Raw genomic sequence first — 46,862 nt, forward strand, 5'->3', positions numbered from 1 at the left:
GGCCTATGGTTCGGCGGCGTGGCAGCCCGCCATGCTGATGCGGGTCTTTCACATCACGCCGCAGATCGTGGGGGCCCGTTTGGGGCCGCTGTCCATGCTGTTTTCCGCCATCGGTCCGCTGGTGGGTGGCTGGCTGGTCGATCGCTCGATGAAGCGTGGGCAGGTGATGACGCGCTTCACGATCCTGGCGATCGCTCCGCTGCTGGCCCTGCCCTCGACGCTGGCGGTGCTGGCGCCGGGGGTGACGCTGGCGATGGTGATCGTGGCTTCGGGCAATGCTGTCTATGCGGTGGCGGGGACCGTGATGTTCTCGACCCTGCAATCCATCGTGCCGCCGCGCATGCGGGCGACCTCCATCGCGCTGACTTTGGTGCTCAACACCTTGCTGGGGGCCACCTGCGGGCCGCTGCTGGTGGCCACCATGACCGAGAAGCTGTTTGGCGATCCGGCCAGCGTGGGCTGGTCGATCGCGCTGGTGGCGGGCCCGGCGGTGGTGCTGGGCTCGGTGCTTTTCGCGCTGGGCGGCAGGGCGATGCGCAAGGCAAGCCCTTCGCCTTAAACGCCAGCCTTATTGACGATGCTTTGACCGGCGGTCCGCAGGGCCGCCGGTTTTTTGTGGGTAACCACCCTCCTGCACCGCCAAGGCGTCTCGGATCGACGGAGCGGGCGGCCATGGCGCCATGCGCGTCTGCGCAAGCTCCGCGCATCTTCTGTTGCCGGTTCCGGGACAGGATAGGGCAGAGCAAAGCATGGCTGGCACAAGACAACCCCGACAGGCTTTGCGCCAGTTATCACGCGCGCTCCCCCCGCCGTCATGCTTGCCTGCTGCGGGCGCCGCACACGAAAAAGGCCGGGCAGAACCCGGCCTTTCCCCAATGCGATCCGGTGATGAGCCGGATCAGATCTTGATCTTGACGTTCAGACCCACCGTCCGCAGATCCGGCAGGCCCACAAAGGCCGCCGAATAGACCGACGTATGGCTGAAATTCGGCGTAAACACCCAGTTGTCGCTGACGCTGGTGTAAGTGTGGTTGTTGAAGATGTTGTTCACGAAGATGCTGGCCGAATAGCGCCCGAAATCGGCGCCGAGGCGCGCGTTGAACAGATGCAGATCCGGCGTGCGGGTGACATTGGCCTGATCCGCCCAGACGCCCGACTTGAAGTTCCAGTCGCCGCGCAGATACCAGCTGGCGTTGCTGGTGCCGCGAATATGGTCGCCGATGGTCACGCCGACATTCGCCGAATATTTCGACGTGTTGGGCATTTCCTTGCCATAGAAGTTGCTGATGCCCGTCAGCGCCGTCACCGTGGCGCTGTTGTAGGTGATGATCCGGCTGGCATTCCACGCCGCCGCCGCATCGATCGAGATCAGCTTGTTGACCTTCCAGGTGGTGTTGGCTTCCAGGCCGTAAAGATCGACATTCCCGCCATTGGCATAGCCGTTGTAAAGGCTGGTGCCGACGAAGAAATACTGGCTGGAAATCTGGTTGGTCCACTGCGCGTAATAGGCCGCCAGCGTATAGCGCAGCGCGCCGTCCAGCAGGCGGCCCTTGGCGCCCACTTCATAGTTCGTGACCTTTTCCGGCTTGGCGAACAGCGGAATGCCCGTGGCGCTCGCCTGCGCCTGCGCCGCGGCCGACAGGGTGACGATGGTGGTGTTGAAGGTGGAGGGGTTCACGCCCTTCGCCCAGGACGCATAAACCATCAGATCCGGCGTGAACTGATAGCTGGCGATGGCGCGCGGCGCGAAATTGCGGAAGCTCTGCTGCCCCAGCAGCGCGTTCGGCGCATAGGTGCCGATGGGCAGATAGAGGTTCGAGGTTTCGTTCAGCGTGGTGCCGCCCTGATAGGCCGCGATCGTATCGATCTGGTAGCGGCCTTCCACGCTCAGCGACAATTTGTCGGTGGCGTCATAGGTCGCGCCGAAGAAGGCGCCGAAGGTCTTGGTCTTGCTGACGCCGCCCAGCGAATAGGTGGTGGATGTCGCCGCGCCCAGGCCGTTCTGGCCCTCGGCGCTCAGATAGCTGGCGCCCACCACGCCATGGAGCCTGCCATATTTGTAGCTCAGGCGCCCTTCGACCGAATAGTCCTTGTTCTTGTGATCGATGGCGTAAGGATAGCTCCAGCCCAGACCCGAGGAGTCATAACCGTCCAGATCGATCAGATCCGAATAGGTCTCATGGTTGAAGCCGCCCAGCACTTCGGCGCTGATATGGTCGCTGAAGGTGTAGTCGATCACGGCATGGGCATGCTGGGTGTGACGCAGCAGACCGAACTTCTGCACATTGTCGCTGGGGTTGAGCAAGGTGCGCTTGCTGGCCAGATAGCCGGCGATCGGCGCGGTGTCGGTGTTGGCGCCCACCGGGCTGGTCAGCGCGGGCAGCGTGCCGCAGATGAAGGGATTGCCGTTGATGACGCAATTGGCCTGGCTGTTCTGGATCGTCTGGCCGTTGGTGCCCTGCACGCTGTAGGCGTTGACGCGGGCCTGAGCCGGGGCGCCATCATCGTCGGTGGCGATCATGCCGAACAGCTTCATCGTGAGCTTGTCGGTGGGCTTGGCGACGATCAGCAGCGTGCCGACCGCGCTCGACTGGTCACCCAGCTTCTTGCCATCGGCCGAATTGGTCCAGGAACCGTCCTTCACCATCTTGCTGCCGGTGACGCGGAAGGTCAGCTTGTCGCCGATGATCGAGCCGTCGATGGCGCCCTTCACGTTCCAGTTGCCACGCGTGCCGACCATGCCGTCAACCTGCGCGCCCCACTTGCCGTTGGGCTCCTTGTTGACGACATTGATGGCACCGGCAAAGGTGTTGCGGCCGAAATAGGCGCTCTGCGGGCCTTTCAGGATTTCCACCTGCGCCGGATCGCTGACCGAGGTGAGCTGCGTGGGCGAGGACACCGGCACGCCGTCGATGAACATCGAGGTGGTGGTGACCAGCGCCGTGGAGGGCGTGAAGCCGCGCAGGATGATCTGCTGGAACGCGCGGTCCGCGTGGCTGGAGGAGTTGTTGTTCAGATTGATGCCCGGGCTGGCCCCCGCGACATCGACGACGGTCCGGATGCCGCGCGCCTCCATCTGGTCGGCGGTCAGCGCCGAGACGGTGACGGGCACCTTGAGAATGTCTTCGCGGCGTTTGCGCGCGGTCACCACGATGTCGCCCGCCCCGGCCGGGGTATCGGCCTGCGCGGCGGTGGGTGCCGGCGCAGTATCGGCGGCAAAGGCAGACCCTGAAAAGGAAACCAGCATGGCCACTGCAGAAACGGACGCAGACATGACGCCCTTCTTACCAAGATATTTCATACTTCCCTCACTTAAATACGAAAGATGGTGTTGTCCTGCATCCGATTATATTTTTTAATCATGCCTCTAAACGATCACATTCGATCCTTAGGAAGCATCATCGGTTGTCGACATGATCGATGCTGAATGCCGTTGATTCCGTGCGACATGCATCTTGCCGACAGCTTGCCTGCTCCCGATCTGCCGTGTGGAGGGAAATAGGACGTGTCCGCCTGTCGGATGGAACTTGCGCCCTTTGCCTGTTCGCGGTCATAGGAATCCATTTAAGTTCATGAAATAAAATACATTTCACAATTAACACGGCCTAACGCCATGCCTGCTGCGCCCGACGCTTTTCGTGCCAGAGCCGCGCGGCGGCGCAAACGAGAAAGCGGCGCATTGACATCATGCCAAGCGCCGTCTTTTCGTGCCGCATTCCGAAACCTGTCGGCCAGCCGGCCTAAGATCTGGTCTAATCCCTGATCGCGGAACAGACGTACCAGCTGCCCAGCGGCAGGCGGCCATCCCCCGCCCCCTGCGTGAAGAAATCCCCGTGATCGGGCTTCAGCTCAGTCACGCCCTTGCGATAGCCGACCATCACCTTTGCCGCATCGAAGCCCGCGCCCCGCGCCACCTGCACCCAGTCCGTGCGCGCCAGAGAGGTCATGAAAGGCTCGTTGTTGTAATGCGATTCAAAGTCGCAGCGCATCTGGTCCCACAGCGAGAGATGCTCATGGCGGGGCGGCACCTCCACATGCACCATCAGCCCGCCGGGGCGCAGCAGGCGGTGGCATTCGGCAAAGATCGCGCGCATGCCCTTGGCCGAGGTTTCATGCAGCATCGCCGAGGAGCAGACCATATCGAAGCTGCCATCGGCGAAATCGGTGGCTTCGGCATTCTGCTGGCTGAAATGGATCGCGGCGCCCAGACTTTCCGCACGGGCATGGCCATAGCGCAGCATCGGCGCGCCGACGTCCACGGCAAAGACCTCCGCCTCGGGGAAGGCCTGCGCGATGGCAACGGTGGAATGGCCCACCGAACAGCCCAGATCGAGGATGCGGCGCACCCGCAGCTCCGGATAAACGTCATGAACATGGCTGGCCAGCGTATGGCCGCGCCCGTCATTCTTCCAGCCGCCGTTGAGGTTGCGCAGATAGGTCGTGGCGAAGCGGTCATAGAGCGCCCCGGCGCGGAAATCCTGCTGCGCGGTATCGACCGTGTAGCTGCCCGGCATGCGGTGATGGTCGATGGCGGCAATGTAGCGCGGGATGTCCAGATCGGGATTCAGCCGCAGGCTGCCGCGCGGGGCTGCCGTCTGTTTCGCCACTTCCTGCGCCAGCGTGTCATATTGCCGGTCGATCGCGCCATCCAGGGTCTGCCAGATGCGGTCATGATAGAACAGCGCCAGAGTCAGCCACAGCTGATGCAGCGGCTGCTCCTCCAGCGCCTGACGGATCTGCGCGGTGCCGGTCACCGGCTTGCCGCTGCGCGCGGTCACCTCTGGCACCACCACCTCGTCCAGCAGGCGGCGGTCGAGCGGATCGAGCTTCGTGATCGTCCACAGGCGCATGGCCAGGAAATGGTCCTCCATCGCCTGCTCGTCATGCGTGGCCTGAGGCATCACGGCATGACCGAAATGGGGGCCGAAATGGGGCGTTTCAGTTGGTGTCGCCAGCGTGGTCATACGTCCTCCTCCACAATCAATGATCGCCCGCCACATCGGCCAGTTCGCCGACATAGGCGGCCTGCTCGGCCAGAGCGCCAGGCATCAGCCGGTCGCGCGCCACGCCCAGCACCCTGTCGTAGATACCCTGACGATAGGCGGCGCGATGCTGGCGCGCGGCGGGATCGGGGCTGAAGCCATCCACCGCCTCGGGCCCGTGCAGACCGGCGGCGGCCAGCAGGCGCTCATTGGCATCCAGCCGGTCCTTCAGGACCACCACCTCGCCCAGCAGCGCCAGCACCATGCCCGCCAGCGCATCGACCGTGGCAGTCTCGAACACCACCGGATGGCTGCCGCGCGAGCGCCCCGTGCGTTCCTGATTGATACGGTTTCTCATGCTGCATTCTCCGTCAGATCGAAGCGGAAGACATGGCCGGTGCGGGCCACGATGTCCTTCTTGTCGAGGTCGGGGCCCTGCGCCTCCTCGGTCACGGCATCCTTGGCCTGAAGGTCATAGCCGGTCTGGCTGGAAAGCAGCACCACCAGATCGGTGTCCTCCTCCACGGCGAAGGGAAATTCATGCCATGTGCCCCGATGCATCGCGAAGCCCGCGCTGCCGTCGAAACGGAAGGCGCGCACCTGCGCCAGATCGGGCAGATCGCCCTCGCCGGGCGGGGCCATCACCGCCACGAAGGGCTTGCCGCCCAGCGGCAGAAAGGCCTGCGTATGCTGAAAGTGCCGCTCCATATAGCGCACCTCGCCGGGGCGGGGATCGACGCTGGCCAGCGTGACCTCCACCGGATGGTCGCAGGAAAAACGCGCCGGATAGCGCATCGTCACCGCGCCCTTGTAGAAATCGACCGCGATGGCGCGCGCATCCGGCACCCGCCCGATCAGATCGCCAAACGGCGCCAGCGCCTGCGCCGTCGCATCCTCGACGCGCAGCATGATCGTTGTGATCTCAGCCATCCGCCCTGCCCTTCATCCTGTCGATCCCCCCGCGAGGCTTGGCGCCTCCCGAAATGCGATCATGATGCCGCAGGGCGATCCGCCGACGCCGCTTCCCGGGCTTGTCCGCAGAGCGGATAGGCGGGCCTGATGCCAGGCCGGGCGGCAGCGCTATTTCATGGTGAGCCGCACCGGCAGACTGTTGCTCAGCTTTCCCTGCAGCTGCTGTCTGGCCCGCGCATCGCCGGTGCCATAGGCCTTGAGAAACAGGCCCGCGATGCGGCTGGCATCCTTCACCCCCTGCGTGGCGGGCGGCCCGGGCTGTTGAAAATCGCAGATCAGCCCGCCAAAATAATGGGTCACCCCCGCCAGCACCAGACCATAGCGGTCATGGCCGGGCCGGGCCGCCTCATAGGCATCGAGATGCTTTGTCCATGACTCCGGGTCCACCCCGCTCTTCTGCGGCAACACATCGGCGGTGCCGGTCTGGATCAGCGCCGGAACCGCCAGATCGCCATAGCCCGCCATGGTGATCAGCACCGGAATGGCCGGGGGCGGCGAGAAGGCCACCACGGCTTTCGCCTTGCCGTCGCACTGCGGCCCCTCCCATCCGGCGGGCGCCACGCTCTGCGCGCCGCCAAGCACCAGCGCGGTCAGCGCGCCATAGGAGTGCCCCACGGCGACATAGGGCACATGGCCGATATGATCGGTCAGGGCCTGAAAATCCTCAAGCCGGGCGCGCCACGTCGCCAGACCGGGGAATTTTCCGTGATCCGGATGGTCGAGCGAATCCACATGCAGCGGCGCCAGAATGCGCCACCCCGCCGCGACCATCGGCCCCAGCAGCACGTCGTAACGGCCGGGAGACGAGGCCGCGCCATGCGAAAACAGGATGATGCCGGCAGGGCGCCCATGGGGCAGCCACTCGGTGACCTGCACCGCCCGTCCACCTCTGGCATGGATCGTGACCTGATGGCTGCGTGGCTGGGCCAGCGCCGGAGCGGCAGCACCGGCCAAAGCAATGCCGCCCCCAAGCATGACCCCCCTTCGCGTGAGAAAAGTGAGATGTTCGCTCATGCCAAGGCCTTTCATGTCGGCGGATCGTCGCGCGTCTTCGGCAGTCCCGCATTCTGCCGGGAAAGGCCAGTTTTGCGAAGGGCTTATCCACCTGGCGGCACAGTCCGGCCACCGGTCGATCCTAGGCCCGCTCTCTGTTTTGTCGAGGATCGGATATTTCCTGCGGCATCCCCGACGCGCCACGACAACGCGCATAAATTCTGAAATGACAGGTTTTTGATGGTTTTCCCGGCAGATCGCATCCAGCCGCGAAGGCAAGCACATGAAGGCTTTGATGGCATGAGCACGCTGAACCAGACCGTCCCGACACGGACCGTCATCGCCTATGGCGCCGGGCAGTTGGGAGCGCAGATCTTCCGCGATACGCCCGCCGTGCTGCTGCCGCTGTTCATGACGACAATGCTGGGCGTGCCGGCCTGGATGGCGGGCTTTGTCGTGCTGATCCCCAAGCTGTGGCTGATCCTGTGCGATCCGCTGGTCGGCGCCTGGTCGGACCGGCTGAAACCCCGCTTCGGGCGCACGCCTTTCCTGATCGGCGGGGCCATCGCCACGGCGGCGGGCTTTCTCACGCTTTTCGCGGTGACGCGTTACGGCAGCCCACTGCTGGGCGCCGCGGCCACCTGCGCGCTGTTCTTTATCGGCTCCACCGCTTTCAGCATCTATTCCGTGCCCTATCTGGCGGTGGCGGCGGAACTGTCGCGCGATCCGCATCAACGCACACGCATCATGGTGCTGCGCATGGTCTTTGCCACCTTCGGCGTGCTGGCCGGTGTGGGGCTGGCCCAGCCGCTGATCGCCTGGGGCGGTGGCGGCGCTTCCGGTTGGCATCTGATGTCGCTGGTGCTGGGCGCAGTCTGCCTGACCTCGATGCTGGTGACCGGTCTGGGGCTGCGCGGCGTGGCGCTGATCCCGGGCGAGGCGGGCTCCATCGGGCTGCTCGGACAATTCTCGCAGGTCAAGGCCAACCGCCCCTATCTCACCCTGCTGGGGGCCAGTTTCGTTCAGAACATGGCGCAGGCCTCCAGCTATACGGTGATGGGCTTCGTCTTTATCTATGCGATTCAGGCGGTCTGGCTGATCCCGCTGTTTATTCTGGTGATGTCGGCGGCGGGGCTTTCCAGCCAGCCCTTCTGGCTCTGGGCCTCGCGCCGCTACGGCAAGGCGGCCTGCTGGCGGGGCGCATCCTTCGTCTGGGCCTTGCTGACCGTGACATGGTTCTGGGTGAACCCGGGCGACAAACCGCTGGTCGGCCCGCTCAACCTGCAGCATCTTCTGGTGCTGCTGCGCGCGGCGGTGATCGGCGTGGTCAATTCCGGCTTCATCCTGCTGGCGCTCTCAATGATGACCGATACCGTGGACGATCAGCGCCGCCGCACCGGCACGGCCAATGAGGGCGTCTTTGCGGGCGTCTATTCCGCGCTGGAAAAGCTGGCCTTCGCGCTGGGGCCGGTGATCGCCGGGCTGGTGATGAGCGGCTTCGGCTTCGTCGCCTCGACCGGGGGCATCACCGCGCAGAGCACCTCGGCGGTGACCGGCATCCTGCTGCTTTACAGCCTAATTCCCGCTGCCTTGCAGATGGTCAGCCTGGCGCTTTTCACATCCTATCGGCTGGGTTCAGCCACCACCCCGGTCCTGATGGAGGCCTGAGATGGCACAAGAACTCAATGGAAAAACCGCGCTGGTCACCGGCGCCACCGGCGGTCTGGGCCGCGCGATCTGCGCAAGGCTGGCGCAGGCCGGGGCCAGCGTGATCGCCGCCGATCTGCCTCAGGCGCCGATCGCGGCGCTGGTCGCCACGCTGGGCGCTGGCAGCCGCGCCCTCCACCTCGACGTGACGCGCGAAGAACAGTGGCAGGCCGCCTTTCAGACCTGTGAGGAGGACGGGCAAAAGGTGGATATTCTGGTGAACAATGCCGGGATCTTCACCCCCAACATCCCCTTTGCCGACATGCCTTTCGATGTGTGGAAAAAGCATTTCGCGGTCAATGCCGATGGCACCTTTCTGGGTTGCCGTGAGGCGATCCGGCATATGCGCGGACGCGGTGGCGCCATCGTCAACATCGCTTCAAGCATGGGGCTGGTGGCGCTGGCCGAGGCGGGCGCCTATTGCGCCTCCAAGGCGGCGGTGCTGATGACCACCCGAGTCGCGGCGCGCAGCGGCGGGCCGGACGGCATCCGCGTCAACGCCGTGCTGCCCGGCGCGGTGCCCACCGACATGCTGATGGGCAATCTGCAGGCGGGCCAGCAGGAAAGCGATTTGCTCGGCACGCTGGCCAGCTATGCCGCCATGGGCCGTCTGGCCCGGCCCGAGGACATCGCCGAGGCCGTGCTGATGCTGGCGGGCCCGGGCGCGGCCGCGATCAGCGGCGTGGCGTTGCCCGTCGATTGCGGCACGATTCCGGGGGGGTAAGCCGCGCGATTCCGCAAATAAATCCCCGTCATCATGCTTTATTGATCGAGGATCGGACATTCAGGGAAAATCCCTGCTTCTGCGCCCCGGTTACCGCACACTCATGACATCGACAAAGGATGATCGACCCAAGGGGGTATCATGAGGACTATCAAGTCAATTCGCCTGCCTGCTCTTCTTCGCTGCGCCGCACCGCTGGCTTTGTCTTGCGCCTGCGCCCATCCGGTGCTGGCGCAAAGTACTGACAAGGCCGACAACGGCGTTCCCACCACGCAGGGGCTGTCCGACATCACCGTCACCGCCACCCGCAGCAGCTCTTCCGTGCAGAAGACCCCGCTGGCGGTCACCGCCTTTGACAGCAGCGCCCTGAAACGCCTGCAGATCACCAATGTGAAGGATGTCAGCCAGGTCGCGCCCAATGTGCAGATCGCGCCGGTCACGGCGGGCACAGCGGGCATCGCGCCCTATATCCGTGGCGGCGCCGTGACCGATGGCGGCGACATCACCGCCGAGGCCGATGTCGGCATCTACATCGACGATGTCTATCAGCCGCGCGCCGCCGCCTCGATGATCGATGCGCTCGACATCGACCGGATCGAGGTGCTGCGCGGACCGCAAGGCACGCTCTATGGCCGCAACAGCGCGGCGGGCGCGCTCAAGATTGTCACCCGCACGCCGGGCGATCAGCTTTCGGTCTCCGCGGAAGCCGGAACGGGCAGCTGGAACGAGCGCTTCGTCAAAGGCGTGGTCAGCGGTCCGCTTAACAGCGATGGCAGCCTGCGCGGCGGCATCTCGGCGATGTATCGTGCCAATGATGGTGGGCGGCAGTACGATGCCACGCTGAGCAAGGCGGTGGGCGCACAGAACTTCGTCGGCACCATGGCCAATCTCTATTACGACAAGGGCCCCCTCACCGCACGGTTGACCGGCTATTACAGCCATTACAACAGCGATGGCCAATATGCCGTGGGCACCGATCTGTCCTACACCGGCAATGACTATCTGGCGATCAGGCCCGCCAGCGGCAATTACCGCACAGTGCTGAGCCCCACCCCCTCCTACACGCATGACACGCAATATGGCGCCACGCTCAATGTCGCGGTCAATCTGAGCGAGAAGACGCAGCTGACCTCGATCACGGCCTGGTCGCAACTGCTCGACAGCTGGCGCGAGGACTATTCGGGCGGCGTGCCTTTCACTGCGCTCGGCATCAGCCAGCCGGGCTATGCCGCGCTGTTCGACCGCGCCGCGGCGATGCATGACGACAATTTCAGCGAAGAGCTGCAGCTTCATACCAAGGGGCTGGACGACAAGCTCAAATTCGTGGGCGGCCTGTATTTCTTCCGCGAATGGGGCAATCAGAACTTCCTGACCACCACCTATTTCGTGCCCTCGCCCACCACCTACAACATCGGCACCAACAGCTATGCCGCCTTCGGCCAGCTGAGCTACGATCTGCTCGATCATCTGACGGTGACAGTCGGCGGACGCTATACGGTGGATCACAAGACCATCGACGCCATGGTGGATGTCGCGCCGGTCAACCGGGTCGATACATGGCACAATTTCGTGCCCAAGGTGGGGCTGGACTGGCAAATCACCCGCGATCTGATGGCCTATGCTAGCTATTCGCAAGGATTCAAGGCGGGTGGCTACAATGGTCTTGCCTCCAACGCCGCCCAGCTGGATTCGCCCTATGGTCCGGAAAAGGTGACGGCCTATGAAGTCGGCTTCAAGAGCCAGTTCTGGGACCATCGCGGCAAGCTCAACGTCTCGGCCTTCTACAACAAATACTCCAGCATCCAGCAGCAGCTGGTCACGGCTTCTGGCGACTTCCTCACCGAAACTTTCGCCGCATCGCATAAGGGCATCGAAACCGAATTCAGCCTGCGCCCGGTGCCGCCGCTCACCCTGTGGGTCAATGGCACCTACAATGATGCGCATTACACCTCGGCCAGCAACACCAATGCGGCGGTGGCCAATTACGTCGGCAATGTGATGACCAACGTCTTCCCCTATCAGGTGACGTTGGGCGGCGATCTTTCGCTGCCGGTGATGGGCGGCCATGTGGTGCTGGGCGCCAATTACAACATGCGCGCCGATTACTATTCCACGCCGGACAATCTGGCGATCGGCCATGTGCCGTCCACGCGCATTCTCAACGCCTATGTCGGCTATGAGAAGGACCGCTGGTCGGTGCGGCTGACCGGCAAGAACCTGACCGACGACCGCTACTGGACGACCGGCTTCGCTTTCGCCCAGGTGGCCCCACGCTTCATGGCCGACCCCACCACCTGGCGTCTGACCTTCGCCTATAAGATGTAAGCTCTGGCGGCAGGGGCGGTGTTGCGCCGGCCCTGCTCGCCTTCAGGACGGAATAGCCATGCAGAATCTGGAAGGCAGGATCGCGATTGTCACCGGAGCGGCATCGGGCATCGGCGCGGCCGTTGCCGCGGTGCTGAACGAGAGCGGCGCGGTGGTCATCGGCTTCGATCTTGCGGGACATGGCATCGACATCCTGCCGGTCGACATCGCCGCGAGGGCCCAGGTCGATCGGGCCGTGGCGCAAGTCGCAGCCGAGCATGGCAGGATCGACATTCTGGTCAACTGCGCCGGCACGGGCAATCTGGGCACCATCCTCGACCTTGAGCCGGAGGAATGGGATCGGGTGATGGCCATCAACCTCACGGGCTCCTACGCCGCCTGCCGCGCGGTTCTGCCCGCAATGTTGGCGCAGGGCAGCGGCGCGATCGTCAATGTCGCATCCACCTTCGGCCTGCTCGCGCGTGAGAATTGCCTTGCCTATGGCGTCAGCAAGGCGGGAGTCATCCATATGACGCGGTTGATCGCCGTGGATCTGGCCGGCAGCGGCATAAGGGTCAATTGCGTATGCCCCGGGCTGATCGAGACCCCCATGACCCGCCCCCTGTATGACGCCTCCGCCGCCGAGGCGCTTGAGCGCAACACCGCGCTACACGCCATGCGCCGCAGTGGACAGCCCCATGAAATCGCGGATGTCATCGCGTTTCTGGTGTCGGATGCCGCCTCATTCGTGACCGGGACGGTGATCCCGGTGGATGGGGGATACACGGCCGGGAAATGGGCATAAGCCCCCCTTCCAGCAGGCCGGCGGAAAGGAGATCAAGAAGCCCATCACCAAAGGCACCTTAAAAGCAATTTAAGTTGACAATAGATTCCTAATCTATTGATATAATTTTATGGATACGCGCTTCTCTCAGCACGTCGTAGAGGCCTTCGGAAGCGCCTGCGAAGCGCTCGCCCGGGCTGGCGAGCGCCTTGCTCTTTTTCCAGAACCCGCGCTGCTGACGGCCCAGATACGCACCCGCGAAATGGAGGCTCTCGCCTGGCTCGAGGGAGAAAGCTTCAATCCAGACCAACTCGCTGTCGATTATGGCTATTCTCCGCGTGCATGGCGGCGGTGGCCCTTCACCTTTGTTCTGACATTCGATCGTCCGCTGGAATGGCATTCGGAATCGCCAGCGGAAAGCATTCGAAGCTGGCTTGAAGCAGAAATTCCCATCGGAGAGGAATCGCCGCTTCATGCCGCGCCAGAGATAGCCGATGTCCGCCTCGATGCATGGCTTCGCCACAGCGCGCGCGCCTCTCTCCTGCCCTCCCTGATCGCCAGTGCTGATATCGCGGCCAGTTTTGCCCGGTCCAGTCCGCTCGACCGGGGAAACATTGTCATGGGCGCCATGCTTGGAGACCGCTTTGGAATCCGCAACGGCAAGCTCTCTGCCGGCGGGATTGCGGCTCTTGGCCTGTACCGGAACCGCACGCCCTGGCGCTCCTTGCTGACCGGTGCGACGGAAGGCGATCTCGACGAACTTTCCGAGCGGGCCAGAGATGAACGCTGCCGCATTGCCTGGCTCAACGGCATCGCCGCAGGCGCCGCCGCGGTCTTAGGCCTCGATCAACGCTTACGGCTATGGCACGCCAAACTTGATGACGAATGCGCACGCCGTCGAAAATCGTCCCACTTACGCGCGCTTGTCCTCCTCGCGGGTGCCGGCACGTCCCTCACCGTTGCGCGTGCTGCCGATGCCCTGCGCTTATCCCGACAGGCCACCACACGACTTGTCGCGGAGGCGTGTGAGGTCAACCTCCTGCGGGAAATCACTCACGGCAATGCATTTCGTCGCTATGTCATAAGCGTATAACAAGCTTGGCGGCTGCCGGTTTGCCTTGACCCAGGCAGGGCACGGGAATCAGGGCATCGGACACCGGGCGCGATCCTTGATCGGTCCAGCATCGCGCGCCGGGGTTGAGCGGCTGAAGTTTGCTTCTGAAGGGCAAAAACCTGAAAAAACGCCTCCCCGCAAACGGCCCTTACAGCGCGAAAACCGCCACCCCGCGACCCGAAGTACATTCGGCGCCCCAAAGCGCTCCACGGGCTCCTGAGGGCAAATTTCGCGCTCAAGGTGTTCGCAAGCGGCGAGGAGGCGGGTTTACAGCCCCACCGTTCCCCAAAACGGAGCTTTGCCCTGTTACAGCCAGTGCCGGTCCAGAAGTTCCCTGATCGCGGCCTCGGCTTCTTCCCTTGTCGCGCCGCCCTTATGCAGCAAGGTCAAGCGAAGGCCTTTGCGATCCGCGCCCTCGATGCGCAGGACCGGCTTGCCTGACTCCCCGGTGACGACCTGGGTCGATCCGGCTGCCTTGCGGGTCGGCGCTTTCTTTGGCGGCGTGGCAACCTCCGTCAGCGCGCGAATGATCTCCAGCACAGGTATGGCCTGCCCCGTCGCCATCTGGGCTTCGGCCAGCGCCGCCGCTTTCCGGAAGAGCAAGTCCCGCGTCTCCTCGGCCTTGAGAAACGGCTTGAGCGCGATCACGTTGCGGATGGTCAGGGCCTGCGGTTCGCGAAAGGCCACCATCAGCTCGGCAGGCATGCGGGCCAGATCGAGGTAGCGCGTCAGCCAGCTTTCGCTGACCTTGATGCGCTCTGCCATGGTCTTCTGGCGGCCGTCGTAATAGGCATGCAGCGCGCGCAGATAATCGCGCGCGCGTTCGAAATCGCTGAGATCGTCGCGGGCGCGGTTTTCGATATCGGCGACGCGGAAGGCTTCCTCATCGCCCATCTCGCGCACATCGACGAGGAAGCGGAAATCGGGATAGTTGTGCGCCCGCAGCCAGCTGATCGACCAATGGCGACGCGCGCCGCAAATCACCTCGAAATCGAACCGGGGATCGCCCGAGACGCGGCGGACGATGGCCGGGATTTCCTGCCGCCCCTGCGCCTTGATGCTTTCGATCAGATCCTCGCAGCGCTGATGGTCGAGCAGGGCGTAGTCGCGGTTGTGCCCCTCCCACATGCGGCAGCGCGCCGGGTCGACCAGTTCATGCGTGCGGGTGATCACCGCGCCCGAGGCCAGCTCGGCAATGCGGTTGCTGCGCCCGGTCAGCACATTGGAGGCGATGCCGCTGCGCTTCGGCACGGCATTCAGATCGATACCGGCGGCCAGTTCCTCGGCAAATCCACTGTTCTTTCGGCTCATTCCAAGCCCCTGTTTTTGCAAATTGCACGCGTGCAATAACCAGCCATCACGCCAGCGCTTCCTGACGCAGCCTTGCACGATGGCTCGGCCACATCGAGCGGATGTCCACCTCGATCTCCTGATTGACCCCTTCGAGATAGGCCAGGCACCGGTTGCGCACCGCCGAGCTGGTGGCCGGGCCGTCCAGCTCATAGACGGTCATCAGCCGCGCGGTGGCATTGTCGATCTCGGCGGAATCCTTCAGCGGCGTACGCACCATCGCATGGCCGAAGAGCGTGCGCATGAGATTGAGCAGTTCCTTCTGCATCGACTTGGTTTCATCCACCTTCGATCCGACGAAACGCAGGAACTGCAATTCGGGCGCAAGGTCCATCTCCGCCAGCTGCTCGATGGTTTCATCCAGCATGGCGAGGAAGGCCGCGGTGGAGGAGAAATCCATCACCGTGGGCGGCACCGGCACGATCAGCGCATTGGCCGCGCGCAGCACCGAGAGCGAGATGGCCCCCAGCGCGGGCGGCGGGTCCATCACGATCACATCGAAGCGGTGAGCGATGCTGTCGATCCCCTGCTTGATGCGGTTGAGCAGCCCCCCTCCCCCACGCGCCATGCGCGCGGCCAGCTCATATTCGGACTGGAACAGACGCAGATTGGCCGGGATCAGCTCCAGCCCGTCGAAATGGGTCTTGCGCAAGGCATAGTCGAGCGAGGAGCGCTCTTCCTCGCGCAGGAAGGGATAGAGCGTATCCTCCTCGCTGAGATCAAGATCGGGGACATAGCCGAAAAGCGTGGTGGCCGAGGCCTGGCTGTCGCAATCGATCAGCGCAACGCGATAGCCCTTGATCGCCAGATATTGCGCCAGATGCACCGAGAGGGTGGACTTGCCCACCCCGCCCTTGAAGTTCTGCACGGCGACCACACAGCAGGGGTCTTCCGGGCTGCGATGCGGCTTGGTGCCGAAGACAGCACGCATGGCGTTGATCTGGGCCAGCGTGTAACGCTCGCGCCGGTTGTTCGCGCCGCGCGCGGGCTCGGGCAGGCGGCCATCCTTCTCGGCATCGCGAATCGCGGCGGGGGTGCGGCCCACCAGTTCGGCGGCCTTGCTGATGGTAAAGGTGGGCTCGCGGCGGTCTCCGGCACGGGCGCTGCGGGCGGAATCGCGCAGCTTTTCCAGCACGGACGAAGTGCGTGCCGCCAGCGTGGCGACTGAAACCAGATCCTGCGTACCGTCTATGCCTAAATCTGAGGACACGATTCTGCCTTTATGAAATTCGGCCTATCCTGCGCCAGCTTGCGCTTTTTTGTCAAGATTGGCCGAATTTTCGAAAGCTGGAGGTTTAAGGCTTTGCAAATTGCCGGCGTGCAAGCTCTATCCGTTCAGGCCGGAGCCTCGATTGATATCTGTCGTGAGATGGGAGCAGCTCCATTGGACATCAGCGCCTCGTGGTCAGGCGGAACGTTGCATTCATGACGCTGGACCGGGATTGCAGCCTCTCAGGTTTAGGGCAAGGCTCCGTAATGTGGATCAGCGTTGCCACAGATTGCCCGTCATGCATGGGGTTGCCGATCAAGAACACTCCATGCCAGGCGCAGCAGGCTTATCGCTGCCTGCTTTTCACGGCAGGTGCCTCCCGGCTTTTCATCCCTTTTATCTCAACTCCATAAAGGCTTCCCGAAGGGTTAGACGGGTTAAATCCTAATTAGATAAAGTTAAGCGCTGCAGCGTGGCTTGCGACTCGCGGATTCCTGCGTGACTCCTGCCAAGCCCGGTTCCTGAAGTGTCGAAGGATCGTTCCTGAAGGATCGAAGGCTTGTTCCCGAAAGATCGAAGCGGCGTTCCCAAAGGATCGAAGGCTGCGTTTTGCCCGTTCCCGGAGTGTCGAACCACCCGATCAGGGGGCGATGAAACTGCGCGGGTTGAATCAGTTTGCATCGCATCGCTTCGAACAAGCTTCAAACTTTGTGAAGGCGGAGGGAGAAGGCCACCGCCTGTTCATCCCATGTCCATCCCGCCGCCGGATTTTTCAGAGGGCTCCCGATTTGGCCCGACACTTCGGGAACGCCCTTCCCCCTGTTTCGCTCAGCGCAGATGCTTGTGCTTGTCGTGATGGCGCTTCACCCAACCGATGAAGGCCTTCTGCCAGTTGACCGGCGAGCGCGTTTCGTCTCCGGCAACCCAGCTTTCGAACTCGGCATGCAGCGCATGGAGATCCCAGCCCGGGCAGGTGGCGCGCAGATAATCGATGGTGTCGTCGGTCATAAAGCCGCGCGTCGCCGCATCCGACAGACCCGCCACCGCCTGACGCACCAGCGCCTTGGCATCGATCAGTGGTTCGGCAGGCGCTTCCTTTTTCGCGCGAGGGGCTTTGGCCACAGGCGCCACAGGGGCGGGCAGCTCTGCCTCAACCGGCTTCGCGATCGGTTCCATCACCGGCTGTGCTGAAGAGGAAGGATCGATATCCTTCATCCGGTCCGCGCCATCCTTGCCATCGACGCGGCGCATGCGCAGCATCGGCTCACCCTCGCGGCTCGTCTCGACCGAGAGCGCATAGCCGGGCAAATCGTTCTTCTCGGCCAGCTTGAGCATCTCGAACTTGAAGCGGCGATACTGCCCCTCCGCGCCTGATTTCTCATAGAGCACCGGCATGGAGATGGCGAAGCCCGTCTCCCCTGCCCCGCCCGCATGCTTGCGCGCCACCTTGTAGAGCCAGCGCTCACGCCCGCCGGTGATGGCGAAATAGGCGCGGTCGATCGACAGCACGCCGCCCTTCATCATCACCCCTTCCCAGAACCAGTTCGACAGTTCGATGGTCATGCCGCGCGAACGCTCGGTCCTTTCATCGACCAGCTGGGTCCAGCCATCGAGCCAGCTGAAAGTGGCCTCGCGGCGGTTCTCGGCGCGGATGTTGGTCTTGATGGTGGTGGCGACAAGCCGGTCCAGCGCCTGGCCCAGCAGCTCATAGGCGCGGCCCGTGGTGGGGCGGCCGATGGCGCGCAGCAGGTCATAGGGCATGATGTTGAGCTTGCGCGGCACATCGTTGGCCCCGCGCCGCGCCATATCGGCCAGCACGCTGGCGCAATAGATCAGAATGTCCGCATCCCAGATCGTGGCCATGCCGTAATCGGCATTGGCCGAGACATGGACCCACAGCTTGCCATCGGGGCTGGTGTAATCGATCGGGTTGGAGCGCTTCGATTTGGCCAGGCTGAAGAAGGGGCGCTCCATCATCTCGCGCTGGTCGCGCAGCGCCAGATCGGAGATATAGGGCAGGAACAGATCGAACTGGTCTGTCGTCGGCGGTTTGCTGGCGCGGGTCACGTGCGGTCCTTGGCGAAGTCCGAGCGCGCCCAGCACGACCTTGGTGTTTCCCCGGGGAAACATGCGGCAGTCGTATTCGGCGCGATCAAGCGTGCTTCGGGCGCGCGCGGCTTTCTATCAGTCACGCCCTCGGCTGAATTCCGGGCTGCCAGACAAGCCTTGCGCGAATCTGGTGGCCTTTAATGCCGCCAGCGAATCTGGCGACGTCAACCATGATGCCGCGAAAACCGTTTTGGAGAAACCCGGCAGGCCGATGTTTCCCCGGGGAAACGAGCCGCAGGCGAGTTCAACGCAGTTAAACGAGCCGCAGGCGGGGGGATGTGGTTCAGTTTGGGCAAGGAGAAAGGAAGAGAAAATGCGAGGGTCATCACCCTCGCGCTCCCTTGAATGTCCACCTTGCGCCACGGGTTCAGACAAAGAGCCAAAGCCGCAGCCTTGCCAGCATGAAAAGAGATGGCCTGCGGCGCCTTCAATGGGCCTGAACATGTTTCCCCGGGGAAACACACCAAAGGCCGAACCCGTCAAGCCACCCAAGCGATGGCAACCTTCTCACACCAGGAGGGGATAATGGGGAGGGGCCTCTGCCAAATGAGATGAGAGCGTGTGTCCCGGTCAAGCGTGCCGCCATCCAAGCCATCCGGCAATGACCGTCTGGTCCGGCAGGCCTTACGTCATAGACGGCGGGCAAAACAAAGGACGATGTTTCCCCGGGGAAACATCGTCCTCATGCCATCCAGCATTCTTCACAATGCGAAGCCCGAAACGGGCAGGGGCCTCGCCGTGCGGTTACGGCCGCACGCCCTTGCCCTGTTCCTCCAGCGCCACCAGCGCTTCACGGAAGGCATCGACCAGCTCATCGATCCGCGCGCCGGATCCGGCATGCACCCGCACCGTCGCACCCTGCCGGTTGGCCGAAACCACCGACAAGCCGGTCCGCCCATGATCCGATGTCCAGCTGAACATCGATGCCGCCGGAGCCTCATCCGCACGCGGCGCTGCCAGCAAGCGCGTCAACACCTCGGCGGCGGGCAGGGCAGGGGAGCCCGTCTTCGCCCGGCTTGCCTGCTCCACAGACAGTGCCTTGGCTGTCCGCAGGATCGCCGGTGCGGCCAGTCTGTCATCCAGAGCCTGCGCCAGCGGATAGGCCGGTTTCAACTGCACCTCGGCGGGCGAGGCGAAAGCCGCCACCACCGCATCGGGCAGGCTCGCCACCTTCAGCATCTTGGACAGCCAGCCCTTGGACAGCTTCAGCCGCTCGGCCATCCGGCTCTGGTGATTGCCATAATGCGATTTGAGCGCGGCGGCATAATTACGCGCCCGCTCCAGATCGGAGACATCCTTGCGCGCCCGGTTCTCCAGATCGGCCAGGCGGAAGGCGGCCTCGTCATCCAGCTGCGCCACCTGCGCAACGAACATCATCTCCGGATAGGAGTGCGCCCGCAGCCAACTGATCGACCAGTGGCGCCGCGTCCCCGCGATCACCTCATAATCGTAATCCGGGTCGCCTTCGATGCGGCGCACCACGGCGGGCACCTTCTGCCCGCCCTCGGCCACGATGGAATCGATCAGCTCCTGACACGATGCTTCGGAGAGATGCTCATAGGAACGGGCATTGCCGCTCCACACCCGCACCTTGGCCGGGTCGAGCAGCAATTGCGTGACCTGCCGCACCTCGCCGCTGGCCACCCGGGCCAGAGCGCTCTCGCGGCCCAGCAGCGTGGTGCCGCGCGCGCGCTGCATCCGCAGATCGGGGGCAGGGGAGGGCTCCGGCGCTGCTGCTGTCGATCCAGCAGGCGTCGTACTTTCGGGAACGCCCTCATCATCGGCCAGAAGGGCGGCAAGGTAGTCGGATTGTTTGCGCGCCATATCAGCTCCGATTCACAAAGGAGGGCGAGAACATATCGAAAACGCCTGCCTGTAGGCAAGCAAGGTCACAGCGCGGCATGAAGCACATCCTCCTCACGCGCAGGCGCCACGCGGCCCCAGCCCTGACGGATCAGCTGCTCGATCTGGGCCAGCGATTCATCCAGATTGGCCTTGCAGCGTTTATGGGTCTTGGCGGTGCCGATCGGCTTTTCCAGCTCATAGACGGTCATCATGCGCAGCGCGGCATGGCTGATCTCGGCGCTTTCCAGAATGGGCACAGGCAGCAGGGCAGGGCCGAAAGCCTGCTCCATGATCGAGCGGACCATGGCATGGCTGGGATCATTGCCGTCGAACTTCGAACACAGCAGGCGCACGAACTGGTAATCGACGGTGATCCCCGCCGAAACCAGCTGACCGATCACCTGATCCATCATCGAGAGGAACTGCACCGTCGAGCAGAAGTCCGGCGTGGTCGCCGCCAGCGGCACCAGCAGCGCATTGGCCGCCTGCATCACCGCCAGCGAGATCGTGCCCAGCGCCGGCGGCGGATCGAGCAGCACCACATCGTAATTGCGCGCCAGATCCAGCAGGCCCTGCTTCAGCTTGCGGAACCTTGCGGCCAGCACCGATTGCCCATCGGAACCGGCGGCGGCCAGCTCATACTCGACATCGAAGAGTTCCAGATTCGAGGGGATCAGATCGACATTGGGCCAGGACGTCGGCTTCACCGCGTAAAGCAGATCGGTCTGGGTCGGATCGATCGAAAGATAGGGGTACAGCGTCTCTTCGCGCGTGATGTTGAAATGCGGGTTGAAGCCGAACAGCGTGGTGGTGGTGGCCTGGCTGTCGCAATCGACCACCAGCACGCGATAGCCCTGCACCGCGAAATAATGCGCCAGATGGGTGGTGACGGTGGATTTGCCCACGCCGCCCTTGAAGTTCTGCACCGCGATCATCGCGGGCACGTCCATCGGCGCACGCGCGGGGCTGGCGCCCAGCACGTCGCGCATCTTGAGCATATCGTCGACCGAATAGCCGATTCGGCGGCCATTCTCGCCCGCCGGGGCAGGGGGCAGGCGGCCATCGTCCTCGGCCATGCGGATGCGGTTGGTCGAGCAGCCCAGCAGTTGCGCCGCCTCGGCAATGCCGAAACGCACGTTGAGCGCCTTGCGGCTATCGGGCAGAAAAGCCTTGCGGCGCAGGCGTTCGATCATCTTTTCGCCAGCGGCGGCCAGATCGCCGATCTGATCGACAACGGGATGCAGCGGTGAAGGAAAAGCCGCTCCCGGCTTCATCGCAGAGGACTCATCGATCATTGAATGCACTTTCCCCGGAAGTCGGAATATTGAACCTTTACCTACCTCATTTGGCAGAAAAGACTTCAATTGGCAATAATCGATGGTGATTCTTCCCCGGTCTCGATCACGCGGTTGGCCCACGGGTTGCGACCATGTTTCAGCCAATCCAGACTCTCGCGCCAGAAGCCGTCCTTGTGCCGGTCATGGAACAGGTCGAAATGGCCGATGGTCTGGCGGCCATAATCCGCCGGATGCAGCAGCACGGCGCTGCGCGGCGCCTGCCTGTAATAGGCCAGCGTGCGGCGGATCGCGGCGCTGGTGCCGATGGTGTCATCGGCCACCACCACCGCCAGAATGGGGGCTGTCACCGAAGCCATGCGGGCCAGCACCTCGGGGCGTTCGTGGCGCTTGTGGCTGCGCTCGAAGCGGGGGCCGCGAAAGCTCCATTCATGGGCGACACCGGCGGGCAGATCCTCCAGCCAGCCCAGACGGCGGCCGGGAAAGTAACCGCAGAAAGCCGTGGCGAGCGGCATCGCCACATGCCATTTGAGGAACAGCTGCAGGCGGTGGCTTTGGGCATAATCACCCCACCATGCATATTGCGCGCCCACGGTCAGCATCCGCGCAATCCCAGGCGCGCCGGGGGCAAGGCCTGCCAGAAAGCCGCCGATGCTGTGGCCGATCACGTTCAGCGGCGCGGAAGGGCTGCGCGCGTGCATGAAGCGCAGCGCGGCGTCGCAGTCGAGCGTACCCCAGTCGCGCCAGCGATAGGAGCAGCCCCGCAGGCGCTCCGGGCGAGAGGCGCCGATGCCGCGATAGTCATAGGTCAGCACATCGAAGCCATGGTCGGCCAGAAAGCGCGCATAGCGATGGTAATAGCGGGCCTGCACCCCCGTGGCCGGATTGATGACGATGCTTCCCGCGCGGCCGCCATCCCGGGCCAGCCACAGATGGCCGCCAAGGTTGAGGCCGTCCTGACAGGGCAGGGTGACGGGGCGCGGTCCCCCGGGCAGAGCTTCCGTGCTTGCGGGCGGCTGCTGGCTCACATCATCCTCATGGCTTTGTCGCATCGCCCTCTGCCGGGGCGCGGTTTGACAAGGCTCGGCCTGGGGCGGGGCCTTGTCAAACCGCACGAAAGTCTTGGCCTTGGGAGAAAGGGGCGGCTGTCAGGGCTGCTCCGGTTTGGGGGGCGCGCCAATTTCCGCCAGCAGCCATTCGCAAAAGCGGCGGATTTTCCGGGCGCGACGGCGGTGGTCGGGGTAGACGATCCAATAGGCCATGCCCAGGCTGGAGACTTGCGGGAACAGCGGCACCAGCCGTTTTTCCGCCATATCCTGACGCCAGAAAAAGGGCGTCAGCATGGCCACGCCCTGACCTGCCATCGCCGCATGGCCCTCATTGGCCTGCGAATCCATGCGCACGCCCTGCAGCGGGGCCTCCCCCGCCTGCGCCAGCCCGGCCTGTTGCAGCCAGCAGGCCCATGACGGATCATGCGGGCTGAGCAGCGGCAGGCGCAACAGGTCTTGCGGCCGAATCGCCCCGCCCTGCGACGCCAGAAAGCCGGGGCTGCACATCGGCGTGAAATCCTGCTCGATCAGGCGATGCGCCGCCAGACCGGGCCATGATCCATAGCCCGAACGCACCGCGACATCGACACCGTCATCGGTGAAATCGGACAGGCCCTCCTGCATCAGCAGCCGTACGGCGATGTCCGGAAAGCGCATCTGGAACACCCCGATCCGCCACGCCAGCCAGGTGTTGGCGAAGGTGGGGGTGGTGGAGATCGTCAGCGTGGTCTCATCGTCGAGCCGCATGTCGGCAAAGGCGCTCTCGATCATGTCGAGCCCCTTGCCGAGCCTGGCCGCCGCGCGCCGCGCCGCATCGGTCAGGATCACGCGCTGGCGTTCGCGCCGGAACAGGGGCTGGCCCAGATGGCTCTCGATCAGGCGGATCTGGTGGCTGACGGCGGCCTGCGTCATGCCCAACTCGCGGGCGGCGGCGGTGAAATTCTCATGCCGCGCCGCCGCTTCGAAGACGCGGACCGCCGCCAGAGGAGGAATCTTGCGCATGGCTTCATCATAAGCACAGCTTATGATCTGTGTCGATCAATTGGTTGGCGGGCGGTGGGCGGGGGGCCTAAGCTGCACCGCAGTTGCCCTCCTCTTTCACCAAGGACAGCGCCAACATGCAACACGCCTCCGCCCCCTGCATGGATCGCGAAACGCCGCCTTTGTTTCCCACGCTGCGTCGGCTGTGGTCCTGCCTGCTGGCCCTTTCTGCCCGGCAGGTCCGCATCGCTTATGAAAGCCCCTGGGCTGCCCGTCGGAATCATGGTCGGGATAAGCCAGGGGCATAGGCCAGGCTTATCAAGCGTGGCGATCCGGCGGCGCGGCATTGCCGCAGGCAGCAAGAGGCGTTAGGCTGGCCGCTCAACCCCATGACGAGCGGATCGCATGCGCATCGGCCTTTCGATCCTGACCAGCGCCCAGCACAACATCTGGAGCAATGGCATCGGCCAGAATGTCTATCATCTGGCCCGCCTGCTGGAGGCTCTGCCCTTTGTCGAGCAGGTGGTGCTGATCGACACCGGCGACGGCGGCGCGCCGGGCGATGCCGGGGCGATCGGCGCGCGTTACGCCATGCTGTCCCCGCAAGAGGCCTTTACTGCGGTGGATGTCGCCATCGAGGTGTCGGGCGGGCTGGGGCTCGACTGGTTGACGCCCTTTCGCGCGGGCGGGGGCAAGGCGGTGTTCCTCAACTGCGGCCAGCCCTTTTACGATCTGGTCGAGCCGGACATCTTTGGCCGCAACGATTATTTCGCCCCCATCGAGCGTTGCGATGAAATCTGGCTGCTGCCCAAGGACCGCGCTTTCACCGCGATGATGCGCAGCCTCTATCGCTGCCCGGTGCATGAGCTGCCCTATCTCTGGTCGCCCATGTTCCTTGAGCAGAAGGTGGCCGAACTGGCCGAAGGTGGCGCGCATTTCGGCTATCGCGAAGGGATGCTGGCGCAGGGGCTGCGGCCCGCTTTGTTCGAGCCCAACCGCTCGGCGGGCAAGATGAGCACCATCCCCTTCCTGATCTGCGAGACGCTGGAGAAGGTCGATCCGGGCCGGATCGCGCATCTCACCTATCTCAACACCAGACATATGACCGAGCACCCCGCCTTCGGCGCGCTGGTGGGCGGATCGCTGCTGGCGCAGAGTGGCAAGGTCTCGCTGGACGGGCGGCAATATGTCGCCAAGGTGCTGGCCGGGACGGCGAATCTGGTGGTGAGCCATCAGATCGACTGGGGGCAGAATTATCTCTACCTTGATGTGATCCACGGCGATTATCCGCTGATCCACAACTCGCCCTTCTTTGCTGATGTGGGCTATTATTACGAGGGCAACGATATCGCGGCGGGGCTGGGCTGCCTGATGCACGCGCTGGATCTGCACGATCAGGAACTGCCCTGGCATCAGGCGCGCAACCGGGCGAAGATCGCCTCATTCTCGCCCGAGAATGAGGCCAATCGCGAGGCCTATGCCAAACGCCTGCTGGCCCTGACCGGTCAGGAGCAGGCCGCATGAACCGTTCCCTGCGCATCGGCGTCGCGCTGGATCTGAGCGCCTCGGCTCCCGGCCTGTGGGATGGCGATGCGCTACAGGCCGCCGCTTTTCTGGCCATGGCGCTGGTGCGCTGCGCGGGGGTGGAAAGCTGCGTGGCGCTGGATGGCGCGCCGGGGCCGGAAAGCGATCAGGCCGGGGCTTCCGCCCGCTCGCCTTTGCCGGTGATCGGCAGGCAGGCGGCGATGCAGAGCCTCGATCTGGTGATCGAGCTGGACTGCCGTCTGCCCGAAGACTGGAGCCGCGCTTTCGCTGAAAAAGGCGGGGCTTTGGTGGCCCAGCGCATCGCCGCCGATCTGGTGGCTGACAGCGAGGCTATGGCCTTCGCCCGCCCCACCGCGCTGCTGCCCGCGCCCAATTTCTACCGCGAAATCTGGGTCTGGCCCGCCTATGCCGCCGCGCATGGCAGCTATCTGCATTACACCACGCTGGCCCATGTCCATGTGGTGCCCCAGCTGTGGAGCCCGGCGATTCTGGAGCAGACCGTGCAGGCGCAGGGGTTGGACTGGCAATACCGGCCGGGCCGCAGCGACTGGCGGCTGGCCATTCTGGAGCCCAACCGGTCCAGCGCGGCCTCGTGTCATCTGCCGCTGCTGCTCTGCGATGTTGCTTATCGCCGCCAGCCCGAGCTTATCGCGGGCCTCTGCGTGGGCGACAGCGCCGCCATGGTGGACGGCCAGCATTTCTGCCATTTCGTGGACAGCCTCGATGTGGTGCGCCAGCGCAAGGTGCAGTTTTTCGACGCCATTCCCGCTTTCGCCGTGCTGGGCAGCCGGGCCGATGCGCTGGTCAGCCACCATTGGGGGCAGGGGCAGAGCTATCGCCATTATGAGGCGCTGCATGGCGGTTTCCCGCTGATCCACAATGCGCCGCTGCTGGGCGATTGCGGCTATCGCTACAAGGATTTCGATCCCGAGGATGGCGCGCAAAGTCTGTTGCATGCCCTGCATCACCACGATGCCGATCTGGCGGCCTATCGCGCGATGGCCGGAAAGTTTCTGGCCATGCTCGATCCGGCCTCGGCCCCGCAGGTCAGCGCCTATGAGGAGCGCCTTGCCGCCCTGTTCCCGCAGACTTGACTTCAGGCAGCGGCGAGCGCGTCGAGCAGCGCCATGCGCAGGCGCTCGATCAAACGCGTGAAGGCGGCCTGATCGCCCAGCGCTCGCGACAGAACAAGCGCGCCCTGCATGCCGGCAACCGCATCTTCCGCATGGCGCATGGCGCTTTGCGCCGCCACGCCGCCGCTTTTCAGACAGCGGGCCAGAGCGGCGATCCAGCGCGCGAAATAACCCTCCACCTGCCCGGCAAAACCGTCGCGCGCGTTGCTCAGGCCGATCCAGCCCATCAGGCAGACGCGCCCGCCGCCATGGAAATAGGCGGTCACAGCCGCCATCATCGCGGTGATCGCCGTGGCGGGATCGTCGGCTTGCTCCAGCGGGGCGAAGATGGCTTGGGCGAACCAGTCATCGATTTGCGCCAGCACGGCCTCCATCATCTCCGCCTTGCCGCCGGGGAAGAAGTTGTAGAGGCTGCCCTTGCCCAGCCCGCTCGCCGCGCAGAGCAGCGAAAGGCTGGCCCCTTCAAACCCATGGGTGCGAAAGCATTCGGCCAGAGCGGGCAGGGCCTGAGCCCGCTCGGTGAGAACGCGCTTCGCCGTCACTCTTCCGCTCAAAGGCCCAGATCGCTGAGCGAGGGGTGATCGTCCGGGCGGCGGCCCAGCGGCCAGCGGAACTTGCGGTCTTCCTCGCGGATCGGCATCTCGTTGATGCTGGCATGGCGGTGCTGCATCAGCCCGTCGGGTGCGAACGCCCAGTTTTCATTGCCATAGGCGCGGAACCACTGGCCGCTGTCGTCATGATATTCATAGGCATAGCGCACGGCGATGCGGTTGCCGGTGAAGGCCCAGAGTTCCTTGATCAGCCGATAATCCAGCTCCTTGTTCCACTTGCGGGTCAGGAAGGCCTGAGCCTCCTCCCGGCTGGTGGCGAACTCCACCCGGTTCCGCCAGCGCGTGTCTTCCGTGTAGGCCAGCGCGACTTTGGCCGCGTCGCGGCTGTTCCAGCCATCTTCGGCCAGACGCACCTTTTCGATGGCCGTTTCGCGGGTGAAGGGGGGCAGGGGTGGACGGGACATAAGGCGCCTCCGGTTGAACTTGTACTGTTCGGTAAAAGCTGCTGGGCCGCGCGTCAATCCGTTTCGATTGCACCTGGGGCGATCCGCTTTACAGATGGACTGATGGCCCCCCGCATCATCCGCATCGCCGCCGCCCTGATCGACGATCCCGCAGGCCGCCTGCTGCTGGTGCGCAAGGCGGGCAGCCCATGGTTCATGCAACCGGGTGGCAAGATCGAGGGCGGCGAAACCCCGCTGGCCGCCCTGACGCGCGAACTGTGCGAGGAAATCGGCCTGGACCTGCCCGAAACGGGCGCGCGCCATCTCGGGCGCTTTTCCTCCCCCGCCGCGAATGAGCCCGGCCACCTTGTCGAGGCCGAGCTGTTCCATCTGCGCATCGCCCATGAGCCGGAACCCCGCGCCGAAATCGCCGAGGCGCTCTGGGCCACGCCAGTTGAAGCCGCGGCCCTCCCTCTGGCCCCGCTGACCCGCGACCATATCCTGCCCCTGCTGCCCGCCCTGTAGCGCCACATCGTAGACTCACAGGGCGCGCGGGATTTCGGCAATCAGCCAACAGGCTTCGACAAACGACACCGCCGTCCCCCTGTCGCGTGATGTCTCTTGCCCCCATTCAGGCTATATTGGGCGGATGTCTTCCGAGGAACCTCCCGCCCGGCTTGCGCCAGCGATCGCCTTGACCTCGATCGTCTGCTTCTGGGCCTTTTATTTCACGATTTGGTCGCTGCGCTCGCTGGCGCTCTATCAGCATGACCAGACCGGCATGATGGGCAAGCGGGCGGTGGTCTCGCTGGTCAGCGCCGGGGTGACGGTGATCTTTTACCTGCTGATGCGGCGCGTGGCGGGGGCGAAATTGCGCAGCAGCTTCGCTCTGGCGCTGCTGCTGGCGGTGCCGGCGGCCTTGTTCTACTCGGCCTTCAACTGGTATATGTTCAGCCATATCGGCGAGGGCGTGGCGATGGACTGGCGCTGGTCCGCCCCGGCGAGATCCCTGCCGCCGCGTCCTCCCGCCCCGCCGCAGCCCCCCGCCGTGCCGGGGGCGCCCTCGGTCAGCGTCGGCATGACGCATGGCATGTCGGACGAGGGGATGACGCCGCTGCAATCCATCGCGGATCAGGCGGGCAACGGCTATTTCTTCTTCATCGCCTGGGCATCGCTCTATCTGGCGCTGACCTATGCCGTGCGCGCCGCCGCGCTGGAACGGCGCGAGGCGGCCCTGCGCGCGGCGGCGCAGGCGGCCGAACTCAAGGCGCTGCGCTATCAGGTCAATCCGCATTTCCTGTTCAACACGCTCAATGCGCTCTCCTCCCTGATCCTGACCGGCAAGCGCGAGCAGGCCGAGCAGATGATCATCAATCTGGCCACCTTCTTCCGCACCAGCCTGACCGGCGACACCACCGAGGATGTGCCCCTGGCCGACGAGATCATGCTGCAAAGGCTGTATCTGGATATCGAACGCGTGCGCTTCCCCGAAAGGCTGCTGGTCAACATCGACGTGCCGGAGGCTTTGCTGACGGCTTGCGTGCCGGGGCTGATCCTGCAGCCGCTGGTGGAGAATGCGGTGAAATATGCGGTGTCCCGCTCCCGCCGGCCGGTGACCATCCGCATCGCCGCGCGCGAGGAGGGCGGCGCGCTGGCCCTGTCGGTCGAGGATGATGGCGATCCGGTTTCCCCCGCGCCAGAAGGTGGCACGGGGCTGGGCCTGCCCAATGTACGTGACCGGCTGGCAGCGCGTTTCGGCGCCGATGCCAGCTGCCATCGGGAAGCCCGGGCGGAGGGTGGCTTTGCCGTCACCCTGACCATGCCGCTGGTGCGCCATGGTTGCTGAGCGCGCCCTTCGGACTCTGATCGTCGATGACGAACCCCTCGCCATCGAGCGCCTGCAGATCCTCTGCGCCGCCCTTCCGGCGCTGCAACTGGTCGGCACGGCCTCGGATGGCGAGGCGGCCCTGCGGATGATCGAGGCCCTGTCGCCGGAGGTCGTGCTGCTCGATATTTCCATGCCGGGGCTTGATGGGCTGGATGTGGCGCGGGCGCTGGACGGCAAGGTTGCCCGCCCCGCCATCGTCTTCTGCACCGCCTTCGACCAGTTCGCCGTGGCCGCCTTCGATGTGGCGGCGGTGGGCTATCTGCTCAAACCCGTCACGCCCGAACAGTTGGGCAAGACCATCGCGCGCATCGCCGAAACTCTGCGCGCGACTGGCCTCGCCTCGGCGCAGGCTCCTGAATGGCTTGAGGAATTCTGGGTGCCACACCGCTCCGAGGTGATCCGCATCGCCGCGCAGGACATCGACCGCATCGAGGCCGAGCGCGACTATATGCGCCTGCATGTCGGCGCGCGCAGTTTCCTGCTGCATCAGACGATCAGCGCGCTGGAGCAACGGCTCGATCCCGCGCGTTTTCTGCGGCTGCATCGCTCCACCATCGTGCGGCGCGACAGGATCGCCAAGCTGCGCCATGACGGCCTCGGCACATGGCACGCCGTGTTGAGCGATGGCGCGGAGCTGAGGATCGGGCGCAGCTATCTGGCCAATGCGCGGGCTCTGGTGGGGCGCGGCTGACACAGAAGCAGCCCCCGGGACCATCTCCCGAGGGCTGCTTCCGAGGGCGGCAAGGGGGTGACGGCCTTACCGCGCCCTGGGGGCGATCTTCACCTCATTGCGGGCCAGCGCGGCGCCGCCATGGGCATTGGCCAGCGCCATCTGCACCTGCGATCTTGTGCTGATCCGCGCGGTGTTGCGGCAGTTCATGATGACCTCGCGCATCGGGCCGAAATCGCCGGGAGCGGGGCGACCGCAGACATCATCGACGGCATGCAGCACGCGACTGTGCAGCATATCCTGCCCGGCGCGGGTGGTGAGATCGAGATCGGCGTAGGACACAAACCGCTGCGGCGCTTCGCTCTGGGCCAGAGCGGGCGTGGCGGCGAGCGTGCAGGACAGGCCCAACAGGGCAAATCCGCGAAGAAGGGCGGTGGACATGATCGGGACTCCTCCAGCGGGCGGGTGTTGCCCCGCCTCTCGCGGCGGCCATGGGAGCACCGTCGCTGGACACGTTTTAGGCCGGCCCCGCGCCCGATGCGCGTGCTCCTCGATCAGGCCCCCACAGGGCTCCACCAAGGGCGGGCGGCATCGACGAAAGCACCAGCCGCTTCGACGAATGTCAGGCGGTTAAGGCAGCGAAACCGGGCTGCCCGCCCCGGCTTGCGCCAGTTGGGTGCGCAGCTGCGCCAGCATTTGGGGCGACACCGCAGGCCGGGGCGCCGCCGCTTGCCCGGCGCGCAAACGGGCGCGGTCCGCTGCGGAGGGCTCCACCACGCGCAGCCGCACCGGCGCCACCCCGCTCTGCCTGATGCCGAGAAGTTGGGCGGCCCCGCGGGACAGGTCGATCAGCCGCCCATTGCGTGTAAAAGGCCCGCGATCGTTGACCCGCACCACGATCACCCGTCCGGTCTCCAGCGCGGTCACCTCGACATAGCTGGGCAGCGGCAGAGTGGTATGCGCGCCGCTGATGCCATCGGGGCGGAAGCGCTCGCCATTGGCGGTCTGCGATCCCGATTCCGGCCCGTACCAGCTGGCATAGCCGAGCCGGTCATAGGCAGGGTCGGCGGCGGGCACATAGGTGGTGCCGCGCACCGCATAGGGCCGCCCGACGCGCACCGGCGTATCGCTGACCGGGCGATAATGCACCCCCGACCCGCAGGCCGAAAGCAGCAGCGCCAGCATTGTCACGCCATAGCGGCGGGCTGTCTTTTGTGCCGTCATATCGGCTCTTTAGCGTAAGATGCCCGCCGCGCGCCATGGGATAGCGCGCGGCCAGGCACAGCTTTGCGACGAGCGGTGCCGCATCATCGCACTATAGGCCGTGTCCTTCGGCCGGGGCATGGCCGCGATGCGCGGCGATGCAGGTCAGCACGCTGGCCGTCACCAGCGCGAAGGCGGCCACTTCCAGCGGCAGGGGCAGGCGATGCTCCCACAGCAGGCCGTAGAGCAGCGCGAAAAGCGTTTCGAACAGGATCATCTGGCCCACCATCGTCAGCGGCAGCAGGCGGCTCATCCGGTTCCACAGCGCATTGCCGCAAAAGGAGGCGATCACCGCCACCGCCAGCGACATCCCCGCCAGCTGCGCCCAGACCGTGGGCGTGTGGCGCAAAGGCTCCGCAAGCGCGCCCAGCGGGATCAGCAGCAGCGCCTGCGCCCCGGTGACCACCCCCATCAGCAGGTTCCAGTCATGCGCCGAGACCCGGTCGATCCGCGTCAGCGCGCGGGCATTGCCCACGGCATAGGCCGTCCAGGCGATCAGCGCGCCGATGGCGCAGGCAAAGCCCAGACCGCGCTGCCCGGCGCTGGCCAAGGCAGAGGGGGCCAAGGCAGAGGGGGCCAAGGCAGAGGGCGCCAGCGCCTGCCACCCGATGCAGACCACCCCGGCCATGCACAGCAGCAGCGAGGGCAGCAGGCGGCGCAGCGGCACGGCATGGCGGTCCCGGCTGCCGATGATCGTGACGGCGACGGGCAGAAAGCCGATCACCAGCGAGGTTGTGGCGATGCCCGCCTTCTGCACCGCCGTCGACAGCAGGATGTAATACAGCGTGTTGCCCGCCAGCGAGAGCCAGACCAGCGAGAGCCAGTCGCGCCGTTCCAGCAAAGACAGCAGCACGCGCCAGCGCGGCGCGATCAGCACCGCCGAAATCGCCCCATAGGCCAGATAGCGCCCGATCGCGAGCAGCAGGGGCGATATCCCCGGCACCATCGCGGGCGCCAGAAAGACCAGCCCCCACAGCGCCCCGGCCCCTATGCCGCAAGCGATGCCGGGCAGGGTGCGATGGTCGCCGGAGGGTGTGGCGATGGATGCGGTCACGGGCTCAAGACTCACGGCAGGATGTGGATGATGTGGGGAACATATCATCAACATGGCGAGACATGCGCGCTTGCTATGGCCACCAAATGCAACAATTACTCACCTATGGCCCGCAAACCCTCCATCCGCCGCCCCGCGCTCGACCCTTTCGACCGGGCGATCCTGCGCATCCTCCAGCGCGACAACCGCACGCCGCAGCGGACCATCGCCGAGGCGGTCAATCTTTCCGCCGCCGCCGTGCAGCGCCGCATCGCCGCGATGGAAAGCGCCGGGATCATCGCGCGGAATGTGGCGGTGGTGGATGCGGCGGCGCTGGGCATGGCGATCACCTCCATCGTGGAGGTCCATCTCACCGATGAGCGGGCCGGCACGGTGGATGCGGCCAAGGCGCTGTTCCGCGCCGCGCCCGAGGTGCAGCAGTGCTATTACGTCACCGGGGGGATCAGCTTCGTGGTGGTGATCGTGGCGACGGATATGGTGGCCTATGAGGCGATCACCCGCCGCCTCTTCGCCCAGAATGAGGCGGTGGCCAGCTATCGCAGTCTGGTCGCGCTGGATCGCGTCAAGTTCGGGGCCGAGGTGCAGGTGCCGTCAGCATGATCAGGCCTTCAGCGTTTCGCGCTGGCTGATCCAGAGGAAGGCCGCCAGCGTGAAGGCCAGCGCGGCGCCGCTCATGGCGATGGGCATGCCTGCCTGCTGGGCGATCCGCGCGGTGATCAGCGGCGAGAAGAAGCTGATGATCCGCCCCCAGTTGAAGATCGAGGCCGCTGTCGATTGCAGATGCGGCGGGTAAAGCTCGGCCATCCACGCGCCCCAGATCACGCTGGAGCAGAGCGTCGCGCCATAGATCAGCCCGAGGAGGCGCAGCAGCCCCACATTGGACGGGGCCAGCAGAAAGGCGACGATCGCCGCCGAGGCGATGAAGAAGCCCACCGCGTTGAAGCGCCGCCCGAAGCGGTCCGCCGCCCAGCCCCAGAAGAAGCCGCCCGCGATGTTGCCGGCGAACTGCCACGCCAGCAGATTGCCCGCCAGCGCGGAGGAAAAATGGCGCTCGCCGGTCAGATAGGTGGTCAGCCAGCCGCTGAAGGCGGCATAGCCGAAGAAGTTGAGGCCCGTCATCGCCGCCAGCGTTAAAGTCTGGCGGCGCACGTCGGGGGCGAACAACTCGCGCACGGGAAGCTTGTCGCCGCGCTGGCTGGCCAGATCGATGCGCGAACCCGCCGGGATCATCAGATAGGCCACCACCGAGAGCACCAGCGGCGGCACGCCGCCCGCCCACAGCAGCATGTGCCACTGACCCGGCGCGACAGCCCCCATCGCCAGCCCCAGGGCCACGATGGAAAGACTGAAACAGGCGTTGAGAATCCCTGCCAGTCGCCCGCGCACGGTGGGGCGGAACAGGTTGCAGTAAATCCCCACGCCGACCGGGAAGCTGGCCCCCGCGAAAAGCCCCAGCAGAAAGCGCTGCGCCAGCAGCTGCGGATAGCTGCCCACCGCCGTCCCGGCGATCAGCATCGCGCCATAGCCCGCCACCAGCAGCGCGAACATCCGCCTGCGGCCATAGCGGTCGGCCAGTTGGCCGATCACCACCGCGCCGGTCAGCGCGCCTGCCCCCTGCGCCGAATAGGTCGAGCCCGCCTGCATCAGCGAGAGGCCCAGCGACTCGCGGATAAAGGGGCGCAGCACGTCCACCGTGTTCCACGCCCAGCCATAGAGGAACTCGCAGACCATCAGCAGCAGGAAGATCGCCAGCTGATGCGGCAGGGCGATGTCCGGCGTGGCGCTCTCCGGCGCGGCGATGGCCGCCTGCTGAGGCTCGGGGATGGCGGCGGCGGGCAGGGCGGGGGTGGCGGTGGGCATCCTCGGAACACTCCGGCGAGGAAAGGGTGGCGGGGCCGCGCGGGCCCCGCCCGTGTCACGGTCAGGCGGCGGCCTGAATGGCGGCCAGTTTCAGCTGCACCAGCATCGAGAACTCGTCATAGACCGCCCATTCATCGACGATCTTGCCATCCTTGATATGGAAATGCGTCACGCCCATCACGAAGAGCGGGTGCCCGGTGGGCGCGCCCAGCGAGCCATAGCCCAGATGGTGACCATCCATCACCCAGCGCAGGGCATATTTGGTGCCGCCCTCCTCGCTCTCCACCGAGCAGATATGCTGCGGCACAAAGCTGCAATCGGGCATCAGCGCGACAAGGCGCATGGTTTGCTGCAGCACCGCCGCCACGCCATAGAGTTCGCGCATCAGCGGGCCGTGCCACTGGCAGTTGGGGGCATAGATCTCGTGAATCTTGCCGAACATGCGCTTGTTGTAGATGTGGTGCAGCCAGGTGAGGAGCTGCGCCTCGCCCTCATTGTTGGCGATGGAGAGGTCGGCCTCGCTCTCGGGCGGATACTGGCCCAGCAGGCGGCGGTTTTCGGCGGTGTCCATCACCGGCTCGCCAAGGTCGAACTTGCGCTGGGCGAGGGTCTGGGCGAATTCATGCGGGTCGAGCCCGACCTGAATCAGCGGGCCCATATTGTCGCGCACGATCCATTCCTTGTAGATCTTGTTCTCAAGGATCATGCAGTCGGCCACGGTGCGGGTGCAATAGGTGCGGCCTGTGGGCTTGCCCCAGGCGCCGATCTGCGTGTGGCGGCCCGAGCCATGCGTCATATGGCTGGTGTAGAAGCCGTTCACATCGTCGCCGTTCCAGATCACCTGCTGGGCCATGCCGCGCCGGTCGGGGAATTCAACGAGACGCTGGATGGTGTCGCGTATATGCGTCTCGCGGTCATACATCGTGCCCAGCGTGGTGTAGGCGACGCAATTATGCGTGTAATGGCTGTAGATCAGCCCCACATCGCGCTCATCCCAGATGCGGTGGGTGCAGCGCACGATGTAGTCGACGATATCGGTGTAGCAATCATCGAAGCCGCGCATGCTTTGCACCCGGGGGCGGTTCTCGGGCACCAACTGCGTGAAATCGCGGCGTTCTACCTGCAGCACGCGGCCTGGTTGCGCAGGGACGGCCTGAGGGGCGGCGGCGGGTTTCTTGGGGGTTTGGGCGTCAGTCACGGAAGACCTCTCCATTGTGCGACATCGGTGAGTGTTATGGGCGTGGATGTTATGGATGGACGGGCACGGGCGCCAGCCATTCGGCAAGGGCGCGGGCGCAGAAATCGGGACACTCCAGCGGCAGGAAATGGCCCGCATCCGGGGCGATATGCAGCGTGGCATGGGGCAGGCCGTCGGCCAGTTCCTGCTGCAGGGCGGGCGGGGCGATCTGGTCCTGAGCGCCGCCCAGCACCAGTGTCGGCATGGCCATGGCGGGCAGAAGCGGGCGCTTGTCGCTGCGGGTCAGGGCAACTTCGGTTTGCAGGCTGAGCGTGTCTTGCGGGGCTTCACGCGCCATATCGCGGATCAGCTGGCGGAGCGCGGTATCCTCAAGGTGCGCGGCGGCAACCGAGCGGGGCCAGAGCTGGTCCACCGCCGCAACCGGATCGCCGGCGGCAGCGGCGCGGCGGGTTTCGTGGTCGGCTGGCGGTACATCACGGCCATTGGCGGCGATCAGCACCATGGCGCCGATGCGGTGCGGAGCGATGGCGGCCATCTCCAGCGCCACAATGGCGCCCAGTGAAAAGCCGACAGGAATGAAAAGCGCAGGGGCGTTCTGGAGCAAGCGGTGGGCCAGAGCCTGCGCGCTGGGCAGGCCGGTCATGTCGCCATGCAGAACATTGTGCGCCGTTCCAGTCAGCATCGGCGCAAACACCCGTGCGTCGCACAAGGTGCCGGGCAGCATCAGCAGCGGCCAGTCGGGATCGATGCGCGGGGGCGCTGTCACGTCGTGTGTTCTCCCGTCCGGGATCGATGGTTCGTCCCGGCATCGTTGATGCTTGCCCTCACCAAATTAGCTTGCGCTGGGCATGGCGATGGATTAGCACATTTGCATTCGAATGCAAGTGTGGGATGAAAAATTCCGGCAAAGACCGGCGATTTGGGCCCCTTGAAGACAATGGAGCGATTCGTGACACAACCGACAAACGGGGGAGCTGCCAGCGACGGATTGGCCGGCACGGCGATGGCTGGCCGGCTGGTGCGCTATGCCGATCTCGTGCCCTGCCGCACCGCCTTTATCGATACCCGCACGCCCGGTTCGACCGAGAAGGAAAACTTCACGATCATCGGCCCCGGCGTGTCGGAAAGCCCGGATCAGTTCGTGCATATCGCCCAGCCACATGGCTTCAACATTGGCGGCGCGCGCCAGCCCTTCGGTTGCGTCAATTCGCAGCACAGCCATGAAACAGCGGAGGTCTTCGTCGTCCATTCCGGCCATTGGCGGCTGCTGTTCGGCCCCAATTGCGAGGATGGCGCGCTGGAAATCGGCCCCGGCGATGTCGCTTCGGTGCCGACGCAGATGTTCCGCGGTTTCGAAAAGGTCGATGAGGGCACCGGCTTCCTGTGGGTCGCGCTGGGGCAGGATGAGCCCGGCAAGGTGACCTGGGCCCCCGCCGTGCTGGAGGCCGCGCAGGATTTCGGCCTGAAGCTGACCAAGGGCGGCCAGCTGATCGACACCAGCAGCGGCGATTACGAGTTGCGCGATGTCGAGCTGGAAACCGGCCTCGATGCCGAGGCTGCGGCGCAATTGCGCACGCCGCCGCTGGAAAAGCTGCTGGAATGCGTGGTGCGCGCCGGGGAGGCCCCCGCCAATCCTGCTTCGCCCTTGGCCGCGCCCGGCGTGGTGGAAGCGGGGGTGATCGTGCCTCAGGCCACCAGCGACGGCTTTGCCCCAGGCCCGATTTCCGGCTGGTGGCCGCATGGCTTCAACCTGCGCCAGTTGACCTTGCAGACCGGCGCCTATGTCCCGCTGCATGCCCGCGCCGAGGAAGAGGTGATCTTCATCCAGTCGGGCACCTTGGAAGTCAGCTGGGCTGATGGCAGCCTGATTATGGGTGCGGGCGATACGCTGACCGTGCCGATCGGCCTGCAGCATGCCTTCCGCAACACCGCCTCCGTGCCGTGTGAGGCGATTGTGGTGCGCGGCTCGGAAGATCCGGCGCGACCGGTGTTTGCCAGCTAAAGCGAAGGCAAGGCTAAAAAAGGGCGGTCCGGATCAATCCGGGCCGCCCTTTTTCGTGGGGTTGATCGCAAGGAAAGATCCCGGCGCTATTACGCGCCGGGGTCTTGAAATCAGGCGTTCTGCTTCAACCGCTCGAAGCGGATGGCGGCGGCCTTCTGATGGCCTTCGAGACCCTCGCTGCCGCTCTGGCGAATGGCGGGCGGGGCGACGGCGGCAATCGCCTTGTCCTCCAGCCACTGATGCGTCGCGATCTTCACATAGGAACCGACCCAGAGCCCGCCGGTGTAGCGCCCCGCGCCCATCGTCGGCAGCGTGTGATTGGTGCCGACATTCTTGTCCGAATAGACCACGCTGGCGTTCTCGCCGATGAACAGCGAGCCGTAATTGCGCAGCTTCCTGGCGAAACCATGCGGATCGGCGGTGTGGACCTGCAGATGTTCGGCAGCGACATGATCGGAATAGGCGATCATCGAAGCCTCACTGTCGCACAGCACGATCTCGCCGTAATTGGCCCAGCTTTCCGCCGCCACCTTGGCGGTGGCGAGGGTTTCCAGCTGGCGCTCCACCTCCTTCACCGTGGCTTCGGCCAGAGCGCGGTCGGTGGTGATCAGGCCCACGCGGGTGCGTACATCATGCTCGGCCTGACCGAGGAGATCGCAGGCGATCAGTTCCGGATCGCCGCTGCTGTCGGCCACCACGAAGATTTCGGAGGGGCCCGCCAACTGGTCGATGCCCACGGGGCCGAACACCTGCCGCTTGGCCTCGTTCACAAAGGCGTTGCCGGGGCCCATGATCTTGTTGACCTGCGGCACGGTCTGCGTGCCATAGGCCATGGCGGCGATGGCCTGCGCCCCGCCGATGCGGAAGATCCGGTCCGCGCCGGAAAGGTGGCAGCCCGCGATCATCGCGCGATGGGCGTTGGGCGGCAGGCAGGCGACAACCTCGGCGCAGCCCGCGACCTTGCCCGGCACGATGGTCATGATCGGCGCGGAGAGCAGTGGGAAACGGCCACCCGGCACATAGGCGCCCACGCGATCGATGGGGATCACGCGGTGGCCCAGATGCAGGCCGGGAATGGGCTCGATCTCCAGCGGCAGGATGGTGCCGAGTTGCGCCTGCGCGAAACGGCGCACGTTTTCGATGGCGAATTCGGTGTCGGCGCGGGTCTGGGGATCGAGTTCGTCCAGCGCGGCGCGGCGATCGGCCTGCGACACTTCGAATTGCTCAAGATCGGCCTTGTCGAACTGCGCGGAATAGCGGCGCACGGCGGCATCGCCCTCGCGGCGCACATCGGCCAGCACGGTGGCGACGATGCCGGTCACGTCATTGTTGTCGGCAATCGAATCGCGGGCGGGGGCCTTGATGTAGGTGGTGGTGTCGGCAAAGCCTTGCGGCGCGGTGCTCATGATCTTCTCCCGGCGGTTTGGTGACTGAGGTTTTGCATCGATACTGCATTCGAATGCAAATGTCACGCGGCATTTTGGAGATAGCGCCATGTCATTTGCGCTGTCCGCGCAAGGTGAGTAGATGAACCGCATTCAAGCTTTGAGGGTGCTGATGCCCAAACCGCAGACCAACAAGAAATCCACCTCCACCACCATGGAGCAGGGGCGGCGGCCGACATCCTATGATGTCGCGCGGATCGCGGGCGTCTCGCAATCGGCGGTGTCGCGCTGTTTTGCGCCCAATGCCTCGATCGGGGCGGCCAAGCGCGAGTTGATCCTGAAGGTCGCGGCGGAAATCGGGTATCGCCCCAACGCTTTGGCGCAGGCCCTGATTTCGAAGCGCACCAACATCGTGGCGCTGGTCATTTCCGCGCGCACCAACCTCTACTACCCCGAGGTTCTGGCCGAATTGAGCGCCCGTTTGAATGAGCGCGACATTCGCGTGCTGCTGTTTTCTCTCTCGGAGGAAAGCGATGTCGACGGCGTGCTGGACCAGATCTGGCGCCATTCGGTCGACGGGGTGATTTCCGCGGCGCGGCTTTCGGCGGCGCAGGTCGCGCAATTTGCCGAGCATCGCGTGCCGCTGGTGCTCTACAACCGCGTGGCGACGGCGGCGCCCTCGGTGCGCTGCGATTCCGTCTCGGGCGAGCGCCATCTGGTCGAGCATCTGCTGGCTGCCGGGCATCGCCGTTTCGGCCTGATTTCGGGCCCTGCCGACAGCTATGTCGGCGAGGAGCGGCGCAATGCGGCGCTCGCGGCGCTGGCGCAGGCCGGAGTGGGGGATGTGGCCGAAAGCCGGGGGGACTTCTCCTATGACAGCGGCCATCGCGCGATGCATGCCTTGCATCAGGCGGCGGGCAAACTGGATGCGGTGATCGCGGTCAGCGATCTGATGGCGATCGGCGCGATGGATGCGGCACGGCGCGATCTGGACCTGAGCATCCCTGAAGATCTTTCGGTGGTGGGCTTCGATGGCGCGGGCCCGGCGCGCTGGGGCAGCTATGATCTCACCTCGGTGCGGCAGCCGGTGCGGCGCATGACCGATGCGGCGGTGGCGATGCTGGTCGAGCGGATCGAGGATGCCACGGCCCCTGCCGAGCAGCGCCTGTTCACCGGCGAATTGTTGAGCGGCAGCAGCGCGCGAATCGCGGTTCCGGTGGTGTGAATTCGAAGGCAACTGTCACCGCTATTTTTTCGCTATAAAAAATAGCATCATTGCGCGTGATTGCCTGATTTTATCAAAAATAAGCTGATTTTAATGCATATTTCTGGATCGCCATGAAGCGCATATGCGTCAAATGACCGATGACTTCGAATGCAAAAAATGATGGACGCGGCGCGGCCTTGCCGATAGATTTCCCTCAGAACAGAGAAAAGGGGAGTCACATGCACAAGCACCCACTGCTAAGGGGCGTTTCCGCCCTCACACTGGCGATGTTCGCCGCGCCCGCCATGGCTGCCGATCAACCCGCAGCCGTTCCGGCCGGCACCGCACCGGCGGCCAATGAGGGGTCGACCGGCGAAATCATCGTGACGGCCCAGCGCCGCAGCGAAAAGCTGCGTGACGTTCCCATCTCGATGACGGCGCTTTCGGGCGATGCGCTTAACAAATTGCATGCCAACGATATTTCCCGCGTCGAATTCGCCACGCCGGGCTTCACCTGGGGCTCGCAGGGTTCGGACTCCTTCCCCGCCATCCGCGGCGTGCGCACCAGCCTGGTCTCGGCGCAGAACGATCCCGTGATCGGCTTCTACATCGACGGCATCTATCAGAGCCGCACCCAGCAGCAGTCGATCCCGCTGTTCGACATCGCCCGGGTGGAAGTGCTGCGCGGCCCGCAGGGCACGCTTTATGGCCGCAACACTTTCGGCGGCAATGTCAGCATCGTCACCGCCGAGCCGACCAAGGATTTCGGCGTCGGCGCCAATCTGGAAAAGGGCAATTACAACCAGTCGCGCGTCGACGGCTACATCAACGTGCCCGTCACCGACACGCTGCAGCTGCGCTTTTCCGGCGTGTTCCAGCGCCATGACGGTTATGTCCGCTCCACCACGCCGGGCGTTGTCCTCGACGATCTGAACGAGAATGCCGAACGCGTCGCCCTGAAATGGACCCCCACCAGCCGTCTGGAGGTCAACATCCACGCCGGCACCTGGCGGCGCGACGATGCGGGCGCCGGTTCCTACGGCTATAAGGTGGCCGGCACGCTGATCAATCCGGCGACGGGTTATCAGTCGATCAACGGCCAGCCCTATGCCGTCAACCCTTCCGTGCCCAATGGCGCGCCCAATGTGGCGGGCCGCGATGTGGGCAAGCCGGTGACGGGCGGCGCCTGGACCAACGATTGGGATTACCAGCCCTTCGAACATATCGCCGAGGATTATGTCTCGGGCACGGTCGCCTACAATCTTGACTTCGCCACGCTGAAGTCGATCACCGGCTACACCCATTTCCGCGCCCATCGCAGCGCCGACAATGACCAGTCCAGCACCATCTTCGAAGGGCTGGGTTACGGCTCGGGCGTGCAGGAAGCCAACACGCGTTCGGATTCTTTCACGCAGGAGCTGCAGCTGGCCTCCAACGCGAAGGGCCCGCTGCAATGGATCGTGGGCGCCTATTATCTGCATGACGCCATCTTCGAGACCTATCAGCAGAAGATCACCGCGCCGGGCGCCACCACCACCGGCTTCCGCGCCGATGCCGCCCTGCACACCGATGCCTATGCCATCTATGGGCAGGGCACCTATCAGCTGATCCCCGATCTGCTGAAGGTGATCGCCGGAGCGCGCTACAGCCACGAAAAGAAGGCGTTCAACTTCGCCGACTGGGCCGATGCCGCGCCGGGTACCTACAACTTCATGTCGCCCTATTCGGTGACCTCGGGCGCGCCCAGCTTTAGCAGCGGCACATGGCGCGCGGGCCTGCAGTTCACGCCCGATCGCAACACGATGATCTATGCCACGGCCTCCACCGGCTTTGAATCGGGCGGCGTGAACGATACGGGCGGCAATCCGGCGATCCCCTCCTCCTATGCCCCGCAGAAGGTCTGGGCCTATGAGGCTGGCGTGAAGTCGAAGATCCTCGGCGGCAAGGGCGAGATCGAGGCTTCGGGCTTCTACAACAAGTTCTCGAACCTGCAGATCAACGTCTACACGCCGCTGGTGTCCTACTTCGGTTCGGCGGGTCAGGCGCGCTCCTATGGTGGCGAACTGGCGCTGCGGCTCGATCCGGTGCCGAACCTGCATATCAACGCCACACTGTCGGCGATGAACGCGCGTTATACGCGCTACATCAGCGGCAACAACTTCTATGGTGCCTCGGGCGGTGCCGATCCGGTCTCGGTCAATCTGGCGGGCAAGAAGATCCCGCAGTCGCCCGATTTCAAGTCGACGCTGCTGGTTTCCTATGATGTCGATCTGGGCAAGGCGGGCACGCTGACGCCTTCGGGCACCTGGCTGCATTCGGGCAGCTATTACACCACCGATTACAACACGGTGCTCGATTATCAGAAGGCCTATGACAAGTTCGATGCGGCTCTGCGCTGGAGCGCGAAGAACAACGGCACCTACATCGAGGCCTTCGGCGACAATCTGACCAACAAGGCCACGCTGCTGAGCGGCGTCGTCGGGCGGCTTGAGCGTGTTCAGGTCTCCTATGCCGCGCCGCGCACCTATGGCGTGCGGGTTGGCACCAAGTTCTGACGATAAAAAAGGGCCGTGTCTGGCGACATGGCCCTTCGATCCCCCCTGAAACGGTCCCGCCTGCTTGTGGCGGGGCCGTCTTTTTGTGTCAGCGGCGTTCCAGCAGTGCGGCCAGCGCGAAAAGCCCGGCTTCCTGCCCGGCTGGCACCAGCAGTTCGGCGCCTACGGGCCGCTCGCCCGGCGCGGCGACGGGCACGCTGATCGCGGGCCAGCCGCTGCGCGCCGCCAGCTCCGCCGCCCAGCCGCCCGGCGGATTGCCGAGGCCTTCGGGGATGACGCGCATGGTGGGATGGAACAGCGCGTCCAGCCCATGCCGCGCCATCACGGCCCGCAGCATGGCGGCCAAATCGCGGTGGCGGGCCAGAATGGGCGCCGCCGCATCGGCGGGGGCGGCCATGCGCTGGATCAGGCTGTCGCGGTGGTCGCGCAGGAAGGCGCCGCCTGTCACCAACTCGGCCAGAGAAGCCGGGGCCTTGCCCGAGGCGGCCCGCCCGGCAAGATACGCATCGAAGGCCGCGCCGAATTCGGCATCGACGATATGCGGCCCGGCCAGCAACGCCTCCACCCCGGGCAGGATCAGCGGATCGACCAGCTCGATCCCGGCCTGTGTCAAGCGCTCCAGCGCATGCTGGCAGGCCGTGAGAATGCGCGGATCCTCACCGAAAGCCTGCCGCACCACGCCCACGCGCCGGGGCGCGCCATCGCCGCCGATGCGTCCGCCCATGGCCGTGTAAAGCAGACGGGCATCGGCCACGCTGCGGGTGATCGGCCCGATGGTGTCGGTGCTGGGCGCCAGCGGCGCGACGCCCTCAAGCGGGAGCATGCCATGGGCCGGGCGCAGCCCGACCAGACCGTTGCAGGCCGCCGGGATGCGGATCGATCCGCCCGTGTCGGTGCCCAGCGCGGCCATCGCAAAGCCGCGCGCCACGGCCACCGCCGATCCGCCACTCGATCCGCCCGCCGTGCTGTCCGGGGCGTAGGGGCACAGCACATCGCCGCCCAATGAACTGCGCGAGCGGATCTCGAAGGAGAATTCCGAAAGATTGGCCTTGCCCACCACGATGGCCCCCGCCGCGCGCAGCCGCGCCACCACGTGCGCATCGCCTGGCGCTACCGCCCCCGCCAGAGCCTTGCAGCCCGAGGTGGTGGCCATCCCGGCGACATCGATGTTGTCCTTCACGGCGATCATCACGCCATGCAGCGGGCCGAGGTTTTGCCCTTGCGCTGCTGCGTGATCTGCCGCCAAAGCCTCGGCCTCGGCCTGGGGATTAAGCGCCAGCATCGCATGCCAGCGGGCATCCTCTTGCGCGATCAGGCCCAAGCAGCGGGTCAGAACATCCCGCGCGCCGCCCTGTGACAACACCGCGATCATGGCCGGGTCTGCGCCAGCAGCTGCGCCGCGCCCTGCAGCATAAAGCTGTGATCCGATCCGAGCAGGAACAGGCTGGCGCCCTTGGCCTCCCACAGCGGCACATCCTGCGGGCGGGCCAGAAACATGCCCACGCGGCGGTTGTGACGCCGCCCGGCCTCGCAGATGCGCTCCACCGCCGCGACCACGCGCGGATCGTCCTGAGAGGCCGCGCCATAGGCTACCGTCAGATCCACGCGTCCCACGAAGAGCGCGTCGATGCCCGGCACGGCGGCGATGGCGTCGATCTCCTCCACGGCTTCGGGATCCTCGATCTGGGCGATGGCGACGGTCTGCGCCGCGCTGCCCGCCAGATGGTCGGTCATGGCGCGCGTGGTGTAAAGCGCCGCGCGCGAGGAACCGGCATAGCCGCGCCCGCCCGCGCCATACTGGCAGGCGCGGGCGAAGGCCTGCGCCTCGGCGGCGGAGCGGATATGTGGGGCCACCACCCCGGTCGCCCCGCAATCGAGCGCATTGAGAATATGCTCCGGGCTGCTGGTGGGCACGCGCACCAGCATGGGCATGGCGGCGGCGCGGGCCATGGCGATGCTGCCGTCGATGGCGAGGCGGTCGAAGGGGGCGTGTTCGGCGTCGATGCACAGGCAATCGAGAGCGGTCAGCGTCAGCACCTCGGTGACGATGGGCGAGGGGGTCTTGAGGAAGGTGCCGATCAGCGTGGCGCCCGATTGCAGGTGTTCACGAAAATTTTTGGCACGAAAATTTTGGTCACGCAGGCTGGTGGCATCGCTCATGGCATCTCTCCCTCTCTGCCGCATGGGACCGGAGACAGGCCATGGCGCGACATTTGAATTCGAATGCAAATAGCTGATGACAGGCGCGATGTCAAAATGCGGAAAGGGGCGCGGGTGGGTGTTGATCGGGATCGGAAGCGGGCTGCGTCAGCCCCAGAATCCCTGCGATGCGGGCCAGAGCTGGCCGTCGCGCAGTGGCATGGCGCCGGGGCGGTCCTGCACCATCAGCATGGCGCCGTCGAGGTCGCAAAAGTCCGATTGCGCGCCGATCAGCATGGCGGGCGCAATCGACAGGGACGAGGCCGTCATGCAGCCGGTCATCACGCCAAAGCCCAGCTCGCGGGCGGCGCGCAGCATGGTCAGGGCTTCGGTCAGGCCGCCGGTCTTGTCCAGCTTGATGTTCACCAGCTGATAAAGGCCGACCAATGCGGGCAGATCGGCGCTGGTATGGCAGGCTTCATCGGCGCAGATCGGCACCAGCGGGGTGATCCCGGCCAGCGCTTCGCTCTGCGCGGCGGGGATCGGCTGTTCGAGCAGATCGACGCGCAACGCCGCCAGTTCGGGCAGAGCATCGGCCAGCAGGGCGGGCGACCATGCCTCATTGGGATCGACGATCAGCCTTGCCCCGGGCGCGGTGTGGCGCACGGCGCGGATCTGCTCCAGAGGGGCCATAGCATCGACCTTGATCTTGATGAGGGACACCGTGCCCAGCGCCCGGGCCTGAGCCGCCATCGCTTCGGGCGTATCGAGCGTGACGGTCAGCGCTGTGGGCAGGGCGGGGGGCAGGGCGATGCCCAGACGCTGCGCCACGCCGATGCCCGAAAGTCTGGCCTCCAGATCCCACAAGGCGCAATCCAGCGCATTGCGGGCCGCCCCGGGGGGTAGCCGATGCTGCAACGTGGCGCGGTCAAGGTTTGCTCCGCGCACATTCTCCAACTGCGCGATCACGCTCGGGCAGCTTTCACCATAGCGGGCATAGGGCACACATTCCCCGCGCCCGATCTTTCCATCCAGAGCCAGTTCAACCACCACCACATCGGCGCTGGTCTTGGCCCCGCGAGAAATGCGGAACGCGCGGGAAAGCGGCAGGCTTTCGCTGCGGATGGATATGTGCGGCATCATTCGGGTCGGGCTCGTCTCGCCTGGACGGCGGCGGTTTTTGGTGCCTTCATAAGGGTCAGGCACCAGTTGCGCTCAGCACCGTGCGGGCCGCTGCGTGGCGGTTCACCGCCTCGGTCGAAAACAGCAGCGGCTGCATCTGCCCGGCGATCCATGGCGCATACAGATCCTGCCGATGAGGCGAGCGTGGATCGGCGCATTGTCCCGGCAGGTTGAGGAACAGGCTGTTGTCCCAGCCGCCCACATCCACCACCATCAGATAGCTGGCCCCGCCCGCCACATGGAAGCTGCCGCCGGGGCGATACCAGCGGGCCATGACGGTGCTGGTGTCGCCGCCGGTGCCTGCCGTGTCGATGGGCGGGAAGGCCTTGGCGATCTCCGGAATGGCGGCAAGGGGATGGGTGATGACCACCTTGTGCAGCCGGTCCCAGCGCCAGCTTGTGGGATCGTCGCCCAGCGCTTTGCGCGCCGCCTGCCATGCCTCGCCCAGCGCCTGTTCCAGCATGGTCGCGCGCACGGCGGCAGGATTTGGGCCAAGGCGCGGATCGGGCTGTTCCAGCAGCGTGAGCAAAGCCTCGCTGTCCACCAGCGGCACCAGCTTGCGCAGGGCTTCGGGCACCAGCGCTTCGAGCAGATGATGCTGCAAGGCGCTCACCAGCATTTCGTAAAGCGCGGGGGCGCCCTTGTCGCCGGCGATGGCGCCATCCCAATTGCGCAGCATCGAGAGCGCCAGACCGGCATCGCCTGCGGCTTGAGCCGGCAGCAGCGCCAGCAGGCGCAGCGCGGGTTCGGAGTGGATATCATGCTGCAAGGCCACACTGTCGGCGATGGTCTGGCGCGGTTTGGCGGGCAGCACGGCCTCGATGCGATGATAGCGGAAGGGGGCCGAGAAGCTGTGCGCCATCGGCCCGGTGTAACCCTCGGGCACATTGTCCTGATTGGCCGAGGCGAACCAGCCCGCCCTGGGGTTCAGGATACTGGGCATATCCTTCACGGCGCGGATGCCCTGCCAGTCGAAAGCGCCATCGCCGGGCACGGGCAGCAGCCCGTTGTGGGTCTTGCGCTCGGGCGCATAGCCGATGGCGTGCCAGCCGGTGTTGCCGCTGGTGTCGGCGTAATGCAGGTTGGTCGGTGGCGGATGATGGGCGAAGGCGCGGATCAGGCTGTCCCAACCCTGCGCCAGATTGATCGCCACCATGGCGGGCATGGTCGAGGCGCCCTTGCCAAGGTGGACGCTGGCAATCGCCACCGCGCGGTTGCGGGCAGGATCATGCAGCGTCACCGGGCCATGCACGCTGGCGCGCAGGGTGATCTGGCGCGGCGGGGCTCCGGCGATGGCGATGCTGTCGTCATGCCTTTCGAACCTTCGCCAGCCGCCGTTATGGCGGTATTGCTCGGGATCGGCGGGGG

At 65.1% G+C, this 46,862-nt stretch carries 39 protein-coding genes and 1 pseudogene; 15 read left to right on the forward strand and 25 right to left on the reverse strand.

Annotated features, from left to right (window positions below; all coding sequences use genetic code 11):
* Positions 1-559 (forward strand): annotated as a pseudogene (locus SR3_RS31925) (MFS transporter); the annotation flags it as partial.
* 339 nt (positions 560-898) lie between these two features.
* On the opposite strand, the gene SR3_RS21745 reads toward SR3_RS31925, so the two are convergent.
* The 5 genes from SR3_RS21745 to SR3_RS21765 form a co-directional block, all read right to left on the reverse strand.
* On the reverse strand, positions 899-3,274 hold the full coding sequence (locus tag SR3_RS21745; RefSeq protein ID WP_068090712.1) for a TonB-dependent receptor: 2,376 nt from the start codon (positions 3,272-3,274) through the stop codon (positions 899-901).
* Positions 3,275-3,752: 478 nt separating this feature from the next.
* Positions 3,753-4,964 carry a class I SAM-dependent methyltransferase gene (locus tag SR3_RS21750; RefSeq protein ID WP_068090649.1) on the reverse strand — a complete coding sequence of 404 codons (1,212 nt, stop codon included), beginning with the start codon at positions 4,962-4,964 and terminating at the stop codon, positions 3,753-3,755.
* A gap of 16 nt (positions 4,965-4,980) precedes the next feature.
* A complete protein-coding gene (locus SR3_RS21755; RefSeq protein ID WP_068090651.1) occupies positions 4,981-5,340 on the reverse strand; it encodes a hypothetical protein in 360 nt (119 codons plus the stop codon).
* A complete protein-coding gene (locus SR3_RS21760; protein WP_068090652.1) occupies positions 5,337-5,912 on the reverse strand; it encodes an ureidoglycolate lyase in 576 nt (191 codons plus the stop codon). Before SR3_RS21760 ends, SR3_RS21755 begins: the two co-directional genes overlap by 4 nt.
* Before the next feature lie 150 nt (positions 5,913-6,062).
* Positions 6,063-6,929 carry a lysophospholipase gene (locus SR3_RS21765; protein WP_245654045.1) on the reverse strand — a complete coding sequence of 289 codons (867 nt, stop codon included), beginning with the start codon at positions 6,927-6,929 and terminating at the stop codon, positions 6,063-6,065.
* Positions 6,930-7,247: 318 nt separating this feature from the next.
* Here SR3_RS21765 and SR3_RS21770 point away from each other — a divergent pair, with 318 nt between their 5' ends.
* The 5 genes from SR3_RS21770 (at position 7,248) to SR3_RS21790 (ending at position 13,559) form a co-directional block, all read left to right on the forward strand.
* A complete protein-coding gene (locus tag SR3_RS21770) occupies positions 7,248-8,615 on the forward strand; it encodes an MFS transporter (protein ID WP_068090655.1) in 1,368 nt (455 codons plus the stop codon).
* A 1-nt stretch (position 8,616) separates the two neighbouring features.
* The gene (locus SR3_RS21775; protein WP_068090657.1) at positions 8,617-9,378 is read left to right on the forward strand and encodes an SDR family NAD(P)-dependent oxidoreductase; all 762 of its coding nucleotides are present in this window, start codon (positions 8,617-8,619) and stop codon (positions 9,376-9,378) included.
* 141 nt (positions 9,379-9,519) lie between these two features.
* Positions 9,520-11,703: a TonB-dependent receptor gene (locus tag SR3_RS21780; protein WP_084455810.1), complete on the forward strand. Its 2,184-nt coding sequence runs from the start codon at positions 9,520-9,522 to the stop codon at positions 11,701-11,703.
* A 58-nt stretch (positions 11,704-11,761) separates the two neighbouring features.
* Entirely contained in the window at positions 11,762-12,487 is a 726-nt protein-coding gene (locus tag SR3_RS21785) for an SDR family NAD(P)-dependent oxidoreductase (RefSeq protein WP_068090659.1), read from the forward strand.
* Between the two features lie 109 nt (positions 12,488-12,596).
* A complete protein-coding gene (locus SR3_RS21790) occupies positions 12,597-13,559 on the forward strand; it encodes a MarR family transcriptional regulator (RefSeq protein ID WP_068090661.1) in 963 nt (320 codons plus the stop codon).
* A 327-nt stretch (positions 13,560-13,886) separates the two neighbouring features.
* Here SR3_RS21790 and SR3_RS21795 read toward each other — a convergent pair whose 3' ends face one another.
* From SR3_RS21795 to SR3_RS21825, 7 genes are all read right to left on the reverse strand, one after another.
* On the reverse strand, positions 13,887-14,891 hold the full coding sequence (locus SR3_RS21795) for a ParB/RepB/Spo0J family partition protein (RefSeq protein ID WP_068090663.1): 1,005 nt from the start codon (positions 14,889-14,891) through the stop codon (positions 13,887-13,889).
* Between the two features lie 46 nt (positions 14,892-14,937).
* The gene (locus SR3_RS21800; protein WP_068090665.1) at positions 14,938-16,140 is read right to left on the reverse strand and encodes an AAA family ATPase; all 1,203 of its coding nucleotides are present in this window, start codon (positions 16,138-16,140) and stop codon (positions 14,938-14,940) included.
* A gap of 828 nt (positions 16,141-16,968) precedes the next feature.
* A complete protein-coding gene (locus SR3_RS21805) occupies positions 16,969-18,207 on the reverse strand; it encodes a replication initiator protein A (protein WP_068090668.1) in 1,239 nt (412 codons plus the stop codon).
* A 786-nt stretch (positions 18,208-18,993) separates the two neighbouring features.
* The gene (locus tag SR3_RS21810; protein ID WP_068090671.1) at positions 18,994-20,073 is read right to left on the reverse strand and encodes a ParB/RepB/Spo0J family partition protein; all 1,080 of its coding nucleotides are present in this window, start codon (positions 20,071-20,073) and stop codon (positions 18,994-18,996) included.
* A 65-nt stretch (positions 20,074-20,138) separates the two neighbouring features.
* Entirely contained in the window at positions 20,139-21,368 is a 1,230-nt protein-coding gene (locus tag SR3_RS21815) for an AAA family ATPase (RefSeq protein WP_174549179.1), read from the reverse strand.
* Positions 21,369-21,454: 86 nt separating this feature from the next.
* On the reverse strand, positions 21,455-22,417 hold the full coding sequence (locus tag SR3_RS21820; protein ID WP_245654046.1) for an alpha/beta hydrolase family protein: 963 nt from the start codon (positions 22,415-22,417) through the stop codon (positions 21,455-21,457).
* Between the two features lie 120 nt (positions 22,418-22,537).
* The gene (locus SR3_RS21825; RefSeq protein WP_068090672.1) at positions 22,538-23,440 is read right to left on the reverse strand and encodes a LysR substrate-binding domain-containing protein; all 903 of its coding nucleotides are present in this window, start codon (positions 23,438-23,440) and stop codon (positions 22,538-22,540) included.
* 384 nt (positions 23,441-23,824) lie between these two features.
* Here SR3_RS21825 and SR3_RS21830 point away from each other — a divergent pair, with 384 nt between their 5' ends.
* On the forward strand, positions 23,825-24,943 hold the full coding sequence (locus tag SR3_RS21830) for a DUF2827 family protein (RefSeq protein ID WP_068090674.1): 1,119 nt from the start codon (positions 23,825-23,827) through the stop codon (positions 24,941-24,943).
* Positions 24,940-26,058 carry a DUF2827 family protein gene (locus SR3_RS21835; protein ID WP_068090676.1) on the forward strand — a complete coding sequence of 373 codons (1,119 nt, stop codon included), beginning with the start codon at positions 24,940-24,942 and terminating at the stop codon, positions 26,056-26,058. Before SR3_RS21830 ends, SR3_RS21835 begins: the two co-directional genes overlap by 4 nt.
* A gap of 2 nt (positions 26,059-26,060) precedes the next feature.
* Here the strand turns inward: SR3_RS21835 and SR3_RS21840 are convergent, their stop codons facing one another.
* Together SR3_RS21840 and SR3_RS21845 are read right to left on the reverse strand one after the other, a co-directional pair.
* A complete protein-coding gene (locus SR3_RS21840) occupies positions 26,061-26,639 on the reverse strand; it encodes a TetR/AcrR family transcriptional regulator (RefSeq protein ID WP_068090677.1) in 579 nt (192 codons plus the stop codon).
* An 8-nt stretch (positions 26,640-26,647) separates the two neighbouring features.
* Positions 26,648-27,112 carry a nuclear transport factor 2 family protein gene (locus tag SR3_RS21845; RefSeq protein ID WP_068090678.1) on the reverse strand — a complete coding sequence of 155 codons (465 nt, stop codon included), beginning with the start codon at positions 27,110-27,112 and terminating at the stop codon, positions 26,648-26,650.
* A 102-nt stretch (positions 27,113-27,214) separates the two neighbouring features.
* On the opposite strand from SR3_RS21845, the gene SR3_RS21850 reads away from it, so the two are divergent.
* From SR3_RS21850 to SR3_RS21860, 3 genes are all read left to right on the forward strand, one after another.
* Positions 27,215-27,616, forward strand: coding sequence for an NUDIX hydrolase (locus SR3_RS21850; RefSeq protein ID WP_068090680.1), 402 nt, complete (start codon positions 27,215-27,217; stop codon positions 27,614-27,616).
* A gap of 169 nt (positions 27,617-27,785) precedes the next feature.
* Entirely contained in the window at positions 27,786-28,937 is a 1,152-nt protein-coding gene (locus SR3_RS21855; RefSeq protein WP_245654047.1) for a sensor histidine kinase, read from the forward strand.
* Positions 28,927-29,670, forward strand: coding sequence for a LytR/AlgR family response regulator transcription factor (locus SR3_RS21860; RefSeq protein ID WP_068090688.1), 744 nt, complete (start codon positions 28,927-28,929; stop codon positions 29,668-29,670). Before SR3_RS21855 ends, SR3_RS21860 begins: the two co-directional genes overlap by 11 nt.
* A gap of 66 nt (positions 29,671-29,736) precedes the next feature.
* Here SR3_RS21860 and SR3_RS21865 read toward each other — a convergent pair whose 3' ends face one another.
* The 3 genes from SR3_RS21865 to SR3_RS21875 all read right to left on the reverse strand — a co-directional run bounded on the left by SR3_RS21865 (position 29,737) and on the right by SR3_RS21875 (position 31,966).
* The gene (locus SR3_RS21865; protein WP_068090690.1) at positions 29,737-30,090 is read right to left on the reverse strand and encodes a UrcA family protein; all 354 of its coding nucleotides are present in this window, start codon (positions 30,088-30,090) and stop codon (positions 29,737-29,739) included.
* A 189-nt stretch (positions 30,091-30,279) separates the two neighbouring features.
* Positions 30,280-30,873 carry a septal ring lytic transglycosylase RlpA family protein gene (locus SR3_RS21870; protein ID WP_068090694.1) on the reverse strand — a complete coding sequence of 198 codons (594 nt, stop codon included), beginning with the start codon at positions 30,871-30,873 and terminating at the stop codon, positions 30,280-30,282.
* 91 nt (positions 30,874-30,964) lie between these two features.
* Complete coding sequence (locus SR3_RS21875; protein ID WP_068090696.1) at positions 30,965-31,966, reverse strand: DMT family transporter; 1,002 nt, start codon at positions 31,964-31,966, stop codon at positions 30,965-30,967.
* A 75-nt stretch (positions 31,967-32,041) separates the two neighbouring features.
* Here SR3_RS21875 and SR3_RS21880 point away from each other — a divergent pair, with 75 nt between their 5' ends.
* Positions 32,042-32,566 (forward strand): Lrp/AsnC family transcriptional regulator, encoded by a 525-nt coding sequence (locus tag SR3_RS21880; RefSeq protein ID WP_245654048.1) that lies wholly within the window; start codon positions 32,042-32,044, stop codon positions 32,564-32,566.
* On the opposite strand, the gene SR3_RS21885 is transcribed toward SR3_RS21880, so the two are convergent.
* The 3 genes from SR3_RS21885 to SR3_RS21895 form a co-directional block, all read right to left on the reverse strand.
* On the reverse strand, positions 32,567-33,826 hold the full coding sequence (locus tag SR3_RS21885) for an MFS transporter (RefSeq protein WP_068090697.1): 1,260 nt from the start codon (positions 33,824-33,826) through the stop codon (positions 32,567-32,569).
* A gap of 61 nt (positions 33,827-33,887) precedes the next feature.
* The gene (locus SR3_RS21890) at positions 33,888-35,024 is read right to left on the reverse strand and encodes a nuclear transport factor 2 family protein (RefSeq protein WP_218018868.1); all 1,137 of its coding nucleotides are present in this window, start codon (positions 35,022-35,024) and stop codon (positions 33,888-33,890) included.
* Between the two features lie 49 nt (positions 35,025-35,073).
* Positions 35,074-35,790, reverse strand: coding sequence for an alpha/beta fold hydrolase (locus SR3_RS21895; protein ID WP_068090700.1), 717 nt, complete (start codon positions 35,788-35,790; stop codon positions 35,074-35,076).
* Between the two features lie 183 nt (positions 35,791-35,973).
* Between SR3_RS21895 and SR3_RS21900 the strand changes: the two genes are divergently transcribed.
* The gene (locus SR3_RS21900) at positions 35,974-37,026 is read left to right on the forward strand and encodes a cupin domain-containing protein (protein WP_245654049.1); all 1,053 of its coding nucleotides are present in this window, start codon (positions 35,974-35,976) and stop codon (positions 37,024-37,026) included.
* Between the two features lie 110 nt (positions 37,027-37,136).
* Here SR3_RS21900 and hisD read toward each other — a convergent pair whose 3' ends face one another.
* Positions 37,137-38,432 carry a histidinol dehydrogenase gene (gene hisD / locus SR3_RS21905; protein WP_068090704.1) on the reverse strand — a complete coding sequence of 432 codons (1,296 nt, stop codon included), beginning with the start codon at positions 38,430-38,432 and terminating at the stop codon, positions 37,137-37,139.
* A gap of 121 nt (positions 38,433-38,553) precedes the next feature.
* Between hisD and SR3_RS21910 the strand changes: the two genes are divergently transcribed.
* Both SR3_RS21910 and SR3_RS21915 read left to right on the forward strand, forming a co-directional pair.
* Positions 38,554-39,636, forward strand: a complete 1,083-nt coding sequence (locus SR3_RS21910) for a LacI family DNA-binding transcriptional regulator (RefSeq protein WP_084455813.1) — start codon at positions 38,554-38,556, stop codon at positions 39,634-39,636.
* Positions 39,637-39,857: 221 nt separating this feature from the next.
* Positions 39,858-42,173 (forward strand): TonB-dependent receptor, encoded by a 2,316-nt coding sequence (locus tag SR3_RS21915; protein WP_169805686.1) that lies wholly within the window; start codon positions 39,858-39,860, stop codon positions 42,171-42,173.
* A gap of 88 nt (positions 42,174-42,261) precedes the next feature.
* On the opposite strand, the gene SR3_RS21920 is transcribed toward SR3_RS21915, so the two are convergent.
* The 4 genes from SR3_RS21920 to SR3_RS21935 form a co-directional block, all read right to left on the reverse strand.
* Positions 42,262-43,545 carry an amidase gene (locus SR3_RS21920; protein ID WP_068090709.1) on the reverse strand — a complete coding sequence of 428 codons (1,284 nt, stop codon included), beginning with the start codon at positions 43,543-43,545 and terminating at the stop codon, positions 42,262-42,264.
* A complete protein-coding gene (locus SR3_RS21925) occupies positions 43,542-44,333 on the reverse strand; it encodes an HpcH/HpaI aldolase family protein (protein WP_068090710.1) in 792 nt (263 codons plus the stop codon). The genes SR3_RS21920 and SR3_RS21925 overlap by 4 nt, the downstream gene beginning before the upstream one ends.
* A gap of 147 nt (positions 44,334-44,480) precedes the next feature.
* Positions 44,481-45,455 carry an N-acetyl-D-Glu racemase DgcA gene (gene dgcA, locus SR3_RS21930; RefSeq protein WP_068090711.1) on the reverse strand — a complete coding sequence of 325 codons (975 nt, stop codon included), beginning with the start codon at positions 45,453-45,455 and terminating at the stop codon, positions 44,481-44,483.
* Positions 45,456-45,510: 55 nt separating this feature from the next.
* Positions 45,511-46,862, reverse strand: a 1,352-nt coding sequence (locus SR3_RS21935; protein ID WP_169805687.1) for a penicillin acylase family protein, incomplete at its 5' end; no start/stop codon positions are given.

This window comes from Novosphingobium rosa NBRC 15208 (assembly GCF_001598555.1).
GTDB classification, from domain to species: domain Bacteria; phylum Pseudomonadota; class Alphaproteobacteria; order Sphingomonadales; family Sphingomonadaceae; genus Novosphingobium; species Novosphingobium rosa.

What these genes read in the sequence shown, in the direction of transcription:
- SR3_RS21775 (WP_068090657.1), top strand. Translation starts at nt 8,617, where the DNA reads ATGGCACAAGAACTCAATGGAAAAACCGCGCTGGTCACCGGCGCCACC.
- SR3_RS21860 (WP_068090688.1), top strand. Translation starts at nt 28,927, where the DNA reads ATGGTTGCTGAGCGCGCCCTTCGGACTCTGATCGTCGATGACGAACCC.
- SR3_RS21785 (WP_068090659.1), top strand. Translation starts at nt 11,762, where the DNA reads ATGCAGAATCTGGAAGGCAGGATCGCGATTGTCACCGGAGCGGCATCG.
- SR3_RS21880 (WP_245654048.1), top strand. Translation starts at nt 32,042, where the DNA reads ATGGCCACCAAATGCAACAATTACTCACCTATGGCCCGCAAACCCTCC.
- SR3_RS21790 (WP_068090661.1), top strand. Translation starts at nt 12,597, where the DNA reads ATGGATACGCGCTTCTCTCAGCACGTCGTAGAGGCCTTCGGAAGCGCC.
- SR3_RS21770 (WP_068090655.1), top strand. Translation starts at nt 7,248, where the DNA reads ATGAGCACGCTGAACCAGACCGTCCCGACACGGACCGTCATCGCCTAT.
- SR3_RS21745 (WP_068090712.1), bottom strand. Translation starts at nt 3,274, where the DNA reads ATGTCTGCGTCCGTTTCTGCAGTGGCCATGCTGGTTTCCTTTTCAGGG.
- dgcA (WP_068090711.1), bottom strand. Translation starts at nt 45,455, where the DNA reads ATGATGCCGCACATATCCATCCGCAGCGAAAGCCTGCCGCTTTCCCGC.
- SR3_RS21795 (WP_068090663.1), bottom strand. Translation starts at nt 14,891, where the DNA reads ATGAGCCGAAAGAACAGTGGATTTGCCGAGGAACTGGCCGCCGGTATC.
- hisD (WP_068090704.1), bottom strand. Translation starts at nt 38,432, where the DNA reads ATGAGCACCGCGCCGCAAGGCTTTGCCGACACCACCACCTACATCAAG.
- SR3_RS21915 (WP_169805686.1), top strand. Translation starts at nt 39,858, where the DNA reads ATGCACAAGCACCCACTGCTAAGGGGCGTTTCCGCCCTCACACTGGCG.
- SR3_RS21845 (WP_068090678.1), bottom strand. Translation starts at nt 27,112, where the DNA reads ATGTCCCGTCCACCCCTGCCCCCCTTCACCCGCGAAACGGCCATCGAA.
- SR3_RS21750 (WP_068090649.1), bottom strand. Translation starts at nt 4,964, where the DNA reads ATGACCACGCTGGCGACACCAACTGAAACGCCCCATTTCGGCCCCCAT.
- SR3_RS21755 (WP_068090651.1), bottom strand. Translation starts at nt 5,340, where the DNA reads ATGAGAAACCGTATCAATCAGGAACGCACGGGGCGCTCGCGCGGCAGC.
- SR3_RS21765 (WP_245654045.1), bottom strand. Translation starts at nt 6,929, where the DNA reads ATGCTTGGGGGCGGCATTGCTTTGGCCGGTGCTGCCGCTCCGGCGCTG.
- SR3_RS21850 (WP_068090680.1), top strand. Translation starts at nt 27,215, where the DNA reads ATGGCCCCCCGCATCATCCGCATCGCCGCCGCCCTGATCGACGATCCC.
- SR3_RS21925 (WP_068090710.1), bottom strand. Translation starts at nt 44,333, where the DNA reads ATGAGCGATGCCACCAGCCTGCGTGACCAAAATTTTCGTGCCAAAAAT.
- SR3_RS21920 (WP_068090709.1), bottom strand. Translation starts at nt 43,545, where the DNA reads ATGATCGCGGTGTTGTCACAGGGCGGCGCGCGGGATGTTCTGACCCGC.
- SR3_RS21760 (WP_068090652.1), bottom strand. Translation starts at nt 5,912, where the DNA reads ATGGCTGAGATCACAACGATCATGCTGCGCGTCGAGGATGCGACGGCG.
- SR3_RS21885 (WP_068090697.1), bottom strand. Translation starts at nt 33,826, where the DNA reads ATGCCCACCGCCACCCCCGCCCTGCCCGCCGCCGCCATCCCCGAGCCT.
- SR3_RS21835 (WP_068090676.1), top strand. Translation starts at nt 24,940, where the DNA reads ATGAACCGTTCCCTGCGCATCGGCGTCGCGCTGGATCTGAGCGCCTCG.
- SR3_RS21830 (WP_068090674.1), top strand. Translation starts at nt 23,825, where the DNA reads ATGCGCATCGGCCTTTCGATCCTGACCAGCGCCCAGCACAACATCTGG.
- SR3_RS21780 (WP_084455810.1), top strand. Translation starts at nt 9,520, where the DNA reads ATGAGGACTATCAAGTCAATTCGCCTGCCTGCTCTTCTTCGCTGCGCC.
- SR3_RS21910 (WP_084455813.1), top strand. Translation starts at nt 38,554, where the DNA reads ATGAACCGCATTCAAGCTTTGAGGGTGCTGATGCCCAAACCGCAGACC.
- SR3_RS21815 (WP_174549179.1), bottom strand. Translation starts at nt 21,368, where the DNA reads ATGAAGCCGGGAGCGGCTTTTCCTTCACCGCTGCATCCCGTTGTCGAT.
- SR3_RS21870 (WP_068090694.1), bottom strand. Translation starts at nt 30,873, where the DNA reads ATGACGGCACAAAAGACAGCCCGCCGCTATGGCGTGACAATGCTGGCG.
- SR3_RS21825 (WP_068090672.1), bottom strand. Translation starts at nt 23,440, where the DNA reads ATGCGCAAGATTCCTCCTCTGGCGGCGGTCCGCGTCTTCGAAGCGGCG.
- SR3_RS21865 (WP_068090690.1), bottom strand. Translation starts at nt 30,090, where the DNA reads ATGTCCACCGCCCTTCTTCGCGGATTTGCCCTGTTGGGCCTGTCCTGC.
- SR3_RS21810 (WP_068090671.1), bottom strand. Translation starts at nt 20,073, where the DNA reads ATGGCGCGCAAACAATCCGACTACCTTGCCGCCCTTCTGGCCGATGAT.